Here is a 56951-nt window from a genome sequence, read left to right as displayed (position 1 = left end):
ACCTCACCACCCGACGACTACCTGGAACGCCGCGCCCTGCGCCGCGGCAGCGCCGGCTGGCTGCTGCTGACCGGCCTCGGCGTCGCGTATGTCGTCTCCGGCGACTTCTCGGGCTGGAACATCGGCCTGTCCAAGGGCGGCTTCGGCGGACTCGCCATCGCGACGGTCCTGATGGGCGTGATGTACGCCTGCCTGGTCTTCGCGCTCGCCGAGCTCTCCGCGATCCTGCCCACGGCGGGCGGCGGCTACGGTTTCGCCCGCCGGGCGCTCGGCACCTGGGGCGGCTTCCTCACCGGCACCGCGATTCTGATCGAGTACGTGCTGGCCCCCGCCGCGATATCCATCTTCATCGGCGACTACGTCCAATCGCTGGGCCTGTTCGGCCTGGAGTCGGGCTGGCCGGTCTATCTCGCCTGCTTCGTGATCTTCATCGGGATCCATCTGTGGGGCGTCGGCGAGGCACTGCGCTTCAGCCTGATCGTGACCGCGATCGCGGTGGCCGCGCTGATCGTCTTCGCGCTGGGCGCGCTCAGCGACTTCCACGTCGACGGGCTGAACGACATCCCGGCCAAGCCGGAGGCGTTCGGCTCCAACTCCTGGCTGCCGTACGGGCTGCTTGGCATCTGGGCCGCCTTCCCGTTCGGCATGTGGTTCTTCCTCGGCGTCGAGGGCGTGCCGCTGGCCGCCGAGGAGGCGAAGGACCCGGTCCGCTCCATGCCGAAGGCGCTCGCCTGGTCCATGGGCATCCTGGTGCTGCTCGCCGTGGTGACCTTCATCGCGACCACCGGGGCGCGCGGCTCGGCGGCCGTCCAGGACGCCGGCAACCCGCTGGTCGTGGCGCTGCAGGGCAAGGGGGAGCCGACCACGCTCAGCCGGTTCGTCAACTACGCGGGGCTCGCGGGCCTGATCGCCTCGTTCTTCTCGCTCATCTACGCCGGCTCCCGGCAGCTGTTCGCGCTCTCCCGGGCCGGCTACCTGCCCCGCTTCCTCTCCCTGACCAGCCGCCGCAAGTCCCCGTACCTGGGTCTCGTGATCCCCGGCGCGATCGGCTTCGCGCTCGCGGCCGGGACGGGCAACGGGGCGCGGATGCTGAACATCGCGGTGTTCGGCGCGACGATCTCGTACGCGCTGATGGCGCTTTCGCACATCGTGCTGCGCCGCCGCGAGCCGGGGCTGCACCGCCCGTACCGTACGCCCGGCGGCGTCGTCACCTCGTCCGTGGCCTTCGTCCTCGCCCTGTCGGCGCTGGTGGCGACCTTCCTGGTCGACAAGGACGCGGCGTTCATGGCGCTCGGTGTGTACGTGATCGCCCTCGCCTACTTCGCGTTCTACAGTCGGCACCGCCTGGTGGCCAAGGCTCCCGAGGAGGAGTTCGCGGCACTGGCGGCGGCCGAGGCCGAGCTGGAACGCGACTGATCAACCGGAGGAGACCCGTGTCCAAGCCGCTCATCGGCGTGACGACCTATCTCGACCAGGCCCGGTGGGGCGTGTGGGACCTGCCCGCCGCCCTGCTGCCGGCCGCCTATCCGCGGCTGGTGCAGGCGGGCGGCGGGCACGCCGTGATGCTGCCGCCGGACGCCCCGTCCGCCGCGGCGGCGGTGGTGGCCCGGCTGGACGCGCTGGTCGTCGCGGGCGGCGCGGACGTCGAGCCGGTGCGGTACGGGGCCGCCCCCGATCCCCGTACCGGCCCGCCGGCCCCCGAGCGCGACGCCTGGGAACTGGCGCTCATCGAGGCGGCCATCGGCTCCGGCACCCCGCTGCTCGGCATCTGCCGGGGCATGCAGCTGCTCAATGTGGCGCTCGGCGGCACGCTGGTGCAGCACCTGGACGGGCACGTGGAGTCGGTCGGCGTGATCGGCCGCCACACGGTCAAGCCGGTGCCCGGGACGCTGTACGCCACCCTGGTCCCGGACGCGGCGTCGGTGCCGACGTACCACCATCAGGCCGTCGAACGGCTCGGCAAGGGCCTCGCGCCCTCCGCGTACGCCGAGGACGGCACCGTCGAGGCCGTCGAACTCCCCTCCCCCGGCTGGACCCTGGGCGTCCAGTGGCATCCGGAGATGGGCGAGGACCTGCGGGTGATGCGCGGGCTGGTGGCGGCGGCGCGGGCTCGCCGGGTCTGACCCTTCGGGGTTCAGCGCCGGGTCTGACCCGTCGGGGGGTTCAGCCCCGGGTCAGTGACAGAAGGTCCCGGGCCGGGCCCGTGGGCCGGTGGCCGGTGGGCCAGACGGCGCGCAGGGCGCGGGCCAGCGGCACGCCGTCGAGCGGGATCTCGACGAGCCGGCGGGAGGCGAGCTCCTCGGTGACCGCGAGTTCGCTGAGGACGGCCGGGCCCGCGCCGCTGACCGCGGCGGCCTTCACCGCGGTGGTGGAGGCGAGTTCGAGCAGCGGCGGGGCCAGGCCGCCCTCGTCCGCGAGGGCGGCGTCCAGGACCTGGCGGGTGCCCGAGCCGCGCTCGCGCAGGATCAGCGGGGTCGCGGAGAGCTCCGCGGCGGTCAGCGGGCCGCGGCGGCGGGCCCAGCGGTGACCGGGTGCGGCGACCACGACGAGCCGGTCGTGGGCGACGACCGCGCCCTCCAGACCGTCCGGCACCGCCAGGCCCTCGACGAAACCGAGGTCCGCCTCGTCGGCAAGCAGCCGCTCGGCGACCGAGGCCGAGTTGCCCGCGTGCAGCGAGACCGCCGTGTCCGTCCGCTCGGCGCGCAGCGCGATCAGCCAGCCCGGCATCAGGTACTCGGCGATGGTCATCGACGCCGCCACCCGCAGCCGCGAGTCGCGGCGGGCCCGCAGGGCCTGCGCCCCCGCGTCGAACGCCTCCGCCGCCTCCACGATCCGCCGCGCCCAGTCGGTGACCAGCGCGCCCGCGTCGGTGAGCCGGGAGCCGCGCGGCGAACGGTCGACCAGGGCCACCCCGAGCTGCCGCTCCATGGAGCGGATCCGGCTGCTCGCGGCCGGCTGCGTGATGCCGACCTCGCGGGCCGCCCGCCCCAGGCTGCCGTGCCGGGCGACCGCGAGCAGCAGCTCCAGCGCGCCCAGGTCGGGCACCCGGTGGGCGAGCGGGGCGTACGTCCCGGGAGGCGATCCGTCACTGCTCATAAAGCCAGCTTATGACGTCATAGGGCCATGATCCCTGGTCGGGTCGGCGGTCCGGCGGGACGGTGGGGACCATGGCAACCCCTGTTCGACCCCGCACCACGCCCCGCGCCGTCTCCCGTACCGCGCACCGTGCCCGCTCCCGCAGCGCGCACCGTGCCGTCCTCCCCGCCGAGCCCCACCGGGCGAAGGCGGGGCGGGTCCGTGACCTCGCACCCAACTGGTACGCCTCGGTGATGGGCACCGCGATCGTCGCCACGGCCGGCGCGACGCTCCCCCTGCCCGTCCCCGGCCTGCGCACCGCCGCGGCCGTGGTGTGGGCCCTCTCGCTCGTGCTGCTCGCCGTGCTCCTCGTGGCCCGGGCCCGGCACTGGATCCACCACCGCGACCGGGCGCGGGAGCATCTCATGGACCCGGCGGTCGCGCCCTTCCTCGGCTGCGTGCCGATGGCGCTGCTCGCGACCGGCGGGGCGACGCTGGTCGTCGGCCGGGACTGGATCGGGACCGGCCCGGCGGTCGCGGTCGACGCGGTGCTGTTCACGGCCGGCACGGTGACCGGCCTGGCGGTCGCGGTGGGCGTCCCGTACCTGATGATCGTGCACCACCGCCTCGAACACGCCACTCCGGCCTGGCTGCTGCCGGTCGTGCCGCCCATGGTCTCGGCCGCGCTCGGCCCGCTGCTCGTCCCGCATCTGCCGGCCGGCGGGCCCTGGCGGGAGACGCTGCTGCTCGCCTGCTACGCCCAGTTCGGGCTGAGCCTGCTCGCCACGGTGCTGATCCTGCCCCTGGTCTTCGGACGGCTGGTCACCGGCGGCCCGCTGCCGCTCGCGCTCACCCCGACGCTCTTCCTGGTCCTCGGCCCGCTGGGCCAGTCGGCCACCGCGGCGGGCAAGTTCGCCGACGTGGCGCCGGGCGTGCTGCCCGCTCCGTACGCGGAGGGGTTCACCGCCTTCGCCGTGCTGTACGGGGTGCCCGTGGTGGGCTTCGCGCTGCTGTGGCTGGCCCTCGCCGGGGTGCTGGTGCTGCGGGCGCGCCGGCGCGGGATGGGCTTCGCGATGACCTGGTGGGCGTTCACCTTCCCGGTCGGCACGTGCGTGACCGCCGCGGAGGGGCTCGCCGCGCACACCGGGCTCGGCGTGTTCCGGTGGCTGGCGGCGGGCCTGTACGTGCTGCTGGTCGCCGCCTGGGCGACGGCCGCGGCGCTCACCGTGCGCGGGCTGCTCAGCGGCGAGCTGCTGCCAGGGCCCGGCTCAGCTCCCCGTGCGCCTCGGCGAGCGACGGCCCGTACCAGGTGAGGTGACGGCCGCTGACGAGGGCGGCGGGCAGGCCCGGAAAGGCCTCCGGCCCGTCGTCCGCGGTGAAGCGGTACGGCTCGTCGGGCAGTACTACCAGGTCGGCGCCGGCGCGGTTCAGCTCGTCGAGCGGGATCCGCGGGTATCGCTCGGCGTGATCCGCGTACCGCTGGCGCACCCCGAGCCGGGCCAGCAGGTCGCCTGCGAAGGTGTCGCGGCCGAGGACCATCCAGGGCCGCCGCCAGATCGGCACGACGGCGGTGGACGAGGCGTCCGCCGGGCCGCCCGCCCAGGCCGCCTCCGCCTCGTCGAGCCAGCGCGGCCGGGGCGGCAGCCCGCAGGCCCGCAGCACGCGCTCCAGTTCGGTGAGCGCCTGCGGCAGGGTGCGGACCTCGGTGACCAGGACGTCGAGCCCGGCGGCGCGCAGGGCGGCCAGGTCGGGCGCGCGGTTCTCCTCCTCGTTGGCGACGACGAGGTCCGGGCGGAGCGCGGCGATCGCGGCCACGTCGGGGTTCTTGGTGCCGCCGATCCGGACCGCGCCGCCGAGGTCGGCGGGATGGGTGCACCAGTCGGTGACGCCGACGAGTGTGTCCGGGCCGCCGGTGACTGCGATCGCCTCCGTGAGGGAGGGCACCAGGGAGACGACCCGCATCAAACGGTCTCCGTCGCCTCGATGTGGTCGGCGACGGCGACGACGAGGAGGCGCGTGTCGGGCCCGGCCGCGCGCCAGCGGTGGCGCACCCCGCCGGTCAGATGCAGGGTGTCGCCGCGCTCCAGGCGGTACGCGCGGCCCTCCGCCTCCACCTCGACCGCGCCGTCGGCGACGTACAGGAGCTCGTCGTTGCGGTGCTGGTACTCGCGTCCGGCCTCCTGCTCGCCGGTGAACTCGACCGCGTGCAGCTGGTGGTGACCGCGGACCAGGGGGCGTACCCCCTCGGGCATCTGCTCGAGGTGTTCGCCGGACCGTACGACATCGACGGTGCGGGCGGAGTCGGCGGCGGCGAGGAGCGCGGTGGCGGTGGTCTCCAGGGCGTCGGCGACCCGTTGCAGGGAGCGCATGCTGGGGCGGGCGCGCTCGTTCTCCACCTGGCTGAGGAACGGCACCGACAGGCCGCTGCGCGCGGAGACGACGGCCAGCGTCAGCTCCAGCGCCCGGCGGCGCTTTCTGACGGCGGCGCCCACCCGAAGCGATTCCTTGTCGTCCAAGACCTTCTCGTCCATGACTGCGGCTCCCTCCCGATCCCGTCGTGCCCGTCGGCGGTGGTGCAGGTCCGTACTCGTCACGTGTACGCGTCATGCGTACTCATCGGTTACCTGCACCTTACGCAGCTTTGGGCCGCGGTTTCGCCTGCTGCGGGATTCGTCCGGTATCGGGCGCGGTCCGTGCACACGCGAACGCCGTGTGCGAGCGGCGGGCCCGGGAGGGCTCGGCCGCTCGCACACGGCGCGGCGGAGGATCACACGGAGGTGGTCAGGATGTCACTCGGCGGCGGCCTTCTCCGTCTTGGAGACGGGCGTCCACTTGTCGGCCAGGCCGGGGTTCTCCTTCAGCCAGGCGCGGACGGCCTCCTGCTCCTTGCCCTTGCCGGTCTCCTGGATCTTGGCCTCCAGACCGGTGAGCTGCTGCTCCGTCATCTTGAAGTTCTTCAGCCACTTCCCGACCTGCGGGTTGTCGGCCGAGAAGCCCTTGCGGGCCAGGGTGTGGACGCCGTCGCCGGTGCCCCACGAGGCCTGGGGGTCCTTGAGCTTCTTCAGGTCGTACGTGGAGTAGGCCCAGTGCGGCGACCAGAGGGTGACGACGACGGGCTCCTTCTTGTCGTACGCGCGCTTCAGCTCGGCGAGCATGCCGGGCGTGGAGCCGTCGACGACCTTGTACTCGCCCTCCAGGCCGTAGTCCTTGAGGACCTTGTCCTTGAGGATGCCCATCATTCCGGCGCTCGGCTCGATGCCGATGATCCGGCCCTTGAACTGCCCCGACTTGCCCTTGAGGTCGTCGAGGGAGTCGACGCCCTTGACGTAGGACGGCACGGACAGCTCCAGGGAGGTGGGGCCGTACCAGGAGCCCATGTCCTCCAGCTTGTTCTTGTACTTCGCCCAGTACTGGGCGTGGGTGACGGGCAGCCAGGAGTCGGTCTCGAAGTCGATCTGGCCGCCGGCCATGCCGGTGTAGAGCGAACCGGCCTCCAGCTGCTTGGCGTCGACCTCGAAGCCGCGGCGCTCCAGGAGCTCCTTCCACAGGAACGTGGAGGCGATGCCCTCGTCCCACGGGATGTAGCCGACGGAGAGCTTCTTGCCCTTGCCGATGTCGGCGCCGGCGGCGGTGCCGCCGGACGCGCCGCCGCCGAGGAAGCCCATGCCGCCGGCGACCAGCGCCAGGATCACGACGCCGACGAGGGCGGTGACGGGCTGCGCGCGGTGGTTCAGGACGCGGGCGCTGCGGGACGTGACCGTGCGGGCCTTGGCGAGGGCGCGGCGGCCCAGCGGGGAGACCTGGCGGCCGAGGGCGCCGGTCATCCGGTCGAGGTACATCGCGAGGATCACGATAGAGAGGCCGGCCTCGAAGCCGAGGCCGATGTCGACGTTGCCGATGGCCCGGTAGACCGCGCCGCCGAGACCGCCGCCGCCGACCATGCCGGCGATGACGACCATGGACAGGCCGAGCATGATCACCTGGTTGATGCCGGCCATGATGGTCGGCAGCGCGAGCGGCAGCTGGACGCGGAGCAGCGTGCCCCGCGAGGTGGTGCCGAACGCCTCGGCCGCCTCGACCAGTTCGCCGTCGACCTGGCGGATGCCGAGCTCGGTCATCCGGACGCCGGGCGGCAGGGCGAAGACGATGGTGGCGATGATGCCGGGCACCACGCCGACGCCGAAGAAGATGATGCCCGGGATCAGGTACACCATCGCCGGCATGGTCTGCATGAAGTCCAGGACCGGGCGCAGCACGGCGCTGACGGTCTTGGAACGGGCGGCCCAGATGCCGAGCGGGACCGCGATCGCCAGGGTGACGAGGGTCGCGACCAGGACGAGCGACAGCGTCGACATCGCCTCGTCCCACAGCTCGATCGAGTCGATCAGCGCGAAGCCGGCGAAGGCCAGGACTCCGGCGGTCAGGCCGCGGAGCCACCAGGCGGCGACGGCGAGGATGCCGGCGAACAGCAGCGGCGCCGGGGCGGACAGGACGGCCTCGATGCCGTCGTACAGGCCGGTGACGACGCTGCTGATGGCGTCGAAGAGCCAGGAGAGCTGGGCACGGAGCCAGTCGACGGAGCTGTCGATCCAGTCGCCGAGACGGAGCCTAGGCACCGGCGGTCACCTCCTCGGGCTTGCCCGGTGCGGCATCGCAGGCCATGGGCGGGCGCTGTTCGTCACCGATGAATCCGATGAGCCGGGACTGCGGTACGACGCCGAGCACGGCGCCCTGCGCGTCCTTGACGGCCACCGGGTGCGGGACGCGGGCGGCGACGGCGCACAGCTCGGCGACCGCGGTGTCGGGCCCGACGGTCTCGCAGCCGCAGGCGTCGGCGCGCTCGGTCTCCGGGTCGGTCATGACCGCGGCGGCGGTGAGCACGCGGGAGCGGTCGACGTCCTGGATGAAGGAGGCGACGTAGTCGTCGGAGGGGCGCAGCAGGATGTCCTCGGCGGTGCCGAGCTGGACGATCCGGCCGTCGCGCATCACCGCGATGCGGTCGCCGAGGCGCATGGCCTCGTTGAGGTCGTGGGTGATGAACACGATGGTCTTGCCCAGGCGCTTCTGGAGTTCGAGGAGCTGGTCCTGCATGTCGCGGCGGATCAGCGGGTCGAGCGCGCTGAACGACTCGTCCATGAGCAGCAGGTCGGCGTCGGTGGCGAGCGCGCGGGCCAGGCCCACGCGCTGCTGCATGCCGCCGGAGAGCTCGTCGGGCCAGGACTTCTCCCAGCCGGCCAGGCCGCACAGCTCCAGGGCCTCGGCGGCGCGCTTCTCGCGCTCGGCGCGCGGCACGCCCTGGACCTCCAGGCCGTAGGCGGCGTTCTCCAGGACGCTGCGGTGCGGGAACAGCGCGAAGTGCTGGAACACCATGCTGATCTTGGTGGAGCGGACGCCGCGCAGTTCGCGGGGGCTGAGCGCGGTAAGGTCCTCGCCGTCGAACAGCACACGGCCCGCGGTGGGCTCCAGGAGCCCGTTGAGCATGCGCAGCAGAGTCGACTTCCCGGATCCGGACAGACCCATGACGACGAAGATCTGGCCGGGTTCGACGACGAACGACGCGTCGATCACGGCAGCCGTCGTGCCGTCGGAGCGGAGCTCGTCGCGATCCGCCCCGTGGGCGAGTTTCTCGACGGCCTCGCCGGGTCGTCTGCCGAACACCTTGTACAAGTGGTCGGCCTGGAGCCTGGACACATACACCTCACGTGTGGGAACGAGAAACGGCCGGGCACCCCCCGCGGTCGCCGGGCCGTGGAGCGGGGCGGGATCGGCCCGCGGCTGCCCGGTCGGTGACTCATTTCGGTTCGTACCGTTGAATCCCGTACCGGGTCCGCTCCGGGCCCGCGCCTGCCCCGGCCGCCGACGGGCAAACGCGAAGGTGACCGGGGTCACGGCGTGGGCGTGGAACCGCCGGGCGTTGTCGGCGGGGTGCGGCATCATCGGGGTGTGACGCGACGCCTGATGCTCCTCGACACCGCCTCCCTCTACTTCCGCGCGTACTTCGGCGTGCCCGACTCGGTGCGGGCCCCGGACGGCACGCCGGTCAACGCCGTGCGCGGACTGCTGGACTTCATCGGCCGGCTGGTGCAGGACCACCGGCCGGACGAGCTGGTCGCCTGCTGGGACGACGACTGGCGGCCGCAGTGGCGGGTGGACCTGATCCCCACGTACAAGGCGCACCGCGTCGCGGAGGAGACGCCCACCGGTCCGGACGAGGAGGAGATCCCGGACACGCTGGCCCCGCAGGTGCCGATCATCGAGGCGGTGCTCGCCGCGCTCGGGATCGCGCGGGTGGGCGCGCCGGGGTACGAGGCGGACGACGTGATCGGCACCCTGGCCGCGCGGGCGAAGGGCCCGGTCGACATCGTGACCGGCGACCGGGACCTGTTCCAGCTGGTCGACGACGCACGCGGGATCCGGGTGCTGTTCCCGCGCAAGGGCGTGGGCGACCCGGACCTGGTGGACGAGGAGCTGATCCGGGAGAAGTACGGGGTGCGGGCGGACCGGTACGCCGACTTCGCCGCGCTGCGCGGGGACGCCAGCGACGGGCTGCCGGGGGTCAAGGGCATCGGTGAGAAGACGGCGGCGCAGCTGATCACCGAGTACGGGGACCTGGCCGGGGTCCGCGCGGCGGCGGCCGACCCGAAGTCGAGGCTGACGCCGGCGAAGCGGCGCGGGATCGTGGAGGCTTCGGCGTATCTGGACGTCGCGCCGAAGGTGGTCCGGGTCGCGGACGACGCGCCGCTGCCGGACTTCGACCCGGCACTGACGGGCGTACCGGCGGACCCGGAGCTCCTCGAGGCCCTGGTGGCGCGCTGGGGCATCGGGGGCGCGGTGGGCCGGCTGCTGACGACGCTCCGGCACTGAGGGTGCTAGCTTAGGTAAACCTAAGTATGCCGATCAGGGGAGGCCGTCGTGGCAGAGCAGCCGGCACGGAAGGCGCCGAAGGCCCATGAGGCCCGCGTGGTGCGCACGGAGCGGATCACTCCGCACATGGTGCGCCTGGTGCTGGGCGGCGACGGGCTCGCGGCGTTCGAGGTCGACGAGTTCACCGACCACTACGTCAAGCTGCTGTTCGCCGCGGAGGGCGTGACGTACCCGGAGCCGTTCGACATGGACCGCATCCGCGCGGAGTTCCCGCGCGAGCAGTGGCCGACGACGCGGACGTACACGGTGCGGGCGTGGGACCCGGTGCACCGCGAGCTGACGGTCGACTTCGTGGTGCACGGCGACGAGGGTCTGGCCGGGCCGTGGGCGGCGCGGGCGCAGGCCGGCGACACGGTGCGGTTCCTCGGCCCGGGCGGCGGGTACGCGCCGGACCCGGCCGCGGACTGGCACCTGCTGGTCGGCGACGAGAGCGCGCTGCCCGCGATCGCGGCCTCCCTCGAGCGGCTGCCGGCCGGGGCGCGGGTGCACGCCTTCGTGGAGGTCTCCGACACGACGGAGGAGCAGAAGCTCGCGACGGCGTCCGGCATCGACGTGACCTGGCTGCACCGCGGCGACCGCCCGGTCGGCGCACTGCTCGTCGACGCGGTCCGCGCGCTGGACTTCCCGGCGGGCGACGTCCATGCCTTCGTGCACGGCGAGGCCGGCGCGGTGAAGGAACTCCGCCGCCACCTCCGCATGGACCGCGAGATCCCCCGCGACCGCCTCTCCATCTCCGGCTACTGGCGCCTCGGCAAGACGGACGAGGCCTGGCGCGCGATCAAGCGCGAATGGAACGACCAGGTCGAACGCGAACAGGAAAACTGACGCAAGGAACGTGAACGGCCCGGCCACGGGGCCCCGGGGGTACGCCCCCGGGGCCCCGCGCCGTTTCACGCGCAGCGGTCGGGGTGCTAGGCCTACCCGACCTATTCCCCCTCACTCTCCGCGGAGGGCTCTCCGAATAGACGGGCCGAGGCGTCGACGTGGGCCAGGCGGCGGAGGGCGCCGAAGACGGCGTCGCCGAGGACGGTGCCGACGACCACGGCCTCCACGAGCCGCTCCCGGCCGACGCGCAGGTTCACGTACTGCAGGTCGACGGTCGCGACCTCCTCTGCCGCCTGCGCGTACGCGTCCAGCTGGTGCTCCGCGAAGTCGGCGTGGCCGACCTCGTCGAGGGCCGCGAGGGCCACGGCGAGCGCCTCCGCGGCCGGGCTGCGGTCGTCGACGCGCCAGCCGCGGCGCCGGATCAGCTCGCTCACCTGCTCGCGAGCCGCCGGCACCTCCCCGCGCTCCTCCTCGTGCTGCGGAACGACACGGTCCGCAGCCGTCCCCAGAACCTTGTGCACCGGCTTCTCGGGGTCGTCGATCGCCGCCAGCACCTCCCGGATCCCGGCCACCGACAGCCCTCCGACGTCGAGCAGGGCGCGGATCAGCCGCAGCCGCCGCTCGTGGCCCTCGTCGTACGACGCCTGGTTCGGGCTGGTCAGGCGGCCCGCGGGCAGCAGGCCCTCCCGCACGTAGTACTTGATCGTCGGTACGGACACTCCGGTCCTGCGGCTCAACTCACCGATGCGCACGTCGCGTTCACCTCTCCGGCCTTGCCATTCCCACACCCATCATAGATAGTCTCACTATCAGATAGCGGTAAGCGCTACTATCCATTCTACCCTGGAGGTGCTCTCCCATGTCCGCCGTCTCCTTACAACAAGCCCGCAGCCTGCACCGGCCACTGCTCGTCTTCACCGCCGCCATGGCCCTGGCCACCGTCCTCACCGGCATCGGGATCCTCACCGACGAGCGCCTGCTCGACGGCGCGTCGCTCTGGGCCAAGCCCTTCAAGTTCGCGATCTCGTTCGTCGCCTACTGCCCCACGCTCGCGTGGATGATCTCCCTCCTCCCCCGCGCCCGCCGGGCCGCCTGGTGGGCCGGGACCGTCGTCGCCGCCGCCTGCGCCGTCGAGATGGCGATCATCACCGTCCAGGCCGCGCGCGGACACCACAGTCACTTCAACCGCGTGACCCCCTTGGACTCGATGCTGTGGGACGCCATGGGCGCAACCGTCGTCGTCCTCTGGGCCGGCGCCCTGGTCATCGCCGTCCTGCTGCTGCGCGCCCGAATACTCGACGGTGCCCAGGCCTGGGCGGTACGGCTCGGCTCGCTGATCGCCCTCGCCGGCGCCGCCGTCGGCTTCCTGATGGCCCGCCCCACGCCCGAGCAGATCGCAGCCGAGAACTCCCCGACCGCCGGCGCGCACAGCGTCGGCGTCCCGGACGGCGGACCCGGGCTGCCCGTCATCGGCTGGTCCACCACCGGCGGCGACCTGCGCATCGCGCACTTCTTCGGCATGCACGCGCTCCAGTTCCTGCCGCTCGTACTGGTCGCGCTGCTCGCCCTCGCACCCCGGTTCGCCCAACTGCGCGATCCCCTGCTGCGCCTGCGCCTGGTCGTCGTGGCGAGCAGCATGTACGCCGCGTTCTTCCTCCTCCTCGCCTGGCAGGCCCTGCGCGGGCAGCCCCTGCTCCGCCCCGACGCCCCGACCCTGCTCACGGCGGCGACGGTGATCGCACTCGGCGCCCTCGCCACCTGGGCCGCGTTCCGGAGCACCCCAGCACCCCCTCCCCCGACTGCCCCCGAGCCCGTACGGGAGTACGCCGCATGACCGCGTTCCTCTTCGACCTCTCCTTCTGGCTGGCCGCACCCGTGTGGCTGCTGATGATCTTCGCCCCGTCCTGGGACGTGACGACCCGTATCGCCTCCTCCCCGCTGACCGTGCTGCCGATCCTGGGCGTCTGGCTGGCCCTCGCCATGCCCGTCGCCCCCGAACTCTGGGCCGCGGTCACCAGCCCCGACCTCGACGTCTTCCGCGACCTCGCGGCCACGTCCAACGGCGCGGGCGCGGTCTGGGCCCAGGTGATCGCCTGGGACCTGCTGATCGGCCAGTGGATGTTCCTGCAGGCAAGGAAGTCCGGCGTACCAACATGGGTCATGGCACCGCTACTCATCCTGACCATTCTCCTGTCCCCCGTCGGCCTCCCCCTCTTCCTGGCCATCCGCGCCACGGCACAACGGAGGGCCGCGACTAGGGTGGCGTGATGGATCGGATGGAACGCGCCGTGGGAACCGTCCTCGGCTCCGCCGTGGGCGACGCGCTCGGCGCTCCCTTCGAGTTCGGGCTGCCGGGGGTGTACCGGGAACGGTTCCCCGACGGCGTGGGCGAGATGTGCGGGGGCGGCGGCTGGGACCCCGGCGAGGCGACCGACGACACGCAGATGGCCGTACTGGTCGGGGAGTCGCTACTCGACCGGGGCGGCCTCGACCTCCCCGAGGTCTTCGACCGGTTCCGCCGCTGGGCGGCGGACGAGCCGAAGGACATCGGCCTCCAGACCGAGGCCGTGCTCGGCAGCGGCGATCCCTGGGACACCGCCGCCGCGCTGCACTTCCAGACCAACGGCCGCGGCGCGGGCAACGGTTCGCTGATGCGGGCCGCGACCTCGGCCGTGTACTTCGCGGCCGACGGCCGGCAGACCACGATGGACGCGGCCCGTCGCCTCGCCGCGCTCACTCACGGGGACGCGGCGGCCTGGGAGGGCACCGCGATCCTTCACGAGCTCGTACGCGTGGCTCTGCGAGGCGAGGACCCCCTCGACGCCCTCCCGGCCACCCTGGCCCACGTCACCGAGCGCCAACGCCCGCGCTGGGCCACCGTCCTGGCACCCGGCTGGCACCCGGACGACGCGACCGAGTTCAACGGCGCGGTCTGGCCCTGCCTGGGCTCGGCGGTGTGGGCGCTGCGCACGACATCCACCTTCGAGTCCGCGCTGGCCACCGCCGTCGACCTCGGCGGCGACACCGACACCGTGGCGGCGGTGACGGGCACGCTGGCCGGCGCGGTCTACGGGCCCGACGCCATCCCCACCCGTTGGACGGAGCCCCTGCACGTACCCCTCCCGGGGTTCGGCAGGCGGGTATTGCGAGCCGGCGAACTCCAGCAGCTCGCCCAGGCGTTGGCGTCGTGAGGCCGGCGTGACGACGCGGGAGCGGGGGACGTGGAGGGGGTCGTGTTCGGGACGTAGAGCGTGATTTGTGGCGCACAAGAAACGCTCACCCCACGCGCGACCCGCACGCGCCGTAAATCATGCAGTCCCGGACACGGCCCCCGGAACGTCCCACGCGGACCAGTACAACGAACCCCGACCCCGCCCCAACACACCGCCCCACACACCCCCACCACACCACCCCCCTACCGCGCCTCGACCGTAGCCAGCACCCCCCGGTCCGGCTGGAGGGTCAGACTCGGAACGGGGCGTATCTCGCCGGGATCAACCGCCAGGCGGTAGCGGCGCGCCAGAACGGCCAGGATCAGAACCGCTTCGACCATGGCGAACCGCGTCCCGAGGCAGACCCTCGGCCCGCCGCCGAAGGGGAACCAGGCGTACTCGGGTATCTCCTCCTCGTCCCGCCAGCGTTCGGGGCGGAAGGCGTCCGGCTCCGGGAACCAGCGGGCGTCGCGGTGGGTGGCCCACTGGCTGCTCCAGACCCGTGTGCCGACCGGCACCGGCCTGCCGGCGAGGACCGCGCCCTCCTTTGCGATGCCGGTCAGCAGCCAGATGGTGGGGTAGAGCCGCAGGGTCTCCTTCACCACCGCCTGGGTGTAGGAGAGTTGCGCGAAGTCGTCGAAGCCCGGGTCCCGGTCGCCGAGGACCTCGTCCAGTTCGGCCCAGAGCGCGGCCTGGGCCTCGGGGTTGCGGGACAGGAGGTACCACGCCCAGATCAGCGTGCTGCTCGTCGTCTCGTGGCCGCCGATGTAGAGCGTGACGGTCTCGTCGCGGATCTCCTCGTCGGAGAGGTGCGCCCCCGTCTCGTCCTGGGCCGTCAGGAGGCGGCTGAGGAGGTCGGGACGGTCCGTGTCGCCGTCGCGGTGGCGGGCGACGACGCGGGAGACCTCGGCGTCGATGACCTCCGTGGCCCGCTTGATGCGTGCCCGCCCGGGCGTGGGCACCCAGTCCGGCAGCACCGCCCCGATGCCGCTGAACTCCGCGCCGATCTCCTGCTGCGCGACGTCCATCGCGCGGCCGATCGCCTCGGCGTCAGCCGCGGTGTCGACGCCGAAGATGGTGCGCACGGCGATGAGCTGAGTGAGGGCCGCCATCTCCTGCTTGATGTCGATCCGCTGCCCCGGCGCCCACCGCTCGGCCAGGTCGACCGCGCACTCGGACATGGTGGCCGCGTACGAGCGGACCTGCTTGGGCCGCACCGACGGCTGGACGAGGGACCGCTTGCGCCGCCAGTCGGGGCCCTTCGCGACGACCACGCCGTTGCCCAGGAGCGTGCGGAACGCGATGCCGAGGTCGGGCTGGTCGAAGGTCCGCTCGATCTCGGTGAGCAGTTCGCCGACCTGCTCGGGGCGGGCGATGAACAGCGACTTCTTGGCGCCGAACTGCCAGCTGACCACGTCCCCCCGGGCGCGCAGCTTCTCGAAGAAGGCCAGGGGGTCCTTGCCGAACTCCGGCAGGTTGCCGAGCAGCGGCACGCCCCGTGGACCCGGCGTGATCTTTTCTCCGGGCGCGGCCGGACGTGCTTGCGTGGTCAACTGCGTTCCCTCCCCGCACTGTTGCCTGCTGTGCAAGAACATGCTTGCGGATCGGAAGGCCCACGCCAACCCCTGTGGATAACTCTGAGTGAGCAAGCGAAAGGCCCGCGGCCGAAGCCGCGGGCCCTACAGCGACTCAGCCCACCGAGCTGTACGCCACAACACCCCTGAGCAGGGAGTCCACCGCCTTGCGAGCGTTCTTCGCGACGGTGCTGTTCTCCCTCGGCGCCGCCGCGGCGATCTGGCCGAGCACGTCGATGACCTGCTTGCACCAGCGGACGAAGTCGCCGGCCGGCATCTCCGCCTCGCGCAGCACCTCGTCGAGGCTCTTGTCGGAGGCCCACTGGTACGCGGCCCAGGCGAAGCCGAGGTCGGGCTCGCGCTGGCCGACGCCCTCCGCCTGGTTGATCTTGAACTCTTCCTCCAGGGCGTCGAGGCGACCCCAGATCCGGACCATCTCGCCGAGCGCCGCCTTGGCGTTGCCCGTGGGGAGCTTCGGTGCGACCGCGTCATCCGACTGACGGGCCTCGAAGACCAACGCCGAGACGCAGGCGGCGAGTTCGGCCGGGCTCAGGTCCTCCCACACGCCGTCGCGCAGACATTCGCTGGCCAGCAGGTCGAGTTCGCCGTAGAGACGGGCGAGCCGCTTCCCGTGCTCGGTGACCTCGTTGCCCCGCAGGTAGTCCAGCTCGGTGAGCAGGGCGACGATGCGGTCGAAGGTGCGGGCGATGGTGTTCGTCCGGCCCTCGATGCGCCGCTCCAGCTGCCGCGTGTCGCGCTGCAGCCGGTGGTAGCGCTCGGCCCAGCGGGCGTGGTCCTCGCGCTCGTCGCAGCCGTGGCAGGGGTGGGCCCGCAGTTCGGTGCGCAGCCGCGAGATCTCGCGGTCGTCGGCGGCCGCCGCGCGCTGCTTGCGGTGCCGATCGGGCACGATGTGCCCGGCCTTGGTCCGCAGCGCCGAGGCGAGGTCCCGACGGGACTGCGGGGAGCGCGGGTTGAAGCTGCGCGGGATCCGCATCCGCTCCAGCGGCTCCACCGGGACCGGGAAGTCGATGGACGCGAGCCGCTTGACCTGCCGCTCGGCGGTGAGCACCAGCGGGCGCGGCCCGTCGTGGTACTCGAAGCCGCGGTGACCGTTGGTGCGGCCGGCCGGGATGCCCGGGTCGAGGACGAGGGCGAGGCCGGCGAACTTGCCGGTCGGGACGTGGATCACGTCGCCGGGCTTGAGCCGCTCCAGGGAGGCCGCGGCCTGGGAGCGCCGCTGCGCGGCGCCCTGCTTGGCCAGTTCGGTCTCGCGGTCCTTCAGGTCGCGGCGGAGCCGCGCATACTCCTCGAAGTCTCCGAGGTGGCAGGTCATGCCCTCGCGGTAGCCCTCGAGTCCTTCCTCGTTCTTCTGGACCTGGCGGGAGATGCCCACGACCGAGCGGTCCGCCTGGAACTGCGCGAACGAGGTCTCCAGGAGCTCCCGGGAGCGGTGCCGGCCGAACTGGTCGACCAGGTTGACCGCCATGTTGTACGAGGGCCGGAAACTGGACCGCAGCGGATAGGTGCGCGTGCCGGCGAGGCCGGCCAGATGGCCGGGGTCCATGCCGCGCTGCCAGAGCACGACGGCGTGGCCCTCGACGTCGATGCCACGGCGGCCGGCGCGACCGGTGAGCTGGGTGTACTCGCCGGGGGTGATGTCGGCGTGCTGCTCGCCGTTCCACTTGACGAGCTTCTCCAGGACCACGGAGCGGGCCGGCATGTTGATGCCGAGCGCCAGGGTCTCGGTGGCGAACACCGCCTTGACCAGGCCGCGGACGAACAGCTCCTCGACGACCTCCTTGAAGGTCGGGAGCATACCGGCGTGGTGCGCGGCGATGCCCCGCTCCAGGCCCTCCAGCCACTCGTAGTACCCGAGGACGTGCAGATCCTCGCTCGGGATGGAGGCGGTGCGCTCCTCGACGAGCTCGCGGACCTTGAGCCGCGCCTCGTCGTCGTTGAGCCGCAGCCCCGCGTACAGGCACTGCTGGACGGCGGACTCGCAGCCGGCCCGGCTGAAGATGAAGGTGATCGCAGGCAGCAGGCCCTCGGCGTCGAGGCGCTCGATGACCTCGGGGCGGCCCGGGGTCCAGATGCGGGAGCGCTGGCGGCGCTCGCGCTCGCGGTCGGCCTCGCGGACCATCTTGCCGCGACGGCGCTCGCGGGGGTTGTACGTGCGCGAGTTCTCCGTGCGGGCGAGCCGCAGCAGATCGGGGTTGACCTCGCGGCGCGCGGAGCCGCGGCCGCCGTGGTCGGTCTCCTCCTCGAAGAGGTCGTACATCCGGCGGCCGGCCAGGACGTGCTGCCACAGCGGCACGGGGCGGCTCTCGGAGACGATGACCTCGGTGTCGCCGCGGACGGTGTCGAGCCAGTCGCCGAACTCCTCGGCGTTGGAGACCGTCGCGGACAGTGACACCAGGGTCACGGACTCGGGGAGGTGGATGATCACTTCCTCCCAGACGGCGCCGCGGAAGCGGTCCGAGAGGTAGTGGACCTCGTCCATGACGACATAGCCGAGGCCGCTGAGCGCCTGGGACCCCGCGTACAGCATGTTGCGGAGGACCTCGGTGGTCATGACGATGATCGGCGCGTCCCCGTTGACGCTGTTGTCGCCGGTGAGGAGGCCGACCTTGTCGGGGCCGTACCGCTTCACCAGGTCCGCGTACTTCTGGTTGGAGAGCGCCTTGATCGGCGTGGTGTAGAAGCACTTGCGCCCCTGGCGCAGCGCGAGGTGGACGGCGAACTCGCCGACGATGGTCTTGCCCGAACCGGTGGGCGCGGCGACGAGCACGCCCTTGCCCGCTTCGAGTGCCTCGCACGCCTCGATCTGGAAGGGATCCAGACCGAACTCGTACATCTCGCGGAACGGCGCGAGCGCCGTGGCCTGCTCACGGTTGCGGACCTTGGCGGCCGCGTACCGCTCGGCTGGTGTGAGGTCGTCTGTCATCTTGTCTTCGAGACTACCCGCCCCCACTGACAGCGACGCGATCTTTATCGGGGCGGGCTCCACACGGTCCGGGAGGGCGGATCAGGTGATGTCGTCGTAGCCGTTCAGCCGCTGCGACCTGCCGTGATCCGCCTCGCCGCTCGCCTGCTCGGGCAGGGCGCGGGCGGCGCTGACGGACTCGATCTCGCCGATGCCCTGGGGCGTGAGGTCGAGCTCGGAGGCCTCGTCGTCGTCGAGGTGGGCGTCGGGGTCCTCGCGGCGCTTGCGCCGGTCGTTGAGGAGGGCGACGCCGACGGCCAGGAAGTACAGCGCGACGATCGGGCCGGAGAGGGCGATCATGCCGAGCGGGTCGGTCGACGGGGTGGCGACGGCGCCGAAGACGAAGGTGCCCATGATCATGCCGCGCCACCAGCCGGCCATGCGCTTGCCGGTCACGATGCCCGCGAAGTTGAGCATGATCAGCAGCACCGGCAGCTCGAAGGCGAGACCGAAGACCAGCACCATCCTGGTGGTGAAGTCCAGGAGTTCGTCCAGAGACAGGAAGTTCGACGCGACCTCGGGCGTGACGCTGAGGAGTACCCGCATGCTGACCGGCATGATCAGGTACGCGGTGTAGACGCCCGCGGCGAAGAGGGGGACGGCGACGGCGGCGAAGTAGTAGGTGTACTTCTTCTCGCTCCGGTGAAGACCGGGCGCGACGAACGCCCACAGTTGGTACACCCAGACCGGGGTGGCGGCGACGAAGCCCGCGAGCATGATCACCTTCACCGTGGAGGTGAAGGGCGACAGCACGGTCTGGTACGCGATGATGACGCAGTTTCCGCCGGTGTTGTCGGAGATCGACGTGCCGGCCGGGCACCTGTCCACGGGCGAGGCGAGGAACTCCATCAGGTGCTTGCTGAAGAAGGCGGCCACGATCGAGCAGACGACGATCGCCAGCATCGCCTTGCCGAGCCGGTTGCGCAGCTCGCGCAGGTGGTCCGCGAGCGGCATCCGCCCCTCGGGATCCTTCTCCGTCTTGCTGCGGGCAGACTTGAGCAACCCACGTCCTCATCTCGTGCGGCAGGCCGGTGCGAGGCGGCCTTGGGGGTCGAGCGGCTTTGAGCGGCGACCGCGTCAGCGCTGGGTGCTGTCCGTGGTCTCGGTGACCGGGCGCGCGGTGGTGGTGTCGCCGGGGGCGGCCTTGATGGTGCGCGGCGCGGTGGCGTTGGGGTCGGCCGGCGGGTCGGCGGGGGCGGTCTGCTGGCCCTCCGACTTCATCGCCTTGGCCTCGCTCTTGAGGATGCGGGCGGACTTGCCCAGCGAACGCGCCATCTCGGGGAGCTTCTTGGCACCGAAGAGCAGCACGACGACGAGGAGGATGAGGCTGATCTCGAGCGGACCGATCTGACGGAACATAGGGGTCTACCTTCTCACCGAGGCGGCTTGGGGCGGGGCTGGCTTCGGCCGCCGCTCGGACAGCTGTCCGAGCCCCGACCGTCCGGCGATGGTAACGCGCACGAGTAAACGCAGGGCAATCCCTGTGCATACAGGCGGCTGCGGCCCCGGAGCCTCTTGACCGGCACCGCCTCAGCAGAGTACCCCGCGCGCGTCGACGGGAGGAGCCCCCCTCAGCGCAGTGCTCCGCCCGTCCGGCTGAGGTCCGTCGCGGCCTTCTCGAGGTCCTCGGCCGCCCGATTGATCCGCTCTGTGGTGTGTGCCACCTGACGGCCGAGCCGCTGGGCCTCCAGGAAGACCTTGATGCCGAGGACGCCGAGGACGGCGATACCGAGGAAGCCGAGGGCGATGGCGAGCATGGGCCAGAACATGGGGCGAGCCTAGACGGTGGAGTGCAGCCGCAGCGTGCTGACTCCGCCGCCCGTCAGCAGCTCGACGATGCGCTCACCGGCCGGCTTGCGGACGGAGCTGCCGCATTCGGGGCAGGTGAACGAGTAGAAGGTGGTGCGACGGCTGCCGCCGATGGCGAGGCGCAGCGCGCCGGCGGCGAGCTCGAAGCGGGAACGGCAGTCGGGGCAGGCGGCCTTGAAGAGCACCGGGGCCACCGCCATCGGAATTCCGTTCATCACGGACATTTCCCTCACCTCTCCCAATTCGCTGAACGCGTGCGCCCCACCGGTCCGGACGCCGTCGGGTGCCACGGCTTTGTCATGAGCCGCAACCGGTACGTCATGTACAGCGTCCGCGGCGCCCCGGACGTCACCCGCACCACTGCGTCAGACCGTTTCGTACGCCGCCAGGGCCTCGGCGGCGGCGCGCCGGGCGCTGTCCGCCAGGTCCTGCGGGGCGACGATCCGCCCGTCGCTGCCGAGCCGCAGGGCGAGCCGGCGCAGTGAGGCGGGCGCGGGGGTGCGCAGCGTGATCCGCAGGCCCCCGTCGGGCAGGTCCTCGGCCCGGTCGTGCGGGTAGTACTCGGCGACCCAGCGGCCGCCGGGCCCGACCTCGACCACGACCTCGGGGTCCTCGGCGGAGGGCTGGACGAGCCCCTCGGACAGGTCCCGCAGCTCGATCTCCGGCGGCGCGGAGGCCTCGTCCAGGATCCGGATCTCGGCGACCCGGTCCAGGCGGAAGGTGCGGCGCGCCTCGGAGAGGTGGCACCACGCCTCCATGTACGTGTGCCCGACGGCGAACAGCCGGATCGGGTCGACCTCTCGCTCGGTGAGCTCGTCACGGGCGGGCGAGTAGTACCGCACCCAGAGCCGCCGCCGCTCGGAGACGGCCCGGTCCACCTCGGCGAACACACCGCCCTCGGACTCGAAGGTCACCGAGAGCCGGGAGCTGGCCCCGGCGGCCTCGCCGGCCGCGGCCTCCAGCTTCGCGGTGGCGCGCAGCAGCGCCTCCCGGTCGCCCTCGCGCAGCCCCGGCAGGGTGGCGACGGCGCGGGCGGCAACGAGCAGCGCGGTCGCCTCGTCGGCGGCCAGCCGCAGCGGCGCCGCGACGTCGTCCGGGTTGTGCCACCAGATCCGGTCGCCGTCGGTGTCGATGTCCAGCAGGTCGCCGCCGCGGAAGCTGGTGCCGCACATGGGCAGCACGTCCAGGTCGGAGATCAGCTCGTCCTCGGTGATCCCGAAGGCGCGGGCGACGTCCGCGACATGGGCGCCGGGGCGCTCACGGAGGTAGGTGACGAGGGAGAGCATCCGCCTCGTCTGGTCGATGGCGTTGGCAGCCATGGTCGTTCCTCTCCCCCTCAGCCCTTGGCCACGGCGCGCAGCCGGTCCACCACGTCGGCCCGCAGGTCCTCGGGCTCCAGGACGACGACGTCGGGCCCGAACTCGACGAGCCAGGCGTCCAGGCCGTGCCCGTACGGGATCTCCAGCTCGTCCCAGCCCTCGCCGGCCTCGCGCACCTCGGTGGCGCGGGCGCGCAGCGGGTAACCGCTGCCGGAGCGCAGCCGGATGCGGGCGGAGCGGGTAGCGGTCTCGCCGGCCCAGCTCTCGACGGTCTCGCGGACGGTGACGACGTCGGGCACGGGCGCGGTGAACGCACCGGCGCGGGAACGGACCTTCCCGGTGATCCGGGAGAGCCGGAACACGCGCTCGGCCTGGCGGTCGCGGTCCCAGCCCGCGAGGTACCAGTGGCCGCGCCAGCACTCCAGGGTCCAGGGCTCGACCTGGCGGGGCTCGGGACGGGCCGCGGTGGCCTTGCGGTACTCGAAGGTGACCGGTCGGCGGTCGCGGCAGGCCAGCATGAGCGGCTCGAACGCGGCCTCGTGCACGGGGATGCGCGGTTCGAGAGCACTGTGCTGACTGTCGTACGCGTCCTCCGCCTCGGGCATGCCGGCCGCGCGGAGCTTCTGGAGCGCGCCGCTGGCGGCGCCGGCCAGCCGGGCCTGCTGCCACACCTTGGCGGCGAGACCGAGGGCGGCGGCCTCCTCGGCGTCGAGTGTGATCGGAGGGAGGCGGTTGGAGTCGCGGCGGGCCAGGTAGCCGGTCTCGCCGTCGAGGTTCTCGACGGTCTCGATGACCAGGCCGAGCTCGCGCAGATCGTCCTTGTCGCGCTCGAACATCCGGTTGAAGGAATCGTCCGAGCCGGCTTCCATGTAGGCCTCGATGGAGCCACGCAGCTCCCGCTTGCTCAGCGGGCGGCGGGTGCCCAGCAGACACAGCGCCAGATTCATCAGCCGCTCGGCCTTGGCAATGGCCATCGACGCCTTGCACCTCTTCTGCCGGATTGACTTCTCGCGTCCGACCGTACCGCCCCGGGGTGTCCGGACAAAAGCCGAGGGCCCCCGCCGTGGAGGCGGGGGCCCTCGAGGTGATCAGGTGTGATCAGACCGCGACGAGATCGCAGACGAAGATCAGCGTCTCGCCCGGGGCGATCTTGTCGCCGGCGCCGCGGTCGCCGTAGGCGAGGTGCGCGGGGATGATCAGCTGGCGGCGGCCGCCGACCCTCATGCCCTGCACGCCCTGGTCCCAGCCCGCGATGACCTGGCCGACACCCAGCTGGAACTGCAGCGGAGTGCCACGGTTCCAGGACGCGTCGAACTCCTCACCGGTGGAGAAGGCCACGCCCACGTAGTGGACCTTGACGCGGTCGCCCGCCTTGGCCTCCGCGCCGTCGCCGACCCAGATGTCCTTGATCTCCAGGTCCTTCGGCGGCTCGCCGCCCGGGAAGTCGACCTCGGGCTTCTCGATGCTCACTGCAGTGTGCTCCTCAAACTGATGAACTGCGCAACCGGGACAGTCTTACACCTTCGCGAGGATGTCCACGGCGAAGACCAGGGTCGAGTTCTTCGGGATGCCCTGCTTCTCCTCCGCGCCGAAGGCCATGTTCGGCGGCGCGACGATCAGGACGCGGCTGCCGATCTTCTTGCCGACCATGCCGTCCTTGAGGCCCTTGAGGGTCAGCTGCGGCAGCGGGAAGTTCGCCGTCTTGCCCATGTCGTACGTGGAGTCGAACTTCTTGCCGTCCTTCCACAGGAGGGCGACGTAGTTCACCACGACGGTGTCGGAGTCCTTGACGGCCTCGCCCTTGCCCTCGATCACGTAGTTCGAGACCAGCTTGGTGGGCGGGTCCACCTTGGGGACGGTGACCGAGGGCTCCTTGCCGTCGGTGTTGACGCCGACCTTGGGCAGGTCCTTGTTGTCCTGCGCGACCTCGGTGCCGGAGGCGGACTTCGGGACGGTGGTCGCCTTCAGGATGTCGACGACGAAGACCAGCGTGGCGTTCGGCTTGATGTCGCCCTGGCCCTGCGCGCCGTAGCCGAGGTTCGGCGGGATGCCGATCTCGACGCGGCTGCCGACCTTCTGGCCCTCCAGGCCCTGGTCCCAGCCCTTGATGACCTGGCCGGCGCCGAGCGTCAGATCGAACGGCTGGCCGCGGTCGAAGCTGTTGTCGAAGGGCTTGTCCGAGTCCCAGGACTGGCCCAGGTAATTGACCTGGATCGCGTCGCCCTTCTTGGTGACCGGGCCCTTGCCCTCACTGATCACATTGACCTTGAGGTCCTTCGGCGGGTCACCCTCCCCCTTGGCGAGGGTCGGCTTCTCACCGAACTTGGCGCCCGCGGTGATCGCGGGCAGCCCGTTGGTCATCGAGGCGTTATCGGAGCCCTTGTCCTCGCTGCCGCAGGCCGCGGTCGAAAGCAGCAGCAGCGGGACGACGAGCAGACCGGCAAGTCGGCGCACGTTTTCCTCAGATCTCAGACGGCACAGTAGTTGCCCGACACTCTAGGGGGTGTCCCTGTGCCGCCGGGGGCGTGCCGAGGGCCCCGCACGCAACCGTACGGGGCCCGGACCGCCTGCCCAAGCGCGCTCCTACATTCCGGCGATCAGCTTTTCCACCCGATCGTCGACGGAGCGGAACGGGTCCTTGCACAGGACCGTGCGCTGCGCCTGGTCGTTGAGCTTGAGGTGCACCCAGTCCACCGTGAAGTCGCGCCGCTGCTCCTGGGCGCGGCGGATGAAGTCGCCGCGGAGGCGGGCGCGGGTGGTCTGCGGGGGCACCGTCTTGCCCTCGAAGATCTTCACGTCGTTGCAGATCCGGGCCGCCTGCCCCTTGCGCTCCAGGAGGTAGTACAGGCCGCGGCGGCGGTGGATGTCGTGGTACGCGAGGTCTATCTGGGCGACCCGCGGGTGCGACATGGTCATGTTGTTCTTGGCGCGGTACCGCTCGATGAGCTTGTACTTCATCACCCAGTCGATCTCGGTGCCGATGCGGTCGAGGTCCTCCGCCTCGATGGCGTCGAGGGTGCGGCCCCACAGCTCCAGGACCTGGGCGACGGTGCCGGTGCGGATGCCCCGGCGGTCGACGAAGTCGGCGGCCTTCTCGTAGTACTCGCGCTGGACCTCCAGGGCGGAGGCCTCGCGTCCGCTGGCGAGCCGGACCTTGCGCTGGCCGGTGATGTCGTGGCTGACCTCGCGGATCGCCCGGATCGGGTTCTCCAGGGTCAGGTCGCGCATCACCGTGCCGGCCTCGATCATGCGCAGCACGAGATCGGTCGCGCCGACCTTGAGCAGCATCGTCGTCTCGGACATGTTCGAGTCGCCGACGATGACGTGCAGCCGGCGGTAGCGCTCGGCGTCCGCGTGCGGCTCGTCACGGGTGTTGATGATGGGCCGCGACCGGGTGGTCGCGGAGCTGACGCCCTCCCAGATGTGCTCGGCGCGCTGGGAGACGCAGTACACGGCCCCGCGCGGGGTCTGCAGCACCTTGCCGGCGCCGCAGATCAGCTGACGGGTCACCAGGAACGGAATGAGGATGTCCGCGAGCCGGGAGAACTCCCCGTGCCGGGCGACGAGATAGTTCTCGTGGCAGCCGTAGGAGTTTCCCGCCGAATCGGTGTTGTTCTTGAAGAGATAGACGTCGCCCGCGATTCCCTCCTCGTGCAGGCGGCGTTCCGCGTCGACGAGCAGACCTTCGAGAATGCGCTCGCCGGCCTTGTCGTGGGTGACCAGTTCGGTCACGTTGTCGCATTCGGGCGTTGCGTATTCCGGATGCGAACCCACGTCCAGGTACAGGCGGGCGCCGTTCCGCAGGAAGACATTGCTGCTGCGGCCCCATGACACGACACGGCGGAAGAGGTAGCGCGCCACTTCGTCAGGAGACAGTCGGCGCTGTCCCCTGAACGTGCACGTGACGCCGTACTCGTTCTCCAGCCCGAAAATGCGGCGGTCCATGAGTGAACATTACGCCTGATGGCCTGAGCTGAAACCGGGTTCGACGGCCGCGTTCCGATCGTTTTCCGCTGACGGCGGGAAGTCGGCCGTTTTCACGGCGTGTCCGTCGTGCCCGGCGTGTCGTACGGAGCGTCCGGGCGCCGTGAGCACCCGGCCGGTGGCGACGAGCACGAGGAGGGCGGCGAAGCCCGCCGCGACGGCCACGCCGTAGCCGGCGCCGGTGCCGTTCAGCTCGACGGCGGGGCCTGCGGCCGCGGTGCCCAGGGCGGCGCCGACGCCGAAGGTGGTGACCAGCCAGGAGAACGCCTCGGTGACGGTGCCGCGCGGGGCGTGCCGGTCCACGACGATGAAGCCGCAGGCGAGGGCGGGGGCCAGGAAGACGCCCGCGAGGGCCGACAGGGCCGTCATCGCGACCACGCCGGGGGTCAGGAGCAGCGGCGCGTAGCCGAGCGCGAGCAGGCCGACGATCACGCGCAGCCGCCGCTCGGGCGCGCCGGCCCACCGCCGGGCCCCGTACAGCACGCCGCCGACGAGCGCGCCGAGCCCGAGGGCCGCGATGAGCCAGCCGTACACCGACTCGTCGCCGTGGTCGTCGGCGTACGAGACGGCGGCGACCGTGATGGAGCCCAGGGCGATGCCGACGAACAGGAACGAGCCGAGCAGCGCCAGCAGGCCGGGCGAGCGCAGCGCGCCCAGCCAGTGGGCCTCGCGGGGTGCGGAGCGCCAGGCGCGGGACGGCTCGGAGAGGACCACGGAGAGCGCGCCGAGGACGCCGAGGGCGTTGATGACCAGCAGGGCGGCGGCCGGCGAGTGCAGTGCCACCAGGAGGGTCACCAGGAGCGGGCCGACGGTGAACATGACCTCCTGGGCGACCGCGTCCAGGGCGTAGGCCCGGTGCACCCGGTCCTCGCTGCCGAGGACGCCGGGCCACAGGGCGCGCAGCCCGCCCTCCAGGGGCGGGGTGAACAGTCCGGCGACGACCACGGCGGCGTAGGCGAGGGCGAGCGGGTCGATGCCGGCGACGGCGAGGAGCACCATGCCGAGGGCCGAGACGACGGCGGCCGGGAGCTGGACGCGGGGCTGGCCCTTGAGGTCGACCAGCCGGCCGAGCAGGGGCTGGCCGACGGCGTTGGCCAGGCCGTACGCGGCGGCGAGCCCTCCGGCGAGGCTGTACGAGCCGCCCTCGGAGCGGGCGAAGAGCACGATCGCGACGGGTCCGGTGCCGTTGGGCAGCCGTCCGACGAGGGTGCCCGCGAGCAGCCGGGCGGCGTGGGGCGCCCGGAGGATGTCGAGATAGCCGCCGCTCGGGCCGGCCTCGCTGGCCATTCCTGCCTCCTGATCCCGGGCGTTCCCCCCGAGGTTGTACGTATAACGTCGTGGGTCATACGTACCATGTCCCCCGTACGCGGGTCCACCCCGCGGCCCCGGACCGGCGCCCAGCGGAGGCAGTGAGTGCAGACCACGGAACCCGGCGGAGCGCGGCCCACCAGCCGCGACGTCGCACGCGCCGCAGGGGTCTCCCAGGCCACCGTTTCCCTCGTCCTCGGCGACAAATGGCGCGGCCGGGTCTCCGAGCGCACCGCCGGACTCGTCCGCGAGGCCGCCCGCGAGCTCGGCTACCGGCCCAACCTCGCCGCCCGCAACCTGCGCCTCGGCCACACCAGGACCGCGCTGCTCGTCGTCCCCGCGCTCACCAACGAGTTCTTCGCCCGCGTCTACACCGGCGCGGCGACCGTCGCCGCCCGCCACGGCTTCGGCGTCGTGCTGTACCCCTCCCCCGAGGGCGTCGGACCCGCCAAGGACCCCTTCGCCTCCGCCCGCGCCGCCCTGGACGGCGTCATCGCCTCCTCCATGGCCGCGGACGCGCTCACCGCCTTCCGCGGCACCGACCTGCCCCTGGTCATGCTGGACAGCGACCCCGCCGACACCGGCGCCGCCGCCCAGGTCAACCTCGACATCGTCGACGGCATGCGGCAGGTGACGGACCATCTGCTCGGCCTGGGCCACCGGAGGTTCGTGCACCTCGCGTCCGCGGTGCCGTCCTGGACCTTCGACGTACGCGCCGCCGCGCTCGCCGAGGCGCTGCGGGGCACGGAGGTGCGTACGGTGCACGCCCCGCTCGACGTCGCGGGCGCCCGCGCCGCCGCCGAACAGGCCCTCAGCGGCCCCGGCCCCCGAGCCACCGCCGTCATCTGCGACGACGACATCCTCGCCGCCGGTGCCTGCAAGGCGGTACGACGCCTGGGCCTGCGGGTCCCGGAGGACGTCTCCGTCACCGGCTTCGACGACCTGGCGCTCGCCACGGCGGTGGAACCCGAGCTCACCACCGTCCGGCTGCCCGCCGAGCGGATCGGCGAACAGGGCATGGCGGCGCTCCTCGCCGTCCTGGCCGGCGAGGAACCGGAACCCGGCGACCTTCCGGTCACGCTCGTCACACGGGCCTCCTCGGGCCCGCCGCCGGCCGCCTGAGACATGCGAACGGGCCCCGTTCCACCGCCGAAGCGGAAGAACGGGGCCCGAGAGCCGTGAGCGGGCTACTCCTCGGAGCCGCCCTCCGGCAGCTCGTCCGACGGATCGTCCGTCTTCGCCGTCGCCGCGTCGTCCGCCTCGAGCAGACGCGACAGCTGACGCCCCACGATCCGCTTGAACTTGCGCTGCTGCGGGCGCGTGCGGTCCAGCACCGCCACCTCCAGCCGCTCCGCGGGAATCTCCCGCTCGCTGCCGTTGGTGTCCCGGGACAGGGCCTGCACCGCCAGCTTCAGCGCCTCGGCGAGCGACATCCCGTCACGGTGCCGCTGGTCCAGGAAGCTGCTGATCTGCTCCGCGTTGCCGCCGACCGCGACCGAGCCGTGCTCGTCCACGATCGAGCCGTCGTGCGGCAGCCGGTAGATCTGGTCGCCCTCGGGGACCTCGCCCACCTCGGCGACGACCAGCTCCACCTCGTACGGCTTCTCGCCGGCGCTGGAGAAGATGGTGCCCAGCGTCTGCGCGTAGACGTTGGCCAGACCACGGGCCGTCACGTCGTCGCGGTCGTAGGTGTATCCGCGCAGATCGGCGTAACGGACGCCGCCGATGCGCAGGTTCTCGTACTCGTTGTACTTGCCGGCGGCGGCGAAGCCGATCCGGTCGTAGATCTCGCTGAACTTGTGCAGCGCGCGGGACGGATTCTCGCCGACGAAGACGATGCCGTCGGCGTACTGGAGGACGACCAGGCTGCGGCCGCGGGCGATGCCCTTGCGGGCGTACTCCGCCCGGTCGGCCATGGCCTGCTGGGGAGAGACATAGAACGGCGTGGACACCGGCTACCCGTCCCTTTCTGTCGGTGGCGAGAGAGTCAGAGCAGCGCGGCGCGCGGGCCGTCGGGCTGCTCGAGGCGGCGCTCCAGGATCGAACGGGCGATGTCCGAGGACTCGGCGTCGGTGAGCCGGCGGAAGCCGTCCTCGGTGATGACGGTGACGATCGGGTAGATCCTGCGGGCCACGTCCGGGCCGCCGGTCGCCGAGTCGTCGTCCGCCGCGTCGTACAGCGCCTGCACGACCAGCGTGGTCGCCTGCTGCTCCGTCAGGTCGTCGCGGTACAGCTTCTTCATGGCGCCCCGGGCGAACAGGGAGCCGGAACCGGTGGCCGCGTAGCCGTGCTCCTCGGAGCGGCCGCCGGTGACGTCGTACGAGAAGATCCGGCCGCGCTCGCGGTCCAGGTCGAAGCCCGCGAACAGCGGCACCACGGCGAGGCCCTGCATGGCCATGCCGAGGTTGCCGCGGATCATCGTGGAGAGCCGGTTGGCCTTGCCCTCCAGGGAGAGCTGCGCGCCTTCGACCTTCTCGAAGTGCTCCAGCTCCAGCTGGAAGAGCTTGACCATCTCCACGGCGAGGCCGGCGGTGCCGGCGATGCCGACGGCCGAGTACTCGTCCGCCGGGAAGACCTTCTCGATGTCGCGCTGCGCGATCATGTTGCCCATCGTGGCCCGCCGGTCACCGGCGAGCACCACGCCGCCGGGGAAGGTGGTCGCGACGATGGTCGTGCCGTGCGGCGCCTCGACGATCCCGTCGGGCAGCTTCCGGTTGCCCGGCAGCAGATCCGGCGAGTGCGCGGACAGGAAGTCCATGAACGAGGACGAGCCCGGCGTCAGGAAGGCAGCGGGTAGACGCCCGGTGCTACGAGTGTTGGCTTCCACGCGTGTCCCTCCAGGTATGCGGCGGCCCGACGAAGCGTGTCGGGATCGACTCCCAACGCGCCGACGGCCGATTTGCAGTTGAAGCACAGTACGCCACGGACCCTACCCGTCCCGTGACGAAGATCCACATGCGCGGCGGGTGCAGCTGCGCACGGCCTGCAGGGACGCTGCAGGCCGTGCAACAAGCCCCCCGAGCGATCTCACCTGCGGTTGTCAGGTGAAATCACTCGCCGCCCTTCTGCACGAAGGACCGCACGAAGTCCTCGGCGTTCTCCTCGAGTACGTCGTCGATCTCGTCCAGAACCGAGTCGACGTCGTCGCTCAGCTTCTCCTGGCGTTCCTTGAGGTCGGAGCTCGCCTCCGCGGTGGTCTCCTCGACCTCCTCGGTGGTCCGCTGCGCCTTCTGCTGTCCGCCGCCGGTGTCCTTGGTCGCCATGTCCCTCACCCCGCTCGAATCGGCCCGCTCGGTTGAGTCTGTCGAGTTCAGACCCTACAAGCCTGCGCTGACATCGGCCCCGCGGTCGCTTGGACGTCCGCGGGGGCTGCTTTCATGATTCCCGCCCCGGAGGGCTTTCAGGCGTGTCTCAGCCGCCCGACAACACGCGGACCAGTTCTTCCGCGGTACGGCAGCGGTCGAGCAGTTCCTTGACGTGGTTCCGGGTACCCCGGAGGGGTTCCAGGGTCGGGACCCGCTGGAGCGAGTCCCGCCCGGGCAGGTCGAAGATCACCGAGTCCCAGGACGCCGCGGCCACGTCGTCCGCGTACTGCTCCAGGCAGCGGCCCCGGAAGTACGCCCTGGTGTCCTCGGGAGGGTTCGTCTCGGCCCGTTCGACCGCGTCCTCGGTCAGCAGCCGCTTCATACGCCCGCGGGCCACCAGACGGTTGTACAGGCCCTTCTCGGGGCGCACGTCCGCGTACTGGAGGTCGACGAGGTGCAGCCGGGCGGCGTCCCAGTCGAGGCCGTCACGGCGCCGGTAGCCCTCCATGAGCTCGCGCTTGGCGATCCAGTCCAGCTCGCCGGCCAGGCTCATCGGGTCGTGCTCGAGCCGGTTGAGCGTGTCCTCCCAGCGGACCAGGACGTCCTTGGTCTGTTCGTCGGCGTCGGCCCCGTAGCGCTCCTCGACGTACTTCCTGGCCAGCTCGAAGTACTCCATCTGGAGCTGGACCGCGGTGAGTGTGCGGCCGCTGCGCAGCGTGATCAGGTGCTGGAGGCCGGGGTCGTGGGAGACCTGGTGGAGGGTGCGGACCGGCTGGTCCACGGCCAGGTCGACGTTGATGAAGGAGTCCTCGATCATGGAGAGGACCAGCGCGGTGGTGCCGAGCTTGAGGTAGGTGGAGATCTCCGAGAGGTTCGCGTCGCCGATGATCACGTGCAGGCGGCGGTACTTCTCGGCGTCGGCGTGAGGTTCGTCCCTGGTGTTGATGATGGGGCGCTTGAGGGTGGTCTCCAGACCGACCTCGACCTCGAAGTAGTCCGCGCGCTGGCTGATCTGGAAGCCGTGCTCCCGGCCGTCCTGGCCGATGCCGACGCGGCCGGCGCCGGTGACGACCTGGCGGGAGACGAAGAACGGCGTCAGGTGGCGCACGATGTCCGAGAACGCGGTCTCCCGCTTCATCAGGTAGTTCTCGTGCGTGCCGTACGAGGCGCCCTTGTTGTCGGTGTTGTTCTTGTACAGGTGGATCGGCTGCGCGCCGGGCAGCTGAGCGGCCCGCTCGGCGGCCTCCGCCATGATCCGCTCGCCGGCCTTGTCCCAGAGGACGGCGTCGCGCGGGTTGGTGACCTCGGGGGCGCTGTACTCGGGGTGGGCGTGGTCCACGTAGAGCCGGGCGCCGTTGGTGAGGATCACGTTCGCCAGGCCGATGTCCTCGTCGGTGAGCTGGCTGGAGTCGGCGGCCTCGCGGGCGAGGTCGAAGCCGCGGGCGTCCCGCAGCGGGTTCTCCTCCTCGAAGTCCCAGCGGGCGCGGCGCGCCCGGTGCATCGCCGCCGCGTAGGCGTTGACGATCTGGGACGAGGTGAGCATGGCATTGGCGTTCGGATGGCCCGGGACGGAGATCCCGTACTCCGTCTCGATGCCCATTACTCGCCGTACGGTCATGCGGCCCTCCTTGCCCGGCGGCGCTCCCCTCCGGGAGCGGCGCAACAAGTACCGACGAGCCTAGAGCGACTCCGCGCCGGTGGGGAGATCGTTTCGAGGATTTGCTGGGGTGGAATGCGACGGCTGCGGATGTCCGGGTTTCCGGACATCCGCAGCCGGCCGGCGTTCTAGAGGTACTGACCGGTATTGGCCACCGTGTCGATGGAGCGTCCGGTGTCCGCGCCCTGCTTTCCGGTGACAAGGGTGCGGATGAAGACGATCCGCTCGCCCTTCTTTCCGGAGATCCGGGCCCAGTCGTCGGGGTTGGTGGTGTTCGGCAGGTCCTCGTTCTCCTTGAACTCGTCCACGCACGCCTGGAGGAGATGGGAGACCCGGAGGCCCTTCTGGTTGTGGTCGAGGAAGGCCTTGATGGCCATCTTCTTGGCCCGGTCGACGATGTTCTGGATCATCGCTCCGGAGTTGAAGTCCTTGAAGTAGAGGACTTCCTTGTCGCCGTTGGCGTACGTCACCTCGAGGAAGCGGTTCTCCTCGCTCTCGGCGTACATCTTCTCGACGACCGACTGGATCATTCCGATCGCGGCGGCGTCCTTCGAGCCGCCGTGCTCGGCGACGTCGTCGGAGTGCAGCGGCAGGGAGGCGGTGAGGTACTTGGCGAAGATGTCCCGGGCCGCCTCGGCGTCCGGACGCTCGATCTTGATCTTGACGTCGAGCCGGCCGGGCCGCAGGATCGCGGGGTCGATCATGTCCTCGCGGTTGGAGGCGCCGATGACGATGACGTTCTCGAGCCCCTCGACGCCGTCGATCTCGGCGAGCAGCTGCGGGACGATGGTGTTCTCCACGTCCGAGCTGACGCCGGAGCCGCGGGTGCGGAACAGCGATTCCATCTCGTCGAAGAAGACGATGACCGGAGTGCCCTCGCTCGCCTTCTCGCGGGCCCGCTGGAAGACCAGGCGGATGTGCCGCTCGGTCTCGCCGACGTACTTGTTGAGCAGCTCGGGGCCCTTGATGTTCAGGAAGTAGGACTTGCCGGCCGGCTGGCCGGTGACCTCGGCGACCTTCTTGGCAAGGGAGTTGGCGACGGCCTTCGCGATCAGCGTCTTGCCGCAGCCGGGGGGCCCGTAGAGCAGGATGCCCTTGGGCGGCCGGAGCTCGTGCTCCTTGAAGAGGTCGGGGTAGAGGTACGGGAGCTCGACGGCGTCCCGGATCAGCTCGATCTGGTCGCCGAGGCCGCCGATCTTGCCGTAATCGACGTCCGGGACCTCTTCGAGGACGAGTTCCTCGACCTCGCTCTTGGGCACGACCTCGTAGACGTATCCGGAGCGGGGCTCCAGGAGCAGGGCGTCGCCGGGGCGGATGGTGACGTCCAGCAGCGGCTCGGCGAGCCTGACCACCCGCTCCTCGTCGGTGTGCCCGAGCACCAGGGCGCGCTCGCCGTCCTCGAGGACTTCCTTGAGGGTGACGATGTCGCCGGTGCGCTCGAATTCCATGGCGTCGACCACGTTGAGCGCCTCGTTGAGCATGACTTCCTGGCCGCGCCGGAGCTCTTCGAGCGCGACGCTGGGGCTGACGTTCACCCGGAGCTTGCGGCCCCCGGTGAAGATGTCGCAGGTGTCGTCCTCGTTGGCCTGCAGGAAGACACCGAAGCCGGCCGGCGGCTGGGCGAGCCGGTCGACCTCCTCCTTGAGGGCCACGATCTGGTCGCGGGCCTCACGGAGCGTATTGGCGAGCCGCTCGTTCTGAGCGGACACGCCGGCCAGGTTGGTCTGCAGCTCGACGATCCGCTCCTCGAGAATCCTCGTGTGTCGCGGAGAGTCGGCGAGCTTGCGGCGCAGGACGGCGATTTCCTGCTCGAGATAGGCAACCTGGCCGGCGGGGTCCTCAGACCCCCGCCCCGGCCGGATGCCGCGGTTGATGTCGTCGTCGTGGGCTGCCACGGTCCTCACCTCCTCCAAGGGGAGCTGGACGCTTCCTGACCCTACCTGCGTGGGTGGGGATTGAAACCCCTAGATCACAAACACTCTCGGGGTGTGTCCGATCTTCACCCTTGCGCTTCCCCTCACGCCAGGGGAATACCCCTAGCCAAACATCGGAAAGCGCGCGGTTGTATCGTCGGCGGTGGTCAACACCCGTCAGGGGCGGCCCGACTTACTTCGGAATCGATCAGCAGACGCAGGAAACGGCAGGGGAAATGACCGTGCAGCACGAGGTCTCGTCCACGGGCGCCGAAGAGGCGCTGGAAGTCTGGATCGATCAGGACCTGTGCACGGGCGACGGGATCTGCGCACAATACGCGCCCGAGGTCTTCGAGCTGGACATCGACGGGCTCGCGTATGTGAAGAGCGCGGACGACGAACTGCTCCAGGACGCGGGCGCGACGACCCCGGTGCCGCTGCCGCTGCTGCAGGACGTGGTGGACTCCGCCAAGGAGTGCCCGGGCGACTGCATCCACGTCCGGCGGGTGGCGGACGGCGTCGAGGTGTACGGCCCCGACGCCGACTGAGCCGCCGCGCGCGCCACTGCGTGTGACAAGTCAGGCGCTCTGCGCCGCCGAGCCGGCCTTGCTGCGCACGAACGCACCGCCGTGCCAGCGCCATTCGGCGCTCTCACGCACATCGGGGCAGCAGCGGGGCACGTCCGGCGACGAGTAGCCGAGCAGGGTGGCCGTGACCACGCCGTCGCGGACCGCGAGCTGCTCCACGTTCTGCTTGCTCGTGGGCTCGACCAGGGTGGCGACGACCCGTGCGGCACCGTCCTTGCCCCGGGTCAGTACGTAGACCCCGCTCGGCGGGGTGCCCGATCCGGCGTCGCAGTGCGCCACGGCCACGGTCTCCGGGCCGCCGTCCCCGTCGAGGTCGCCGGTCGCCTGCCGGGCGACGACGCTCGACGCTCCCCCGCACTCCAGGGGGTACGCGGCGCCCGCCGCTTTGGGGGCCGGTCTCGGAGCCGTCCGGGGCGACCCGGCGACCTTGGCGCCGGCCGCCGTGGTGGCGGTGGCCGCGTCGGGCTGGAGGAGTCCGGCGCCGGCGACGACGGCGGCCATGGCGGCCGCGGTGGCGAGCCAGTGCACCGGGCGGGGGTGGGTGTGCGCGAGGTCCGGGAGGGCGGCAGGCTGCACGCGGGGCGTCTCCTGTGAGGGGTGGTGCGGTGGGAGTGGCCAGCATCGTGCCATACGTCACAGGAGGGCGGAACAGGCGGGGTGCGCCGGGCTCGGCAGGACCCCGGGAAGAGCGCGAACGCGGCGGCGGGGGGGGGGGGGGGGGGGGGGGGGGCGGGGGCCGGGGGGGGGGGGGGGCCGCGCGCCGGGGGGGGGGGGGGGGGGGGGGGGGGGGGGCGCGGGGCGCGCCAGCCCCCGGGGACGCCCGCCACGGGGGGGCCGCCGTGTTCGTGTCCTCGCCACGGGGGGGGTACCCCGCCAGCGGCGCCGTCACGTTGTCGTGGTGGAAGGTACCTGCCGGAGGAGACCGGCCGGGGGGTCAGCCCTTGTTCGGGCCCTCGTAGTCCTCGCCGTAGGCGCCCTTGGCGGGACGGCGGCGGCGCATCGGGGGCTCGACGCCGTCGGCGAGGCGACGGGCGGTGACCAGGAAGCCGGTGTGGCCGATCATCCGGTGGTCCGGGCGGACGGCCAGGCCTTCGACGTGCCAGTTGCGGATCATGGACTCCCAGGGCTGCGGCTCGGCGTAGCAGCCGAACTCGCGGATGGACTCCACGGTGCGCGCAAGCTGCGTGGTGGTGGCCACGTAGCAGCACAGGATGCCGCCGGGGACGAGCGCCTTGGAGACGGCCTCCAGGCACTCCCAGGGGGCGAGCATGTCGAGGATGACGCGGTCGACGTCGGTGTCCGTCAGGTTGTCCTGGAGGTCGCCGACGGTGAGCTGCCAGGCGGGGTGGGGGCCACCGAAGTAGCGCTCCACGTTCCCCTTGGCGATCTCCGCGAAGTCCTCACGGCGCTCGTAGGAGTGCAGCATGCCGCTGTCGCCGATGGCGCGGAGCAGGAAGCTGCTGAGCGAGCCCGAGCCCACGCCGGCTTCGACGACGCGTGCGCCGGGGAAGATGTCGGCGAAGGCGAGGATCTGTCCCGCGTCCTTCGGGTAGACCACGGCGGCGCCGCGGGGCATGGACAGGACGTAGTCGGGGAGCAGGGGGCGCAGCGCCAGGTAGGCGACGTTTCCCGTGGTACGGACGACACTGCCCTCAGGAGCGCCGATCAGCTCGTCGTGGGGGAAGGAACCCTTGTGGGTGTGGAAATTCTTCCCGGCCTCGAGAGTGAACGTGTAGTGGCGTCCCTTGGGGTCGGTGAGCTGGACCTGGTCCCCGACCTTGAAGGGCCCGCGACGGCGGGCGGCACCGGTCGGTTCGGACATGTGACCAGAGTACCGGGGTCAGGAGGACGGTCTTGCCATGGCCCGGACGAAGGCCCGCTCGACGTCGGCGGTGGAGAGCACTCCGTAGATCTCGCCGCTGTCCTCGACGACGAGGTACTCGGTGGCGGGGCTGGCCCGCAGGTGGTCGAGGAGGCCCTGTCCGGCGAGCTCGGCGGGGACGCGCATGCCGTCGGTGAGTTCCTGCGCGAGACCGCTGACGGCGACCCAGGGGCGGCGGTGCTGGGGGACGCCGGCGATGGCGGCCTCGCGGACCAGGCCCGTCGGGTTGCCGCCGCCGTCGACGACGACCAGGGCGCGGGCGCCGGCCTCGTTGGCGCGGCGCAGCGCCTCGGACAGGGGGGTGGCGGGCGGGACGGGGATGGCGCGGCGGGTGAGCGTGCGGGCGCGCAGCTCGGGGAGGTGCTCGCGGAGCCGGGCCATGCGCAGGCTGTTGCCGGCGCCGGTCCAGATGATGGCGGCGAGGATGGCGGCGAGCAGGGCGTCGGTGACGGTGTCGACGCCGCTGATCTCGTCGGGGTCGTTGCCGAGGAGGCCGGTGCGGGTGAGCAGCGGGAGGCCGACGAGGACGGTGACGGCGAGCGCGCGGCCGACCCAGGCGGCGGCGACGGTGCCGCTCATGGGCTTGCCGGTGAGCTTCCAGATGACGGCGCGGAGCATCCGGCCGCCGTCCAGGGGCAGGCCGGGCAACAGGTTGAACACGGCCACGATGAGGTTGGAGATCATCAGGCCGGCGAGCAGGACGCCGGGGACGGTGCCGGGACGGACGGCGTCCATGGCGACGTAGAAGACTCCGGCGAGGACCAGCGAGAGCAGCGGGCCGACGAAGGCGAGGACGAATTCGCGGCCGGGGGTCTCGGCCTCCTTCTCGATCTCGGAGACGCCGCCGAAGAACTGGAGCTGGATGCGGCGGACCGGGAGCCCGAAGCGGAGGGCGGCGACCGTGTGGGCGAGTTCGTGGACGAGGACGGAGGCGTAGAAGGCGACGGCGAAGAACAGCGAGACCAGGTAGCGGGCGGCGCCGAGCTCGGGCAGCACGCGGTCGATCTGGTTGCCGAAGACCCAGGTGATCAGGGCGGCGACGAGGAACCAGCTGGGGGCGACGTACACGGGCACGCCGAAGGGGCGGCCCATGAGGATGCCGCCTCCGGGTTCGTCGGTGCGCTGCGGCTTGCCGTCGCCGTGTTCCGGTCCCGTCGGGCCGGACTGCGGCCGGTCGTTCTTGCCGCTGGCGTCGTCCTGGTTCACGGGTTCCCTTCGCTGCCTGTGCGCCGTCCCACGTCGTCGCGGCACGCTTCGATCATGCAGCGTGACGGGGTGTGTAGTCGATGGTATTCCGCCGGTGTCAGTGGCGGGCCGTAGGGTCTGGGGCATGAGTAGCAGCGAGCAGCCGGCGGCGCAGCCCCGTACGCCGTCGACGCCGTCGTCGTTGTCGCCGTCCCGGGCGAGCGATTTCATGCAGTGCCCCCTGCTCTACCGGTTCCGGGTGATCGACCGGCTGCCGGAGAAGCCGAGCGAGGCGGCGACGCGGGGCACGCTGGTGCACGCTGTGCTTGAGCGGCTCTTCGACGCACCGGCGGTGGAGCGGACGGCGCCGCGGGCGAAGTCGCTGGTCCCGGGGCAGTGGGACCGGCTGCTGACCTCGCGGCCGGAGCTGGCCGAGCTGTTCGAGGGGGACGCGGACGGGGAGCGGCTGGCGCGCTGGCTGGGCGAGGCGGAGCAGCTGGTCGAGCGGTGGTTCACGCTGGAGGACCCGACGCGCCTGGAGCCGGTGGAGCGCGAGCTGTTCGTGGAGACGGAGCTGGAGTCCGGGCTGCGGCTGCGCGGGGTGATCGACCGGGTGGACGTGGCGCCGACGGGCGAGGTGCGGATCGTCGACTACAAGACGGGCAAGGCGCCACGGCCGGAGTACAGCGAGGCCGCGCTGTTCCAGATGAAGTTCTACGCGCTGGTGGTGTGGCGGCTGAAGCAGGTGGTGCCGCGGCGGCTGCAGCTGGTGTACCTGGGCAGCGGCGAGGTACTGACGTACGACCCGGTGGAGGCGGATCTGCTGCGGGTGGAGCGGAAGCTGCACGCGCTGTGGGAGGCGATCGTGCTGGCCACCCGGACGGGTGACTGGCGGCCGCGGCAGACGAAGCTGTGCGGGTGGTGCGACCACCGGGCGCACTGCCCGGAGTTCGGGGGCACTCCCCCGGTGTATCCGCTGGAGATCGTCTCCGCGCGCCCGCCGGAGGCCGGGACGGACGAGCAGGGCAGAATGGAGCCGGTTCAGCCCGCCCCGTAAAGGAGTTCCCGTGGCCATCCGCGTCCTTCTGGTCGACGACCAGCCGCTGCTGCGCACCGGTTTCCGGATGATTCTGGAGGCGGAGGCGGATCTCGCGGTCGTCGGCGAGGCCGGGGACGGTCTGCAGGCGCTGGAGCAGGTCCGGGCGCTGCAGCCGGACGTGGTGCTGATGGACATCCGGATGCCGCGGATGGACGGCGTGGAGGCGACCCGGCAGATCACCGGCCCGGGCCGCGACGGCCCGGCGAAGGTGCTGGTGCTGACCACCTTCGACCTGGACGAGTACGTGGTGGAGGCGCTGCGCGCCGGGGCGAGCGGGTTCCTGCTGAAGGACGCGCCGGCGAACGAGTTGGTGCAGGCGATCCGGGTGGTGGCGGCCGGCGAGGCGATGCTCGCGCCGAGCATCACGCGGCGGCTGCTCGACAAGTACGCGGGGCATCTGCCGTCGGGCGACGAGCAGGTTCCGGACACCCTGAACACGCTGACCGAGCGTGAGGTCGAGGTGCTGAAGCTGGTGGCGCGGGGTCTGTCGAACGCGGAGATCGCGGCGGATCTGTTCGTCAGCGAGACGACGGTCAAGACGCATGTGGGCCATGTGCTGACGAAGCTGGGCCTCCGCGACCGGGTCCAGGCGGCGGTGTACGCGTACGAGAGCGGTCTGGTCCGGCCGGGCGCGCAGTAGGCGCCTACGGCATACGGGGACGGGCCCGGCGCGCATCGACTGCGCGCCGGGCCCGTCCGTGTGTCTCGACCGTGTGGGGCGTCCTGGTCAGGACTTCTTGAGCTCCCAGAAGCGGAAGACGGTGGAGGCGTCGAGGGTCCACTCCAGGCCGGTGACGTTCGGGGTGGCCACGGCGTACTGCTTGCCCTGCCACAGCGGCAGGATCGGCAGTTCCTCGGCGACCAGGTCCTGGAGCTCGCCGAAGTCGGCGGTGGTGGTGGAGCGGTCGGCGGAGGAGGAGGTCTTCGGGATGAGCGAGCCGGTGATCCGCTTGTTCGCGTAGCCGTTGCCGAGGACGTTGCCCTCGCCGAAGAACGGGCCGGTGAAGTTGTCGGGGTCCGGGTAGTCCGGCACCCAGCCCTTCACGTAGACGCCGTACTTGCCGGCCTCGATGTCCTTCTCGTACTGCTCGAACTCGACCGACTGGACGTCGGCCTCGAACAGCCCGCTGTCGTTGAGCTGCTTGGCGATGGCCTCGAGCTCCTGGTCGGTGGCCGGGCCGTAGCGGCTGGGCGTGGACCAGAGGGTGAGCTCGACCTTGTCCTTGATGCCGGCGGAGCGCAGCGCGGCCTTGGCCTTGGCCGGGTCGGGGCGGCCGCCGTAGGCGTCGAAGAAGGCGGTGTTGTGGCCGGCGATGCCCGCCGGGACGATCGAGTACAGCGGCGTGGCGGTCGACTTGTAGACGTTCTCGACGAGCGCCTCGCGGTCGACCAGGTGGGCGATGGCCTTGCGGACGCCGAGCTTGCCGACGACCGGGTCCTTGACGTTGAACACCAGGTGCTGGACCTCGGCGCTGCTGCCCTCGACGACCTCGACGCCCTGGTTGGCGCTGGTCGCGGCGGTCTCGAGGGCGGCGACGTCGCCGGCGGCGAGCCCTCGGTAGGCGACGTCGATGTCGCCCTTGGTGAGCGCCTCCGACAGGGCCTTGCGGTCGCCGCCGTACAGCTTGAGGGTGACGCCCTTGTTCTGGGTCTTGGCGGTGCCCTTGTAGTCGCCGTTGACGGAGAAGACGGCCTCGCTCTCGCTGAACTTGTCGAGCTTGTACGGGCCGGAGCCGACGGCCTTGCCGTCGGTGCGCAGCGCGTCGGCGGCGTACTCGCGGTGGTCGACGATCGAGCCGGCGCCGGAGGCGATCTTGCTGGGGAAGGTGGCGTCCGGGACCTTGAGGCGGAAGACGACGGTCTTCTCGTCGGGGGTCTCGATGGTGTCGATGGTGGCGAGCAGCGGGCCGGGGCCGGACGGGTCGTCGATCTTCAGCGCGCGCTCGAAGGAGAACTTGACGTCCTTCGAGGTCAGCGGGTTGCCGTTGCTGAACTTCAGACCGTCGCGCAGGGTGCAGCGGTAGACCTTGCTGCCGCCTTCGAAGCCGCACTGCTCGGCGGCCTCGGGCTCGGGCTCCGTGCCGCCCTTGGGGAAGGCGAGCAGGGACTGGAAGACGTTGTTGAACAGCAGCCAGGAGCCGGGGTCGTAGCCGGCGGCGGGGTCGGTGGCCATGACCTCGTCCGACATGCCGACGCGTACGGCGTCGCCGGAGCCGCCCGCGCCGCCGCCCGTCTCCGTGCCACAGCCGCTGAGCAGAGCGGTGGCGAGGCCGGCCGCCAGCGGGGCGGTCAGCCACTTGTTGTGTGCCTTCACAGAACCTTGCCTCGTGATCTCTTGCCGGCCGGCCGCGCGCTGGTCGCGCGGCCGGGTAACGCAGGGGGTCAGGCGGTGCCGCGACCGAGCTCCCAGAGCTGCAGGTCGGAGGAGGCGTTCAGCGCCCATTCGACGCCGGTCACGTCGTCGCGGGCGGCGACGTACTGCTTGCCCTGCCACAGCGGAAGGACGGGCACGTCACCGGCGACGATCTCCTGCATCTGCTCGAACGCGGGGGCCGCGGCGTTGCGGTCGGCCTCGCGGCGCGACTGCGGGATCAGCTGGTCGCGGACGACCTTGCTGACGTAGGGGGTGTTGAGGAAGTTGTCCGCGTCGAGGAACGGGGCGACGTAGTTGTCCGGGTCCGGGAAGTCGGGGAACCAGCCCAGGCCGTAGACGGGGTAGTCGCCGCGCTTCTGTGCGGGGCGGAACTCGGACCACTTGGTGCCCTGGACGGTGACGTCGAAGAGGCCGGTGGCGTTGAGCTGGGACCGCAGGGCGGCGAACTCCTTGGCGGTGCTGTCGCCGTAGCGGTCGGTGGTGTAGTGCAGGGTCAGCTTCACCGGGGTGGTGATGCCGGCGTCGCGCAGCAGGCCGGCGGCCTTGGCCTTGCTGGGCTCGCCGTACTTGTCGAAGAACGAGTTGGTGTGCGCGGGGATGCTCGACGGGATCAGCGAGTAGAGCGGCTGCGCGGTGGAGCCGTACACCTCGCCGGCGATGCGGCCGCGGTCGACGACGGCGGCGATGGCCTGGCGGACAGCCTTGTTCCTGACGGCCGGGTCGGTGGTGTTGAAGGCGAGGTAGCGGATCTCGAGCCCGGGGACCTCGATGAGTTCGATGCCCGGCTTGGGCTCCTCGCCGAGTTCCTTGATCTGCTGCGGGTCGAGGGCGCGGGTGGCCAGGTCGATCCGGTCGGCCTCCAGGGCCTCGCCCATGGCCTCGGCGGTCTCGAAGGAGCGCAGTTCGACCTTGTCGTTGCGGAGCTTGACGTCGCCCTTGTAGCGCGGGTTCTTGATGAAGACGGCCTTGACCATCCGGTCGTCCTGGCGCTCGGCCTGGAGGGTGTACGGGCCGGAGCCGTCGACGTCGAAGCCCTCGCGGAGCTTCTTGCCGTCGTACTTGTCCTTGCTGACGATGCCGGCGACAGGGGTGGAGAGCTTGTACGGGAAGGTGGCGTCGGGGGTCTTCAGATGGAAGACGACCGCCTTCTCGCCCTGCGGCTCGACCTTGTCGATGTTGGCGAGCAGGGCGGCGGTGCCGTTGTCGGACTTGACGGCGAGGACGCGCTCGATGGAGAACTTGACGTCCTCGGAGGTGACCGGCGTGCCGTCGGCGAAGGAGAGCCCCTCGCGCAGGGTGCAGCGGTAGCTCTGGCTGGCCTTGTCGGTGAAGCCGCAGCCGGAGGCCGCGTCGCCGACCGGGCGGCCGCCGCCGCGCGGGACGTGCATCAGGGTCTGCAGGGTCTGGCGGAGGACGTTCCAGGTGCCGGTGTCGTACGCGTACGCGGGGTCGAGGGGCGCGGGGGCGTCCTCGGTGGCGGCGAACTGGTCCGTGGTGCCGACGACGATGTGCTGGTCGCCGCCTCCGGCGCCGACGGTGCTGCCGCAGCCGGCGAGTAGGGGGGCGAGTACTCCGGCGACGGCCGGCAGCACGAGGGTCTTGCGGTTCACGGAAAACGTTCTCCTCATCCGGCACGGGATGCAGCGGTACGGAACACTCCGCCGCTGCCGCCCGGTCGGGGCGGAGCGATCGGGCCGGATACAGCGATCGTTCCTCTGGGCGCGGCGACTTGGGTTTGCGCCGGCGCACACGGTGGGTGCGGCGAAGTACGACCGAAAGATTAGTGCGCGGTGGGGCGGGGGCCTGACGGGGTGGCGGCCGGCCGGTCACCGGTGAGTGATCGCCGATACGAGATGATCGATAATCATGCGGGGGAACGACCCGCCCAAGGATCCATGAATCCGGACACATGGCGACACCGGAAACGCATGATCCGGGCATGGGGCGCAGAAAGGCCACCTACCCTTCAGTACGCTCAGTGACCAAGGTCACTCGGGCGACTTCAGGACAGGTGGCCGAGGTGCACAGGGTCGCGATCACGGAGAACGCCCGGTACGGAGCCCTGCGTTTCCGTCCGCGTTCGCGCGAACCCGAACCCGCTCAGGCGCCGGAGATCAGGGTCCGCAGGAACGGCACGTCGACCTCTTCGAGCGAGCGGACCACGACCCGGCCGCCCGCAGGCGCGATGGGCGCGACGGACGGCACCGCGACGACCCGGCAGCCGGCCGCCTCCGCGGAGGCCACGCCGGTCGCGGTGTCCTCGATGACCGCGCACAGCGCCGGGTCGGCCCCGGCCCGCTCGGCGGCCGTGAGGTACGGCTCCGGGTGCGGCTTGGTGCGCGTCACCTCGTCGCCGGCGATGGAGTACGCGAACCGGTCCCGGCCCACCGAGGCCAGCACCCGGTCGATGATCCGCCGGTGCGAGGCGGAGACCAGGGCGGTGGGGATGCTGTGCCGGGCCAGCTCGGTGAGCAGCCGCTCGGCGCCGGGCATCAGCGGCACACCGCGGTCGATGCGCTGCTCGAACTTCTCGTTGAGCAGCACGGTCAGCTCGGCCAGGGTGATGTCCGCGCCCGTGGCCTCGATGAGATACCCGGCGCTGCGGCTCATGGGGCCGCCGACGACGATGTCGCGCCAGGACGCGTCGAGCTCGTGGCCGAGCGCGGCGAACGCCTCGACCTCCGCGTCCCACCAGAAGCCCTCGGTGTCCACGAGGGTGCCGTCCATGTCCAGGAAGACCGCCTGCAGGGCGGAGCTGCCGTTGGCACGGAACAAGGACGCGGGGACCGTACTGGTCATCCGGCACACCTCCACGGAGGGACGAAGAGGCCGGTCACCCACCCCGGTACGGGGAGGGAGACCGGCCTGCACTGGACCGACCAGTGTACGTCGGAATCACACGGGACGCACGGAACGACCCGTGTACCGCCCTGTGCCGGGCCTGCGCCGGCCTCAGGGCGGTCGTCACACGGTCACCGGGCGTTGAAGTACTTCGCCTCCGGGTGGTGGATCACGATCGCGTCCGTGGACTGCTCCGGGTGCAGCTGGAACTCCTCGGAGAGGTGGACGCCGATCCGCTCCGGCTTCAACAGCTCGGCGATCTTCGCCCGGTCCTCCAGGTCGGGGCAGGCGCCGTAGCCGAGCGAGAAGCGCGCGCCGCGGTACTTCAGGTCGAACATGTCCTCGACGTTCGCCGGGTCCTCCCCCGCGAAGCCGAGCTCGGCGCGCACCCGGGCGTGCCAGTACTCGGCGAGGGCCTCGGCCAGCTGCACGGACAGGCCGTGCAGCTCCAGGTAGTCGCGGTAGGAGTCGGCGGCGAACAGCTCGGCCGTGGCCTCGCCGATCCTCGAGCCGACGGTGACGACCTGGAGGCCGACCACGTCGGTCTCGCCGGACTCCTCCGGGCGGAAGAAGTCGGCGAGGCAGAGCCGACGGCCGCGGCGCTGGCGCGGGAAGGTGAAGCGGGTCCGCTCGTTGCCCTGCTCGTCCAGGATGATCAGGTCGTCACCCTTGGAGACGCAGGGGAAGTAGCCGTGGACGACGGCCGCCTCCAGGAGGTTGTCGGTGTGCAGCCGGTCCAGCCAGCCGCGCAGCCGCGGCCGGCCCTCGGCCTCCACCAGCTCCTCGTACGTCGGCCCGTCGCCGGCGCGGTTCTGCTTGAGGCCCCACTGGCCCTTGAACAGGGCGCCCTCGTCGAGCCAGCTCGCGTAGTCCTTGAGCGGGATGCCCTTGACCACGCGGGTGCCCCAGAACGGCGGGGCCGGGACGGGGTTGTCGACGGCGACGTCGGAGCGGCCGCCGGGCTCGGGCTCGCCGACCTCCAGGGCCGCGTCCCGCTTGGCGACGCGGCGCTGCTTGAGCTCGGGCAGCACGGCACCGGGGACGCCGCGCTTGACCGCGATCAGGGCGTCCATCAGGCGCAGGCCCTCGAAGGCGTCGCGGGCGTAGCGGACCTCGCCCTGGTAGATCTCGTGGAGGTCCTGCTCGACGTACGCGCGGGTGAGGGCCGCGCCGCCGAGGATCACCGGGTACCTGGCGGCCAGCTCGCGCTGGTTCAGCTCCTCCAGGTTCTCCTTCATGATCACGGTGGACTTGACCAGGAGACCGGACATGCCGATGACGTCCGCGCGGTGCTCCTCGGCCGCTTCGAGGATCGCGGAGACCGGCTGCTTGATGCCCAGGTTGACGACGTTGTAGCCGTTGTTGGACAGGATGATGTCGACGAGGTTCTTGCCGATGTCGTGGACGTCGCCGCGGACCGTGGCGAGCACGATGGTGCCCTTGCCGTCCGCGTCCGACTTCTCCATGTGCGGCTCCAGGTAGGCCACCGCGCTCTTCATGACCTCGGCGGACTGGAGGACGAACGGCAGCTGCATCTGGCCGGAGCCGAACAGCTCGCCGACGACCTTCATGCCGTCGAGCAGGGTGTTGTTGACGATGTCCAGAGCCGGGGTGTCCTGAAGGGCCTCGTCGAGGTCGGCCTCCAGGCCGTTCTTCTCGCCGTCGATGATCCGGCGCTTGAGCCGCTCCTCCAGGGGCAGGGCGAGGAGTTCCTCCGTCTTGCCGGCCTTGAGGGACTTCGCGGTGGCGCCCTCGAACAGCGCCATCAGCTTCTGCAGCGGGTCGTAACCCTCGCTGCGGCGGTCGTAGATCAGGTCCAGCGCCGTCTGCACCTGCTCGTCCTCGAAACGGGCGATCGGCAGGATCTTGGAGGCGTGCACGATCGCCGAGTCGAGGCCGGCCTTGACGCACTCGTCGAGGAAGACCGAGTTCAGCAGGATGCGGGCGGCCGGGTTGAGGCCGAAGGAGATGTTGGACAGGCCAAGGGTGGTCTGCACGTCCGGGTGGCGGCGCTTGAGCTCGCGGATCGCCTCGATCGTGTGGACGCCGTCCTTGCGGGACTCCTCCTGACCGGTGCAGATGGTGAAGGTCAGGGTGTCGATCAGGATGTCCGACTCGTGGATGCCCCAGTTGCCGGTGAGGTCGTCGATGATCCGCTCGGCGATGGCGACCTTGTCCTCGACCGTACGGGCCTGGCCCGTCTCGTCGATGGTGAGCGCGATCAGGGCCGCGCCGTGCTCCTGGGCGAGCCGGGTGACCTTGGCGAAGCGGGACTCGGGGCCGTCGCCGTCCTCGTAGTTGACGGAGTTGATGACGGCCCGGCCGCCGAGCTTCTCCAGGCCGGCCCGGATGACCGGGACCTCGGTGGAGTCGAGCACGATCGGCAGGGTGGAGGCGGTGGCGAAGCGGCCGGCCAGCTCCTCCATGTCGGCGACGCCGTCGCGGCCCACGTAGTCGACGCAGAGGTCGAGCATGTGCGCGCCCTCGCGGATCTGGTCGCGGGCCATCTCGACGCAGTCGTCCCAGCGGCCCTCCAGCATGGCCTCGCGGAACTTCTTGGAGCCGTTGGCGTTGGTGCGCTCGCCGATGGCCAGGTACGAGGTGTCCTGGCGGAACGGGACCGTCTGGTACAGGGAGGCGGCGCCGGGCTCGGGCTGCGGCTCGCGGACGGTGGGGGTGAGGCCCTGGACCCGCTCGACGACCTGGCGCAGGTGCTCGGGCGTGGTGCCGCAGCAGCCGCCGATGAGGGAGAGCCCGTACTCGCGGACGAAGGTCTCCTGGGCGTCGGCCAGCTCGGCGGGGCCGAGCGGGTAGTGCGCGCCGTTCTTGCCCAGGACCGGCAGGCCGGCGTTGGGCATGCAGGACAGCGGGATGCGGGAGTGCCGGGCGAGGTAGCGCAGGTGCTCGCTCATCTCGGCGGGGCCGGTGGCGCAGTTCAGGCCGATCATGTCGATGCCCAGTGGCTCCAGGGCGGTGAGCGCCGCGCCGATCTCGGAGCCGAGCAGCATGGTGCCGGTGGTCTCGACGGTGACGGAGACGATGAGCGGCACGTCGGCGCCGAGGGCGTCGAGGGCGCGCCGGGCGCCGATGACGGAGGCCTTGGTCTGCAGCAGGTCCTGGGTGGTCTCCACCAGGAGGGCGTCGGAGCCGCCGGCGAGCAGGCCCTCGGCGTTCTGCTGGTACGCGTCGCGCAGGGCGGTGTAGGGCGCGTGGCCGAGGGTGGGCAGCTTGGTGCCGGGGCCGATGGAGCCGAGCACCCAGCGCTGGCGGCCGGTGGCGGCGGTGGCCTCGTCGGCGGCCTCGCGGGCGATGCGGGCGCCGGCCTCGGAGAGCTCGTGGACCCGCTCGGGGATGTCGTACTCGCCGAGGGCGGCGAAGTTGGCGCCGAAGGTGTTGGTCTCGACGCAGTCGACGCCGGCGGCGAAGTACTCCTGGTGGACCGAACGCACGATGTCCGGCCTGGTGACGTTGAGGATCTCGTTGCAGCCCTCGAGGTCCTGGAAGTCCTCGAGCGTCGGGTCCTGTGCCTGGAGCATGGTGCCCATCGCTCCGTCGGCGACCACCACACGGGTGGCGAGTGCCTCGCGGAGCGCGGCGGCGCGGGTCCGGCTGTCGGCGGAAGGGGTCGGCAACGAGGCCATGGATGTGCTCCCTGGGATGCGACGGCTGTCGGCTTTGCGCCCTCGGCGGAGGGCGCACGGGGCCAGCGTAACCGCGGAGCGCCGGGGTGGACACGGCGTCCCACTGACCGGACGGCATCCTTTGTCGGGAGACTCCCGGTCGGCCGCTTCGTGGCGGACACTTGCAAGTGTCACGCGAGGTCGGCATCGACCGATAGTGTTCAGCATTGTCGAACAGCGTTGATCAACAGCGATCCACGCGATCCAGGCGGGAGAAAGGGCCGGGCGATGGCGAAGAACATCCAGTCGCTTGAACGGGCGGCGGCGATGCTGCGACTGCTCGCGGGTGGCGAGCGCCGGCTCGGCCTGTCCGACATCGCCTCTTCCCTGGGCCTGGCCAAGGGCACCGCGCACGGCATCCTGCGCACCCTCCAGGCGGAGGGCTTCGTCGAGCAGGACGCGGCCTCCCGGTACCAGCTGGGCGCGGAGCTGCTGCGCCTGGGCAACAGCTATCTGGACGTGCACGAGCTGCGGGCTCGGGCCCTGGTGTGGACGGACGACCTGGCCCGGTCCAGCGGCGAGAGCGTCCACCTGGGCGTGCTGCACCAGCAGGGCGTGCTGATCGTGCACCACGTCTTCCGTCCCGACGACAGCCGGCAGGTGCTCGAGGTGGGCGCCATGCAGCCGCTGCACTCCACGGCCCTGGGCAAGGTGCTGTCGGCGTACGACCCGGTGGCGCACAGCGAGGTCCTGGAGGTCGAGCTGAAGTCCTTCACGGACCGTACGGTGACCGGGCTCCAGGACTTCGAGTCGCTGCTCGACATGACCAGGGCGCGCGGCTGGGCCGCCGACGTGGAGGAGACCTGGGAGGGCGTGGCCTCGGTGGCGGCGCCGATCCACGACCGGCGGCGGATGCCGGTGGGCGCGGTGGCCATCACGGGCGCGGTGGAGCGGGTCTGCAGCGACGGGGAGCTGCGCTCGGAACTGGTGGCGGCGGTGCGCGACTGCGCGCGGGCGGTCTCCAGGGACCTGGGAGCGGGCCGCTTCTGAGCCCCGGGACGGACAGGGCGAGCCGCTGAGCGGAACCTCACGAACCCGCTGGTAACGATCGCGTTATCGGCGGGTTTTTCGTCACCCGAACCCTTGACGTGCTGTTAACCGGAGGGCAAAACTTCCGTTCGTCGGTCGGCATTGTCGAACACCTAACGGGAATGACCGCTAGAGTGTGTCCGTGCCAAGGACCGACGACGCCCTCACCTGAGGGCGCGGACCACCGGAGGGACCCGGGGTTCGCCTTCCCCTGGACGAAGGACAAAGGAGTCGCGGGTGTCCAGCTCCGACATCTTCATCGGCGAGGTCATCGGGACCGCCGTACTCATCCTGCTCGGCGGTGGCGTCGTCGCCGCCGTCGTGCTCAAGCGCTCCAAGGCGCAGAACGCCGGCTGGCTCGCGATCACCTTCGGGTGGGGCTTCGCGGTCATGACCGCGGTCTACATGACCGGCACCCTCTCGGGCGCGCACCTCAACCCGGCGGTCACCGTCGGCATCGCGATCAAGGACGGCGACTGGAGCAACGCTCCGGTCTACTTCGCCGGCCAGATGCTCGGCGCCATGCTCGGCGCCTTCCTGGTCTGGATCACGTACTACGGGCAGTTCCAGGCCCATCTGACCGACCCCGAGATCATCGGCGACCCGGAGAAGAAGGCCATCGAGGGCCCGCACGACAACGGCGGCGCCGGCCCCGTCCTCGGCGTCTTCTCCACCGGCCCGGAGGTCCGGGTCGTCTGGCAGAACCTGGCCACCGAGATCATCGGCACGGTCGTACTGGTCCTCGCGGTGCTCACCCAGGGCCTGAACGACAGCGGCAAGGGCCTCGGCGTCATCGGCGCCCTGATCACCGCGTTCGTCGTGGTCGGCATCGGCCTCTCGCTCGGCGGCCCGACCGGCTACGCCATCAACCCCGCCCGTGACCTCGGTCCGCGCATCGTGCACGCCCTGCTGCCGCTGCCGAACAAGGGCGGCTCCGACTGGAGCTACGCCTGGATCCCGGTGGTCGGCCCCCTGGTGGGCGGTGCCATCGCCGCGGGTATCTACAACATCGCGTTCGCCTGAGCCGTCCTTCCTCCCGACCTCCCTTGGAGTACACCGTGACCGACGCACACACCGCCGGCCCGTTCATCGCGGCGATCGACCAGGGCACCACCTCGTCCCGCTGCATCGTCTTCGACCGCGACGGGCGCATCGTCTCCGTCGACCAGAAGGAGCACGAGCAGATCTTCCCGAAGCCGGGCTGGGTGGAGCACGACGCCAACGAGATCTGGACCAACGTCCAGGAGGTCGTGGCGGGCGCCCTCGACAAGGCCGGCATCACCGCCGCCGACGTCAAGGCCATCGGCATCACCAACCAGCGCGAGACGACCGTGCTGTGGGACAAGAACACCGGCGAGCCGGTGCACAACGCCCTCGTCTGGCAGGACACCCGCACCGACGCGCTCTGCAAGGAGCTCGGCCGCAACGTCGGTCAGGACCGTTTCCGCCGCGAGACCGGCCTGCCGCTGGCCAGCTACTTCTCCGGCCCCAAGGTCCGCTGGCTGCTCGACAACGTCGAGGGCCTGCGCGAGCGCGCCGAGCGCGGCGACATCCTCTTCGGCACCATGGACTCCTGGGTCATCTGGAACCTGACCGGCGGCACCGACGGCGGCAGGCACGTCACCGACGTCACCAACGCCTCGCGCACCATGCTGATGAACCTGCACAGCATGGAGTGGGACGACAAGATCCTCACCTCCATGGAGGTCCCGGCCGCGGTCCTGCCCGAGATCCGCTCCTCCGCCGAGGTGTACGGCACCGTCAAGGGCGGCGTCCTGGACGGCGTCCCGGTCGCCTCCGCGCTCGGCGACCAGCAGGCCGCCCTGTTCGGCCAGACCTGCTTCGCCGAGGGCGAGGCCAAGTCCACGTACGGCACCGGCACGTTCATGCTGATGAACACCGGCGAGAAGATCATCAACTCCTACAGCGGCCTGCTGACCACCGTCGGCTACCGGATCGGCGACCAGAAGCCGGTCTACGCCCTGGAGGGCTCCATCGCCGTCACCGGCTCGCTGGTGCAGTGGATGCGCGACCAGATGGGCCTGATCAACTCCGCCGCCGAGATCGAGACCCTGGCGTCCTCGGTCGAGGACAACGGCGGCGCGTACTTCGTGCCGGCCTTCTCCGGCCTGTTCGCCCCGTACTGGCGCTCCGACGCCCGCGGCGTGATCGCCGGCCTCACCCGGTACGTCACCAAGGCGCACATCGCCCGCGCCGTCCTAGAGGCCACCGCCTGGCAGACCCGCGAGATCACCGACGCCATGACGAAGGACTCCGGCGTCGAGCTGACCGCGCTGAAGGTCGACGGCGGCATGACCTCCAACAACCTGCTGATGCAGACCCTCTCCGACGTCCTGGACGCGCCGGTCGTGCGCCCCATGGTCGCCGAGACCACCTGCCTCGGCGCGGCCTACGCCGCCGGCCTGGCGGTCGGCTTCTGGCCGGACACCGACGCCCTGCGCGCCAACTGGCGCCGGGCCGCGGAATGGACCCCTCGCATGGACGCCGACAAGCGTGAGAGCGAGTACAAGAGCTGGCTCAAGGCCGTCGAGCGGACCATGGGCTGGATCGAGGACGAGGAGTAATTCGAAGATGACCACCCTGCAGAGCGTCCCCTCCCTCGGGACGCACCCGGCTGCCGGATCGCTTCCGACCCGCGCCGAGACCAGAGAGCAGCTTGCGAAGGCGACGTACGACCTTCTGGTGATCGGCGGCGGCATCCTGGGCATCTCCACCGCCTGGCACGCCGCGCAGTCCGGTCTGCGGGTGGCCCTGGTGGACGCCGGCGACTTCGCCGGCGCCACCTCCTCCGCCTCCTCCAAGCTGCTCCACGGCGGTCTGCGCTACCTGCAGACCGGCGCGGTGAAGCTGGTCGCGGAGAACCACTTCGAGCGGCGTGCGGTGTCCCGTCAGGTGGCGCCGCACCTCTCGAACCCCCTGACCTTCTACCTGCCGGTCTACAAGGGCGGCCCCCACGGCGCCGCCAAGCTGGGCGCGGGCGTCTTCGCGTACAGCGCGCTCTCCGCGTTCGGCGACGGCGTCGGCCACCTGCTCTCCCCCGCGAAGGCCGCGCAGGACGTGCCGGAGCTGCGGACGCGGGACCTCAAGGCCGTGGCCGTGTACGGCGACGACCAGATGAACGACTCCCGCATGGCCCTGATGACCGTCCGGGCCGCCGTCGACTCCGGCGCGACCGTCCTCAACCACGCCGAGGTCACCGGGCTCCGCTTCACCCGCGGCCGGGTCACCGGCGCGGAGCTGAGGGACCGGCTCTCCGGCGACGAGTTCGGCGTCTCCGCCCGGCTGGTGCTCAACGCCACCGGCCCCTGGGTGGACCACCTGCGCCGCATGGAGGACCCGAACGCGGCCCCGTCCATCCGTCTCTCCAAGGGCGCGCACCTCGTCCTCAAGCGCACCTCCCCGTGGAAGGCGGCGCTGGCCACCCCGATCGACAAGTACCGGATCACCTTCGCCCTCCCCTGGGAGGACATGCTGCTCCTCGGCACCACCGACGAGGAGTACGAGGGCGACCCGGCCGACGTCGCGGTCAACGACAAGGACACCGCCCAGATCCTGGACGAGGCCGCCTTCTCGATCCGCGACCAGCAGCTCTCCCCCGACCTGATCACCTACTCCTTCGCGGGGCTGCGGGTGCTTCCGGGCGGGCCCGGCGACACCTCCAAGGCCAAGCGCGAGACGGTCGTCACCGAGGGCCGCGGCGGCATGCTGTCGGTGGCCGGCGGCAAGTGGACGACGTTCCGGCACATCGGCCGCACCATCATGAAGAAGCTGGAGTCGCTGCCGGGCCGTCCGCTCGGCGAGGACTACGAGTCCGTCTCCACGCTCCCCAAGCGGCTGCCGCTGCCGGGCATAGCCAACCCGAACGCGGTCGCGCACCGGCTGCTCGTGGACGGTCCCGCGCCCGGCCCGCGGATGTCCGCCGACACCGCCAAGCACCTGGCGACGCACTACGGTTCGCTCTCCTTCGACATCGCCCGGATGGCGAACGAGAACCCGGCGCTCGGCGAGCGCATCCACCCCGACGCCCCGGAGATCTGGGCGCAGGTGGCCTACGCCCGGGACCACGAGTGGGCCCAGACGGCGGACGACGTGCTGCGCCGCCGCACCACGCTGACGATCCGCGGTCTGGCGACGGACGAGATCCGCGCCAAGGTCGAGGACATGCTCGGCAAGTAGGGGGCGGACACAAGGCGGTCAGGGGCGGTCTCACGGGGGACCGTCCCTGACGCGTTCGTGTGCGGGGGACCATTCCTGGGTAGTTGATCAAGACCGAATCGGTCTTCGGAAAGCCGTAAGGTTGGTCCGTACGACAGGAACTTCGAAAAGGAGGCACTGGGTGATCGAGCTCGAGGGGGTTCCCGAGCTGATCGACCCGGTCATGGTGGCCGCGTTCGAGGGCTGGAACGACGCCGGCGACGCCGCCTCCACCGCGGTCGCGCATCTCGACCGGGAATGGAAGGGCGAGGTCTTCGCGGCGCTCGACGCCGAGGACTACTACGACTTCCAGGTCAACCGGCCCACGGTGTGGATGGACGGCGGAGTCCGGAAGATCACCTGGCCCACCACCCGGCTCTCGGTGGTCCGGATCGGCGGCGAGAAGCCGCGCGACCTGGTGCTGGTCCGCGGTATCGAGCCGTCCATGCGCTGGCGTTCGTACTGCAACGAGCTGCTGGGCTTCGCCCACGAGCTGGGCGTGGAGATGGTGGTGATCCTGGGCGCGCTGCTCGGCGACACCCCGCACACCCGACCGGTCCCGGTCAGCGGCGTCACCTCCGACCCCGACCTGGCCCGCACCATGGACCTGGAGGAGACCCGGTACGAGGGTCCCACCGGCATCGTCGGCATCCTCCAGGAGGCGTGCACGCACGCCGGCGTCCCGGCGGTGAGCCTGTGGGCGGCGGTGCCGCACTACGTGTCCCAGCCGCCGAACCCGAAGGCGACGCTGGCGCTGCTGAACCGTCTCGAGGACCTGATCGGGCTGCGCATCCCGCTGGGCGAGCTGCCCGAGGACGCGCGGGCCTGGCAGCTGGGCGTGGACCAACTCGCCTCCGAGGACAGCGAGGTGGCCGAGTACGTGCAGACGCTGGAGGAGGCCCGGGACACCGCGGAGCTGCCGGAGGCGTCCGGCGAGGCCATCGCCCGCGAGTTCGAGCGCTATCTGCGCCGCCGCGAGCCCGGCACGGGTCCGGGCCTGGCGACGGAGGGCGGCGACGGCTCGTATCTGCGGGACCCGGGCAGCGACCGCACCCGGCCTCCGAAGCCGCAGCAGCCGGGGCCGGAGGCGGTGCCGGGCACCGAGGCCGAGGGTCCCGAGCAGCCGGATCGGCCCGAGCAGTCCGACGCCGAGGACGGCGGGGACGGCGGCGACGGCGGGGACGGCAAGGACAGCGGGGACGGCAGGGACTCCGAGGACTGAGCGGTACGGGAGGGGCGGCGCGGCCGCCCCTCCCGTCCCCGTTTCGGGCCCTACACGCGTGGCACCGACACCACGTCGTAGTCCACGGCCGCCGGGTCCTCGTCGAGGCCGAAGCGGGCGTTGGGCAGGTAGATCCGGTCGCCCCAGACCGCCGCGGTGGTCGGCACACAGAACCGCTCCGGGTCCGTGATCCGCGCGATCGCCGTGCCGCGGGTCCCGGCCGCGTCGAGCCGGACGACGTCGATCTGGTTCTTCTGCTGCTGCACGATGTACAGCTCGCGGCCGAGCAGCAGCAGTCCGTCGCCGGCCGGGATCCGCAGGTCCCCGAGGTCGACGGTGCGGGCCTGGCCGCTGCGCGGGTCGACCCGCATCAGCGAGCCGCCGTCCTTGGCGCAGTTGACCACGAGCAGGGCGCGCCCGTCGGGCGTCCGCTCGATGCCGTTGGCGGTGAAGTCCGCGCCCTGGACCCAGTCGCCGCCGAGCGGCACGGTCTCGATCGCGTGGCCGGGCTCGCCGGTGACGTCGAGGGCGAGCCGGTACAGCTGCGGCTGGAAGGAGTCGGTGAACCAGGCCGCGCCCGGGGTGAGGACGACGTCGTTGACCATGGTGGTGTCCGCGCCGAGTCCGGTGAAGTTCCGCAGCAGCGCACCGCTTCGGGGATCGACGACCCGGATCTCCCGGCTCCAGCCGCCGGCGAGAAAGAGCCGCCGCTCGGCCCGGTCGATCTTGAGGCCGACGGTGCTGCGGTCCGTGCCGAGCCCCTGGTGGATGATCCGGCCCTCGCCGCTGGCCAGCGAGGCCCGGTAGACGGCCCCGTCGGCCAGCGAGCCGAAGTAGGCGTACGGGCTGTGCCCGATGGCGACGCCCTCCGGCTGGAAGCCGCGGGGCAGGGCGAAGCGGGTGGGCCACCGCCCGCCGGGAGCGGCCGCGTGGGCGGCTCCCGCGGTGAGCGGGGCGGTGAGTGCCGCCGCGCCGAGGGCGGCGGCGGCACCGAGGAAACCTCTGCGTGCGAGGGAACGAGGCACTGAGCGCCCTTTCGTACAACTGGTCGATTGATGGGCTCAGCCCATCACAACGCCCCGTCGCACTCCGGCACTTGGCCGAATCTCGTCCCTATCCGCGTGGTTGTCGGCTCCACGGCGACCGAGCCGGGGCCCGGTCGCCGTGGCCGCCGGTCAGAGCGCGACGCCGAGGAGGGCGTCGACCGCGCGGGAGACCAGGCCGGGCGCGGACTCGTCCGTGCCGCCCTCGGTCTCCTGGAGCGCGGCCCAGCGGTCGACCGCGGCAAGCGCGGCCGGGGCGTCGAGGTCGTCCGCGAGGGCCTCGCGGAGCTCCTCGACCAGCGCGTCGGCCGACGGGCCGTCCGGCCGGGAGACGGCGGCACGCCAGCGCCCGAGCCGGGCGACGGCCTGGTCGAGGACGTCGTCGGTCCACTCCCAGTCGGCGCGGTAGTGGTGGGCGAGCAGGGCGAGGCGGATCGCCGCCGGGTCGACGCCGGCGCGACGCAGCGCGGAGACGAAGACCAGATTGCCCTTGGACTTGGACATCTTCTCGCCGTGCAGGGCGACCATGCCGGCGTGCACGTACGCCTTGGCCATGGGGTACTCGCCGGTGAGGGTCTGGGCGTGCGAGGCGCCCATCTCGTGGTGCGGGAAGATCAGGTCGGAGCCGCCGCCCTGCACGTCGAAGCCCATGCCGAGGTGGTCCAGGGCGATGGCGACGCACTCGATGTGCCAGCCGGGGCGGCCGGGGCCGAGGCTGCCCCCGTCCCAGCTCGGCTCGCCCTCGCGGGCGGCCATCCACAGCATCGGGTCGAGCGGGTTCTTCTTGCCCGGACGGTCCGGGTCGCCGCCCCGCTCGGCGGACAGGTGCCGCATCAGCTCGGTGTCGTAGTTCGAGACCTTGCCGAACTGCGGGTCGGCCTCGACGGAGAAGTAGACGTCGCCGTCCAGCTCGTAGGCCGCGCCGGCGTCGCGCAGCCGCTCCACCAGCGGCACGATGCCCGGTATCGCCTCGACGGCGCCGATGTAGTGCTGCGGGGGAAGCATCCGCAGGGCGGTCATGTCCTCGCGGAACAGCGCGGTCTCGCGCTCGGCGAGGGTGACCCAGTCGATGTCGTCGCGGAGCGCCCGCTCCAGGAGCGGATCGTCGACGTCGGTGACGTTCTGGACGTAGTGGACCTGCCGCTTGGTGTCGAGCCACACGCGCTGAACGAGGTCGAACGCGTTGTAGGTCGCCGCGTGACCCAGGTGGGTCGCGTCGTACGGCGTGATGCCGCAGACGTAGATACGGGCGACGGGGCCGGGGGCGAGGGTCACTCGTCCGCCGGTCGCGGTGTCGTGGATCCGGAGGTCGCGGCCCTTGCCGGGCAGGGCGGGGACCTCAGAAGCGGGCCAGGCATGCATGCCCCGAGCGTAACCGGACGGGTGTTCCGGATACGAACCGGATACGCGATCTTGTCCGATCAGGCGTTCTTGCGGATGCGCGGGAGTTGTGCCTGCGGCACGGACCGGCACCGGGCCCCGTCGGTCCAGGTCAGACGGGGGGCCAGGGGAGGGCGGGCCACTGGCCGGACGGTTCGGGGTGGCGTCCGGTGGTGCGCAGCCGGGCGACCCGGTCCCGTACGGCATCGATCTCGGCCGGAGTGAGCAGCTCCGCCAGGCGGGTGGCGAGCGGGGCGCCGGCGGTGAGCCCGGCGTCGAGCGCGGCGAGCGGCCCGGCGGCCTCGCCGGGCAGCGGTTCGCCGGCCCAGCCCCACAGCAGGGTGCGCAGCTTGTCCTCGACGTGGAAGGTGACGCCGTGGTCGATGCCGTACAGCCGGCCGTCGGGCGCGGGCAGCAGGTGGCCGCCCTTGCGGTCGCCGTTGTTGATCACCGCGTCGAGGACGGCGAGCCGGCGCAGTGCGGGGTCGTCGGCGTGCACGAGCAGGGCGGTGCGGTCCTCGGCGAC

50 protein-coding genes and 1 pseudogene (2 of these 51 cut by a window edge) are annotated in these 56951 nt (G+C 71.5%); 17 read left to right on the top strand and 34 right to left on the bottom strand.

All coding sequences use genetic code 11. The features are described 5' to 3' along the window. Window positions 1–1416 carry the 3' portion of an ethanolamine permease gene (gene eat, locus ACGFMM_RS20410; protein WP_393647768.1) on the top strand. Its footprint begins 30 nt before the window's first position, so only the last 1416 of its 1446 coding nucleotides appear in the window; its start codon lies beyond the left edge, outside the window; it ends in the stop codon at window positions 1414–1416. Between the two features lie 17 nt (window positions 1417–1433). Beyond that, a complete protein-coding gene (locus ACGFMM_RS20405) occupies window positions 1434–2123 on the top strand; it encodes a gamma-glutamyl-gamma-aminobutyrate hydrolase family protein (protein ID WP_393647767.1) in 690 nt (229 codons plus the stop codon). Window positions 2124–2163: 40 nt separating this feature from the next. Here the strand turns inward: ACGFMM_RS20405 and ACGFMM_RS20400 are convergent, their stop codons facing one another. Beyond that, window positions 2164–3096: a LysR family transcriptional regulator gene (locus tag ACGFMM_RS20400; protein ID WP_393647766.1), complete on the bottom strand. Its 933-nt coding sequence runs from the start codon at window positions 3094–3096 to the stop codon at window positions 2164–2166. Between the two features lie 71 nt (window positions 3097–3167). Here ACGFMM_RS20400 and ACGFMM_RS20395 point away from each other — a divergent pair, with 71 nt between their 5' ends. Then, the gene (locus ACGFMM_RS20395) at window positions 3168–4388 is read left to right on the top strand and encodes a TDT family transporter (RefSeq protein ID WP_393647765.1); all 1221 of its coding nucleotides are present in this window, start codon (window positions 3168–3170) and stop codon (window positions 4386–4388) included. Here the strand turns inward: ACGFMM_RS20395 and ACGFMM_RS20390 are convergent. From ACGFMM_RS20390 to ACGFMM_RS20375, 4 genes are all read right to left on the bottom strand, one after another. Then, window positions 4315–5037: a helical backbone metal receptor gene (locus ACGFMM_RS20390; protein ID WP_393647764.1), complete on the bottom strand. Its 723-nt coding sequence runs from the start codon at window positions 5035–5037 to the stop codon at window positions 4315–4317. The two genes, ACGFMM_RS20395 and ACGFMM_RS20390, sit on opposite strands and share 74 nt — an antisense overlap. Further along, window positions 5037–5606: a helix-turn-helix domain-containing protein gene (locus ACGFMM_RS20385; RefSeq protein ID WP_393647763.1), complete on the bottom strand. Its 570-nt coding sequence runs from the start codon at window positions 5604–5606 to the stop codon at window positions 5037–5039. Before ACGFMM_RS20385 ends, ACGFMM_RS20390 begins: the two co-directional genes overlap by 1 nt. Window positions 5607–5864: 258 nt before the next feature. After that, window positions 5865–7691, bottom strand: coding sequence for an ABC transporter permease/substrate binding protein (locus ACGFMM_RS20380; protein WP_393647762.1), 1827 nt, complete (start codon window positions 7689–7691; stop codon window positions 5865–5867). Further along, on the bottom strand, window positions 7684–8766 hold the full coding sequence (locus ACGFMM_RS20375; protein WP_393647761.1) for a glycine betaine/L-proline ABC transporter ATP-binding protein: 1083 nt from the start codon (window positions 8764–8766) through the stop codon (window positions 7684–7686). Before ACGFMM_RS20375 ends, ACGFMM_RS20380 begins: the two co-directional genes overlap by 8 nt. 267 nt (window positions 8767–9033) lie before the next feature. On the opposite strand from ACGFMM_RS20375, the gene ACGFMM_RS20370 reads away from it, so the two are divergent. Further along, the gene (locus tag ACGFMM_RS20370; RefSeq protein ID WP_393647872.1) at window positions 9034–9939 is read left to right on the top strand and encodes a 5'-3' exonuclease H3TH domain-containing protein; all 906 of its coding nucleotides are present in this window, start codon (window positions 9034–9036) and stop codon (window positions 9937–9939) included. Window positions 9940–9987: 48 nt separating this feature from the next. Continuing rightward, window positions 9988–10824: a siderophore-interacting protein gene (locus tag ACGFMM_RS20365; RefSeq protein WP_393647760.1), complete on the top strand. Its 837-nt coding sequence runs from the start codon at window positions 9988–9990 to the stop codon at window positions 10822–10824. Window positions 10825–10925: 101 nt separating this feature from the next. Here ACGFMM_RS20365 and ACGFMM_RS20360 read toward each other — a convergent pair whose 3' ends face one another. Then, a complete protein-coding gene (locus tag ACGFMM_RS20360; protein WP_393647759.1) occupies window positions 10926–11576 on the bottom strand; it encodes a MerR family transcriptional regulator in 651 nt (216 codons plus the stop codon). A gap of 173 nt (window positions 11577–11749) precedes the next feature. Between ACGFMM_RS20360 and ACGFMM_RS20355 the strand changes: the two genes are divergently transcribed. Genes ACGFMM_RS20355 through ACGFMM_RS20345 form a run of 3 tightly spaced genes read left to right on the top strand, consistent with a single transcriptional unit; the run spans window position 11750 to window position 14015 of the window. Beyond that, window positions 11750–12658, top strand: coding sequence for a hypothetical protein (locus tag ACGFMM_RS20355; RefSeq protein WP_393647871.1), 909 nt, complete (start codon window positions 11750–11752; stop codon window positions 12656–12658). Then, window positions 12655–13092 carry an ABA4-like family protein gene (locus ACGFMM_RS20350; protein WP_393647758.1) on the top strand — a complete coding sequence of 146 codons (438 nt, stop codon included), beginning with the start codon at window positions 12655–12657 and terminating at the stop codon, window positions 13090–13092. The genes ACGFMM_RS20355 and ACGFMM_RS20350 overlap by 4 nt, the downstream gene beginning before the upstream one ends. After that, window positions 13092–14015: an ADP-ribosylglycohydrolase family protein gene (locus tag ACGFMM_RS20345; protein ID WP_393647757.1), complete on the top strand. Its 924-nt coding sequence runs from the start codon at window positions 13092–13094 to the stop codon at window positions 14013–14015. The genes ACGFMM_RS20350 and ACGFMM_RS20345 overlap by 1 nt, the downstream gene beginning before the upstream one ends. A gap of 224 nt (window positions 14016–14239) precedes the next feature. On the opposite strand, the gene ACGFMM_RS20340 is transcribed toward ACGFMM_RS20345, so the two are convergent. The 12 genes from ACGFMM_RS20340 to ACGFMM_RS20285 all read right to left on the bottom strand — a co-directional run bounded on the left by ACGFMM_RS20340 (window position 14240) and on the right by ACGFMM_RS20285 (window position 26992). Further along, window positions 14240–15589, bottom strand: coding sequence for a cytochrome P450 (locus ACGFMM_RS20340; protein WP_393647756.1), 1350 nt, complete (start codon window positions 15587–15589; stop codon window positions 14240–14242). 136 nt (window positions 15590–15725) lie between these two features. Then, on the bottom strand, window positions 15726–18554 hold the full coding sequence (locus tag ACGFMM_RS20335; RefSeq protein WP_393647755.1) for a DEAD/DEAH box helicase: 2829 nt from the start codon (window positions 18552–18554) through the stop codon (window positions 15726–15728). An 81-nt stretch (window positions 18555–18635) separates the two neighbouring features. Further along, window positions 18636–19595, bottom strand: coding sequence for a twin-arginine translocase subunit TatC (gene tatC, locus ACGFMM_RS20330; RefSeq protein ID WP_393647754.1), 960 nt, complete (start codon window positions 19593–19595; stop codon window positions 18636–18638). Window positions 19596–19670: 75 nt separating this feature from the next. After that, entirely contained in the window at window positions 19671–19952 is a 282-nt protein-coding gene (gene tatA, locus ACGFMM_RS20325) for a Sec-independent protein translocase subunit TatA (protein WP_393647753.1), read from the bottom strand. 212 nt (window positions 19953–20164) lie between these two features. Continuing rightward, entirely contained in the window at window positions 20165–20362 is a 198-nt protein-coding gene (locus ACGFMM_RS20320) for a hypothetical protein (protein ID WP_393647752.1), read from the bottom strand. A 9-nt stretch (window positions 20363–20371) separates the two neighbouring features. After that, window positions 20372–20626, bottom strand: coding sequence for a hypothetical protein (locus ACGFMM_RS20315; protein ID WP_393647751.1), 255 nt, complete (start codon window positions 20624–20626; stop codon window positions 20372–20374). A gap of 141 nt (window positions 20627–20767) precedes the next feature. Continuing rightward, window positions 20768–21721 carry a helix-turn-helix transcriptional regulator gene (locus tag ACGFMM_RS20310; RefSeq protein WP_393647750.1) on the bottom strand — a complete coding sequence of 318 codons (954 nt, stop codon included), beginning with the start codon at window positions 21719–21721 and terminating at the stop codon, window positions 20768–20770. Window positions 21722–21738: 17 nt separating this feature from the next. Further along, window positions 21739–22695 (bottom strand): helix-turn-helix transcriptional regulator, encoded by a 957-nt coding sequence (locus ACGFMM_RS20305; RefSeq protein ID WP_393647749.1) that lies wholly within the window; start codon window positions 22693–22695, stop codon window positions 21739–21741. 124 nt (window positions 22696–22819) lie between these two features. Next, window positions 22820–23191, bottom strand: coding sequence for an FKBP-type peptidyl-prolyl cis-trans isomerase (locus ACGFMM_RS20300; protein WP_393647748.1), 372 nt, complete (start codon window positions 23189–23191; stop codon window positions 22820–22822). A gap of 45 nt (window positions 23192–23236) precedes the next feature. After that, window positions 23237–24175, bottom strand: a complete 939-nt coding sequence (locus ACGFMM_RS20295) for an FKBP-type peptidyl-prolyl cis-trans isomerase (RefSeq protein WP_393647747.1) — start codon at window positions 24173–24175, stop codon at window positions 23237–23239. Between the two features lie 129 nt (window positions 24176–24304). Beyond that, the gene (gene pafA / locus ACGFMM_RS20290; protein ID WP_393647746.1) at window positions 24305–25666 is read right to left on the bottom strand and encodes a Pup--protein ligase; all 1362 of its coding nucleotides are present in this window, start codon (window positions 25664–25666) and stop codon (window positions 24305–24307) included. Between the two features lie 9 nt (window positions 25667–25675). Further along, a complete protein-coding gene (locus ACGFMM_RS20285; RefSeq protein WP_393647745.1) occupies window positions 25676–26992 on the bottom strand; it encodes an MFS transporter in 1317 nt (438 codons plus the stop codon). Window positions 26993–27118: 126 nt separating this feature from the next. Between ACGFMM_RS20285 and ACGFMM_RS20280 the strand changes: the two genes are divergently transcribed. Continuing rightward, complete coding sequence (locus ACGFMM_RS20280; RefSeq protein WP_393647744.1) at window positions 27119–28135, top strand: LacI family DNA-binding transcriptional regulator; 1017 nt, start codon at window positions 27119–27121, stop codon at window positions 28133–28135. Window positions 28136–28200: 65 nt separating this feature from the next. Here the strand turns inward: ACGFMM_RS20280 and prcA are convergent, their stop codons facing one another. The 6 genes and pseudogenes from prcA to arc form a co-directional block, all read right to left on the bottom strand. Further along, a complete protein-coding gene (gene prcA, locus ACGFMM_RS20275; RefSeq protein WP_393647743.1) occupies window positions 28201–28965 on the bottom strand; it encodes a proteasome subunit alpha in 765 nt (254 codons plus the stop codon). A 35-nt stretch (window positions 28966–29000) separates the two neighbouring features. After that, window positions 29001–29840: a proteasome subunit beta gene (gene prcB, locus ACGFMM_RS20270; protein ID WP_393647742.1), complete on the bottom strand. Its 840-nt coding sequence runs from the start codon at window positions 29838–29840 to the stop codon at window positions 29001–29003. Beyond that, window positions 29792–30001, bottom strand: a pseudogene (locus ACGFMM_RS20265) (endonuclease domain-containing protein); the annotation flags it as partial. The gene prcB and the pseudogene ACGFMM_RS20265, both read right to left, overlap by 49 nt. A 62-nt stretch (window positions 30002–30063) precedes the next feature. Further along, window positions 30064–30276 (bottom strand): ubiquitin-like protein Pup, encoded by a 213-nt coding sequence (locus ACGFMM_RS20260; protein WP_393647741.1) that lies wholly within the window; start codon window positions 30274–30276, stop codon window positions 30064–30066. A gap of 148 nt (window positions 30277–30424) precedes the next feature. Further along, entirely contained in the window at window positions 30425–31936 is a 1512-nt protein-coding gene (gene dop, locus ACGFMM_RS20255) for a depupylase/deamidase Dop (RefSeq protein ID WP_393647740.1), read from the bottom strand. A gap of 167 nt (window positions 31937–32103) precedes the next feature. Continuing rightward, on the bottom strand, window positions 32104–33870 hold the full coding sequence (gene arc / locus ACGFMM_RS20250; protein WP_393647739.1) for a proteasome ATPase: 1767 nt from the start codon (window positions 33868–33870) through the stop codon (window positions 32104–32106). A gap of 254 nt (window positions 33871–34124) precedes the next feature. Here arc and ACGFMM_RS20245 point away from each other — a divergent pair, with 254 nt between their 5' ends. After that, entirely contained in the window at window positions 34125–34436 is a 312-nt protein-coding gene (locus ACGFMM_RS20245) for a ferredoxin (protein ID WP_393647738.1), read from the top strand. A 30-nt stretch (window positions 34437–34466) separates the two neighbouring features. On the opposite strand, the gene ACGFMM_RS20240 is transcribed toward ACGFMM_RS20245, so the two are convergent. The 3 genes from ACGFMM_RS20240 to ACGFMM_RS20230 form a co-directional block, all read right to left on the bottom strand. Beyond that, window positions 34467–35051 carry a hypothetical protein gene (locus ACGFMM_RS20240; RefSeq protein WP_393647737.1) on the bottom strand — a complete coding sequence of 195 codons (585 nt, stop codon included), beginning with the start codon at window positions 35049–35051 and terminating at the stop codon, window positions 34467–34469. Between the two features lie 358 nt (window positions 35052–35409). Beyond that, on the bottom strand, window positions 35410–36297 hold the full coding sequence (locus tag ACGFMM_RS20235) for a tRNA (adenine-N1)-methyltransferase (protein WP_393647736.1): 888 nt from the start codon (window positions 36295–36297) through the stop codon (window positions 35410–35412). An 18-nt stretch (window positions 36298–36315) separates the two neighbouring features. Beyond that, on the bottom strand, window positions 36316–37563 hold the full coding sequence (locus ACGFMM_RS20230) for a site-2 protease family protein (RefSeq protein WP_393647735.1): 1248 nt from the start codon (window positions 37561–37563) through the stop codon (window positions 36316–36318). Between the two features lie 124 nt (window positions 37564–37687). On the opposite strand from ACGFMM_RS20230, the gene ACGFMM_RS20225 reads away from it, so the two are divergent. Then, window positions 37688–38599, top strand: a complete 912-nt coding sequence (locus ACGFMM_RS20225; RefSeq protein WP_393647734.1) for a RecB family exonuclease — start codon at window positions 37688–37690, stop codon at window positions 38597–38599. 10 nt (window positions 38600–38609) lie between these two features. Then, window positions 38610–39281 (top strand): response regulator, encoded by a 672-nt coding sequence (locus tag ACGFMM_RS20220; RefSeq protein WP_393647733.1) that lies wholly within the window; start codon window positions 38610–38612, stop codon window positions 39279–39281. An 87-nt stretch (window positions 39282–39368) separates the two neighbouring features. On the opposite strand, the gene ACGFMM_RS20215 is transcribed toward ACGFMM_RS20220, so the two are convergent. The 4 genes from ACGFMM_RS20215 to metH form a co-directional block, all read right to left on the bottom strand. Beyond that, window positions 39369–40955 (bottom strand): ABC transporter substrate-binding protein, encoded by a 1587-nt coding sequence (locus tag ACGFMM_RS20215; RefSeq protein ID WP_393647732.1) that lies wholly within the window; start codon window positions 40953–40955, stop codon window positions 39369–39371. Window positions 40956–41023: 68 nt separating this feature from the next. Next, window positions 41024–42625: an ABC transporter substrate-binding protein gene (locus ACGFMM_RS20210; protein ID WP_393647731.1), complete on the bottom strand. Its 1602-nt coding sequence runs from the start codon at window positions 42623–42625 to the stop codon at window positions 41024–41026. Window positions 42626–43115: 490 nt separating this feature from the next. Then, window positions 43116–43814 (bottom strand): HAD family hydrolase, encoded by a 699-nt coding sequence (locus ACGFMM_RS20205; RefSeq protein WP_393647730.1) that lies wholly within the window; start codon window positions 43812–43814, stop codon window positions 43116–43118. 173 nt (window positions 43815–43987) lie between these two features. Beyond that, window positions 43988–47497, bottom strand: a complete 3510-nt coding sequence (gene metH / locus ACGFMM_RS20200; protein ID WP_393647729.1) for a methionine synthase — start codon at window positions 47495–47497, stop codon at window positions 43988–43990. A gap of 267 nt (window positions 47498–47764) precedes the next feature. Between metH and ACGFMM_RS20195 the strand changes: the two genes are divergently transcribed. The 5 genes from ACGFMM_RS20195 to ACGFMM_RS20175 all read left to right on the top strand — a co-directional run bounded on the left by ACGFMM_RS20195 (window position 47765) and on the right by ACGFMM_RS20175 (window position 54002). After that, entirely contained in the window at window positions 47765–48526 is a 762-nt protein-coding gene (locus tag ACGFMM_RS20195) for an IclR family transcriptional regulator (RefSeq protein WP_393647728.1), read from the top strand. Window positions 48527–48802: 276 nt separating this feature from the next. Next, entirely contained in the window at window positions 48803–49588 is a 786-nt protein-coding gene (locus ACGFMM_RS20190; protein ID WP_393647727.1) for an MIP/aquaporin family protein, read from the top strand. A 35-nt stretch (window positions 49589–49623) separates the two neighbouring features. Continuing rightward, window positions 49624–51150, top strand: a complete 1527-nt coding sequence (gene glpK / locus ACGFMM_RS20185; protein WP_393647726.1) for a glycerol kinase GlpK — start codon at window positions 49624–49626, stop codon at window positions 51148–51150. A gap of 7 nt (window positions 51151–51157) precedes the next feature. Continuing rightward, the gene (locus ACGFMM_RS20180; RefSeq protein ID WP_393647725.1) at window positions 51158–52762 is read left to right on the top strand and encodes an FAD-dependent oxidoreductase; all 1605 of its coding nucleotides are present in this window, start codon (window positions 51158–51160) and stop codon (window positions 52760–52762) included. Window positions 52763–52922: 160 nt separating this feature from the next. Continuing rightward, on the top strand, window positions 52923–54002 hold the full coding sequence (locus tag ACGFMM_RS20175) for a PAC2 family protein (protein WP_393647724.1): 1080 nt from the start codon (window positions 52923–52925) through the stop codon (window positions 54000–54002). Window positions 54003–54052: 50 nt separating this feature from the next. On the opposite strand, the gene ACGFMM_RS20170 is transcribed toward ACGFMM_RS20175, so the two are convergent. From ACGFMM_RS20170 to ACGFMM_RS20160, 3 genes are all read right to left on the bottom strand, one after another. After that, window positions 54053–55027, bottom strand: a complete 975-nt coding sequence (locus tag ACGFMM_RS20170; RefSeq protein ID WP_393647723.1) for a superoxide dismutase — start codon at window positions 55025–55027, stop codon at window positions 54053–54055. A gap of 150 nt (window positions 55028–55177) precedes the next feature. Then, entirely contained in the window at window positions 55178–56407 is a 1230-nt protein-coding gene (gene mshC / locus ACGFMM_RS20165; protein WP_393647722.1) for a cysteine--1-D-myo-inosityl 2-amino-2-deoxy-alpha-D-glucopyranoside ligase, read from the bottom strand. Between the two features lie 130 nt (window positions 56408–56537). Then, window positions 56538–56951, bottom strand: partial view of an SCO1664 family protein gene (locus tag ACGFMM_RS20160; RefSeq protein WP_393647721.1) — the 3' portion only. Its footprint extends 405 nt past the window's final position; 414 of the gene's 819 nt are visible here — the last part of the coding sequence; its start codon lies off the right edge, out of view — the gene reads right to left on this strand; its stop codon occupies window positions 56538–56540.

The sequence above is a fragment of the Streptomyces sp. NPDC048604 genome, assembly GCF_043199435.1.
Lineage (GTDB): Bacteria > Actinomycetota > Actinomycetes > Streptomycetales > Streptomycetaceae > Streptomyces.
Note: the sequence above shows the minus strand (reverse complement) of the source record. Positions and strands in the feature narration are given on the sequence as shown.

What these genes read in the sequence shown, in the direction of transcription:
- ACGFMM_RS20400 (WP_393647766.1), bottom strand. Translation starts at nt 3,096, where the DNA reads ATGAGCAGTGACGGATCGCCTCCCGGGACGTACGCCCCGCTCGCCCAC.
- ACGFMM_RS20395 (WP_393647765.1), top strand. Translation starts at nt 3,168, where the DNA reads ATGGCAACCCCTGTTCGACCCCGCACCACGCCCCGCGCCGTCTCCCGT.
- ACGFMM_RS20390 (WP_393647764.1), bottom strand. Translation starts at nt 5,037, where the DNA reads ATGCGGGTCGTCTCCCTGGTGCCCTCCCTCACGGAGGCGATCGCAGTC.
- ACGFMM_RS20385 (WP_393647763.1), bottom strand. Translation starts at nt 5,606, where the DNA reads ATGGACGAGAAGGTCTTGGACGACAAGGAATCGCTTCGGGTGGGCGCC.
- ACGFMM_RS20370 (WP_393647872.1), top strand. Translation starts at nt 9,034, where the DNA reads ATGCTCCTCGACACCGCCTCCCTCTACTTCCGCGCGTACTTCGGCGTG.
- ACGFMM_RS20355 (WP_393647871.1), top strand. Translation starts at nt 11,750, where the DNA reads ATGGCCCTGGCCACCGTCCTCACCGGCATCGGGATCCTCACCGACGAG.
- ACGFMM_RS20350 (WP_393647758.1), top strand. Translation starts at nt 12,655, where the DNA reads ATGACCGCGTTCCTCTTCGACCTCTCCTTCTGGCTGGCCGCACCCGTG.
- ACGFMM_RS20345 (WP_393647757.1), top strand. Translation starts at nt 13,092, where the DNA reads ATGGATCGGATGGAACGCGCCGTGGGAACCGTCCTCGGCTCCGCCGTG.
- ACGFMM_RS20335 (WP_393647755.1), bottom strand. Translation starts at nt 18,554, where the DNA reads ATGACAGACGACCTCACACCAGCCGAGCGGTACGCGGCCGCCAAGGTC.
- tatA (WP_393647753.1), bottom strand. Translation starts at nt 19,952, where the DNA reads ATGTTCCGTCAGATCGGTCCGCTCGAGATCAGCCTCATCCTCCTCGTC.
- ACGFMM_RS20320 (WP_393647752.1), bottom strand. Translation starts at nt 20,362, where the DNA reads ATGTTCTGGCCCATGCTCGCCATCGCCCTCGGCTTCCTCGGTATCGCC.
- ACGFMM_RS20315 (WP_393647751.1), bottom strand. Translation starts at nt 20,626, where the DNA reads ATGTCCGTGATGAACGGAATTCCGATGGCGGTGGCCCCGGTGCTCTTC.
- ACGFMM_RS20310 (WP_393647750.1), bottom strand. Translation starts at nt 21,721, where the DNA reads ATGGCTGCCAACGCCATCGACCAGACGAGGCGGATGCTCTCCCTCGTC.
- ACGFMM_RS20305 (WP_393647749.1), bottom strand. Translation starts at nt 22,695, where the DNA reads ATGGCCATTGCCAAGGCCGAGCGGCTGATGAATCTGGCGCTGTGTCTG.
- pafA (WP_393647746.1), bottom strand. Translation starts at nt 25,666, where the DNA reads ATGGACCGCCGCATTTTCGGGCTGGAGAACGAGTACGGCGTCACGTGC.
- ACGFMM_RS20285 (WP_393647745.1), bottom strand. Translation starts at nt 26,992, where the DNA reads ATGGCCAGCGAGGCCGGCCCGAGCGGCGGCTATCTCGACATCCTCCGG.
- ACGFMM_RS20260 (WP_393647741.1), bottom strand. Translation starts at nt 30,276, where the DNA reads ATGGCGACCAAGGACACCGGCGGCGGACAGCAGAAGGCGCAGCGGACC.
- dop (WP_393647740.1), bottom strand. Translation starts at nt 31,936, where the DNA reads ATGACCGTACGGCGAGTAATGGGCATCGAGACGGAGTACGGGATCTCC.
- ACGFMM_RS20245 (WP_393647738.1), top strand. Translation starts at nt 34,125, where the DNA reads ATGACCGTGCAGCACGAGGTCTCGTCCACGGGCGCCGAAGAGGCGCTG.
- ACGFMM_RS20235 (WP_393647736.1), bottom strand. Translation starts at nt 36,297, where the DNA reads ATGTCCGAACCGACCGGTGCCGCCCGCCGTCGCGGGCCCTTCAAGGTC.
- ACGFMM_RS20225 (WP_393647734.1), top strand. Translation starts at nt 37,688, where the DNA reads ATGAGTAGCAGCGAGCAGCCGGCGGCGCAGCCCCGTACGCCGTCGACG.
- ACGFMM_RS20205 (WP_393647730.1), bottom strand. Translation starts at nt 43,814, where the DNA reads ATGACCAGTACGGTCCCCGCGTCCTTGTTCCGTGCCAACGGCAGCTCC.
- metH (WP_393647729.1), bottom strand. Translation starts at nt 47,497, where the DNA reads ATGGCCTCGTTGCCGACCCCTTCCGCCGACAGCCGGACCCGCGCCGCC.
- ACGFMM_RS20195 (WP_393647728.1), top strand. Translation starts at nt 47,765, where the DNA reads ATGGCGAAGAACATCCAGTCGCTTGAACGGGCGGCGGCGATGCTGCGA.
- ACGFMM_RS20180 (WP_393647725.1), top strand. Translation starts at nt 51,158, where the DNA reads ATGACCACCCTGCAGAGCGTCCCCTCCCTCGGGACGCACCCGGCTGCC.
- mshC (WP_393647722.1), bottom strand. Translation starts at nt 56,407, where the DNA reads ATGCATGCCTGGCCCGCTTCTGAGGTCCCCGCCCTGCCCGGCAAGGGC.